Annotated in this window: 49 protein-coding genes and 1 pseudogene (1 of these 50 running past the window's edge); 18 read left to right on the top strand and 32 right to left on the bottom strand. The window is 66.1% G+C overall.

Translation table 11 applies throughout. The features are described from left to right. Positions 1–622: 622 nt before the first annotated feature. Positions 623–1,051 carry a CBS domain-containing protein gene (locus ACE3TH_RS04985; protein WP_374597931.1) on the bottom strand — a complete coding sequence of 143 codons (429 nt, stop codon included), beginning with the start codon at positions 1,049–1,051 and terminating at the stop codon, positions 623–625. Between the two features lie 46 nt (positions 1,052–1,097). After that, on the bottom strand, positions 1,098–1,730 hold the full coding sequence (locus ACE3TH_RS04980) for a rhomboid family intramembrane serine protease (RefSeq protein ID WP_374597929.1): 633 nt from the start codon (positions 1,728–1,730) through the stop codon (positions 1,098–1,100). A 175-nt stretch (positions 1,731–1,905) separates the two neighbouring features. Here ACE3TH_RS04980 and hfaA point away from each other — a divergent pair, with 175 nt between their 5' ends. The 4 genes from hfaA to ACE3TH_RS04960 all read left to right on the top strand — a co-directional run bounded on the left by hfaA (position 1,906) and on the right by ACE3TH_RS04960 (position 7,551). After that, positions 1,906–2,337, top strand: a complete 432-nt coding sequence (hfaA, locus tag ACE3TH_RS04975) for a holdfast anchoring protein HfaA (protein WP_296170312.1) — start codon at positions 1,906–1,908, stop codon at positions 2,335–2,337. Next, positions 2,334–3,347, top strand: a complete 1,014-nt coding sequence (gene hfaB / locus ACE3TH_RS04970; protein WP_374597927.1) for a holdfast anchoring protein HfaB — start codon at positions 2,334–2,336, stop codon at positions 3,345–3,347. The genes hfaA and hfaB overlap by 4 nt, the downstream gene beginning before the upstream one ends. After that, on the top strand, positions 3,274–4,545 hold the full coding sequence (hfaD, locus tag ACE3TH_RS04965; RefSeq protein ID WP_374597925.1) for a holdfast anchor protein HfaD: 1,272 nt from the start codon (positions 3,274–3,276) through the stop codon (positions 4,543–4,545). The genes hfaB and hfaD overlap by 74 nt, the downstream gene beginning before the upstream one ends. Positions 4,546–4,677: 132 nt before the next feature. After that, complete coding sequence (locus ACE3TH_RS04960) at positions 4,678–7,551, top strand: M16 family metallopeptidase (RefSeq protein ID WP_374597923.1); 2,874 nt, start codon at positions 4,678–4,680, stop codon at positions 7,549–7,551. Between the two features lie 144 nt (positions 7,552–7,695). Here ACE3TH_RS04960 and ACE3TH_RS04955 read toward each other — a convergent pair whose 3' ends face one another. Continuing rightward, the gene (locus ACE3TH_RS04955; RefSeq protein ID WP_374597921.1) at positions 7,696–8,388 is read right to left on the bottom strand and encodes a hypothetical protein; all 693 of its coding nucleotides are present in this window, start codon (positions 8,386–8,388) and stop codon (positions 7,696–7,698) included. Between the two features lie 363 nt (positions 8,389–8,751). Here ACE3TH_RS04955 and ACE3TH_RS04950 point away from each other — a divergent pair, with 363 nt between their 5' ends. Beyond that, entirely contained in the window at positions 8,752–9,291 is a 540-nt protein-coding gene (locus ACE3TH_RS04950) for a PAS domain-containing protein (RefSeq protein ID WP_374597919.1), read from the top strand. An 80-nt stretch (positions 9,292–9,371) separates the two neighbouring features. Beyond that, positions 9,372–10,571, top strand: coding sequence for a cation:proton antiporter (locus ACE3TH_RS04945; protein WP_374597917.1), 1,200 nt, complete (start codon positions 9,372–9,374; stop codon positions 10,569–10,571). A gap of 129 nt (positions 10,572–10,700) precedes the next feature. Here ACE3TH_RS04945 and ACE3TH_RS04940 read toward each other — a convergent pair. Continuing rightward, positions 10,701–10,838 (bottom strand): annotated as a pseudogene (locus tag ACE3TH_RS04940) (DapH/DapD/GlmU-related protein); the annotation flags it as partial. 584 nt (positions 10,839–11,422) lie between these two features. Between ACE3TH_RS04940 and ACE3TH_RS04935 the strand changes: the two are divergent. Then, positions 11,423–12,202, top strand: coding sequence for a PhoH family protein (locus ACE3TH_RS04935; protein ID WP_374597915.1), 780 nt, complete (start codon positions 11,423–11,425; stop codon positions 12,200–12,202). Between the two features lie 7 nt (positions 12,203–12,209). Here the strand turns inward: ACE3TH_RS04935 and ACE3TH_RS04930 are convergent, their stop codons facing one another. Continuing rightward, entirely contained in the window at positions 12,210–13,466 is a 1,257-nt protein-coding gene (locus tag ACE3TH_RS04930) for a cation:proton antiporter (RefSeq protein ID WP_374597913.1), read from the bottom strand. Between the two features lie 199 nt (positions 13,467–13,665). On the opposite strand from ACE3TH_RS04930, the gene lspA reads away from it, so the two are divergent. Both lspA and ACE3TH_RS04920 read left to right on the top strand, forming a co-directional pair. Next, positions 13,666–14,172: a signal peptidase II gene (gene lspA / locus ACE3TH_RS04925; protein ID WP_374597911.1), complete on the top strand. Its 507-nt coding sequence runs from the start codon at positions 13,666–13,668 to the stop codon at positions 14,170–14,172. A gap of 73 nt (positions 14,173–14,245) precedes the next feature. Further along, the gene (locus tag ACE3TH_RS04920; protein WP_374597909.1) at positions 14,246–14,806 is read left to right on the top strand and encodes a DUF3035 domain-containing protein; all 561 of its coding nucleotides are present in this window, start codon (positions 14,246–14,248) and stop codon (positions 14,804–14,806) included. 58 nt (positions 14,807–14,864) lie between these two features. Here the strand turns inward: ACE3TH_RS04920 and ACE3TH_RS04915 are convergent, their stop codons facing one another. The 5 genes from ACE3TH_RS04915 to ACE3TH_RS04895 all read right to left on the bottom strand — a co-directional run bounded on the left by ACE3TH_RS04915 (position 14,865) and on the right by ACE3TH_RS04895 (position 20,288). Then, positions 14,865–15,770, bottom strand: a complete 906-nt coding sequence (locus tag ACE3TH_RS04915) for a DMT family transporter (RefSeq protein ID WP_374597907.1) — start codon at positions 15,768–15,770, stop codon at positions 14,865–14,867. 72 nt (positions 15,771–15,842) lie between these two features. Beyond that, positions 15,843–16,334 carry a single-stranded DNA-binding protein gene (ssb, locus tag ACE3TH_RS04910; RefSeq protein ID WP_374597905.1) on the bottom strand — a complete coding sequence of 164 codons (492 nt, stop codon included), beginning with the start codon at positions 16,332–16,334 and terminating at the stop codon, positions 15,843–15,845. Positions 16,335–16,408: 74 nt separating this feature from the next. Next, positions 16,409–16,825, bottom strand: coding sequence for a hypothetical protein (locus ACE3TH_RS04905; protein ID WP_374597903.1), 417 nt, complete (start codon positions 16,823–16,825; stop codon positions 16,409–16,411). Continuing rightward, complete coding sequence (locus tag ACE3TH_RS04900; protein ID WP_374597901.1) at positions 16,825–17,487, bottom strand: hypothetical protein; 663 nt, start codon at positions 17,485–17,487, stop codon at positions 16,825–16,827. Before ACE3TH_RS04900 ends, ACE3TH_RS04905 begins: the two co-directional genes overlap by 1 nt. Before the next feature lie 77 nt (positions 17,488–17,564). Then, complete coding sequence (locus ACE3TH_RS04895) at positions 17,565–20,288, bottom strand: transcriptional regulator (protein ID WP_374597899.1); 2,724 nt, start codon at positions 20,286–20,288, stop codon at positions 17,565–17,567. A 161-nt stretch (positions 20,289–20,449) separates the two neighbouring features. Between ACE3TH_RS04895 and ACE3TH_RS04890 the strand changes: the two genes are divergently transcribed. Further along, positions 20,450–20,572, top strand: a complete 123-nt coding sequence (locus ACE3TH_RS04890; RefSeq protein ID WP_374597897.1) for a hypothetical protein — start codon at positions 20,450–20,452, stop codon at positions 20,570–20,572. 10 nt (positions 20,573–20,582) lie between these two features. Here the strand turns inward: ACE3TH_RS04890 and ACE3TH_RS04885 are convergent, their stop codons facing one another. The 12 genes from ACE3TH_RS04885 to ACE3TH_RS04830 form a co-directional block, all read right to left on the bottom strand. Then, positions 20,583–21,413 carry a flagellin gene (locus tag ACE3TH_RS04885; RefSeq protein WP_374597895.1) on the bottom strand — a complete coding sequence of 277 codons (831 nt, stop codon included), beginning with the start codon at positions 21,411–21,413 and terminating at the stop codon, positions 20,583–20,585. 115 nt (positions 21,414–21,528) lie between these two features. Beyond that, the gene (locus ACE3TH_RS04880; protein WP_374597893.1) at positions 21,529–21,819 is read right to left on the bottom strand and encodes a flagellar protein FlaG; all 291 of its coding nucleotides are present in this window, start codon (positions 21,817–21,819) and stop codon (positions 21,529–21,531) included. 118 nt (positions 21,820–21,937) lie between these two features. Continuing rightward, positions 21,938–22,768, bottom strand: a complete 831-nt coding sequence (locus tag ACE3TH_RS04875; RefSeq protein WP_374597891.1) for a flagellin — start codon at positions 22,766–22,768, stop codon at positions 21,938–21,940. A gap of 226 nt (positions 22,769–22,994) precedes the next feature. Continuing rightward, positions 22,995–23,192 carry a hypothetical protein gene (locus tag ACE3TH_RS04870; protein ID WP_374597889.1) on the bottom strand — a complete coding sequence of 66 codons (198 nt, stop codon included), beginning with the start codon at positions 23,190–23,192 and terminating at the stop codon, positions 22,995–22,997. Next, a complete protein-coding gene (locus ACE3TH_RS04865) occupies positions 23,164–23,535 on the bottom strand; it encodes a hypothetical protein (RefSeq protein ID WP_374597887.1) in 372 nt (123 codons plus the stop codon). Before ACE3TH_RS04865 ends, ACE3TH_RS04870 begins: the two co-directional genes overlap by 29 nt. A gap of 50 nt (positions 23,536–23,585) precedes the next feature. Continuing rightward, positions 23,586–23,969 (bottom strand): M15 family metallopeptidase, encoded by a 384-nt coding sequence (locus ACE3TH_RS04860; RefSeq protein WP_374597885.1) that lies wholly within the window; start codon positions 23,967–23,969, stop codon positions 23,586–23,588. Beyond that, on the bottom strand, positions 23,969–24,244 hold the full coding sequence (locus tag ACE3TH_RS04855; protein ID WP_374597883.1) for a hypothetical protein: 276 nt from the start codon (positions 24,242–24,244) through the stop codon (positions 23,969–23,971). Before ACE3TH_RS04855 ends, ACE3TH_RS04860 begins: the two co-directional genes overlap by 1 nt. Beyond that, on the bottom strand, positions 24,241–24,420 hold the full coding sequence (locus ACE3TH_RS04850; protein WP_374597881.1) for a hypothetical protein: 180 nt from the start codon (positions 24,418–24,420) through the stop codon (positions 24,241–24,243). The genes ACE3TH_RS04855 and ACE3TH_RS04850 overlap by 4 nt, the downstream gene beginning before the upstream one ends. Beyond that, positions 24,417–25,892, bottom strand: coding sequence for a DUF2793 domain-containing protein (locus ACE3TH_RS04845; protein WP_374597879.1), 1,476 nt, complete (start codon positions 25,890–25,892; stop codon positions 24,417–24,419). The genes ACE3TH_RS04850 and ACE3TH_RS04845 overlap by 4 nt, the downstream gene beginning before the upstream one ends. Before the next feature lie 158 nt (positions 25,893–26,050). Continuing rightward, on the bottom strand, positions 26,051–26,833 hold the full coding sequence (gene map, locus ACE3TH_RS04840) for a type I methionyl aminopeptidase (protein ID WP_374597877.1): 783 nt from the start codon (positions 26,831–26,833) through the stop codon (positions 26,051–26,053). Next, a complete protein-coding gene (locus tag ACE3TH_RS04835) occupies positions 26,830–27,054 on the bottom strand; it encodes a ParD-like family protein (RefSeq protein ID WP_374597875.1) in 225 nt (74 codons plus the stop codon). Before ACE3TH_RS04835 ends, map begins: the two co-directional genes overlap by 4 nt. A gap of 946 nt (positions 27,055–28,000) precedes the next feature. Further along, positions 28,001–28,462 (bottom strand): DUF4112 domain-containing protein, encoded by a 462-nt coding sequence (locus tag ACE3TH_RS04830; protein ID WP_374597873.1) that lies wholly within the window; start codon positions 28,460–28,462, stop codon positions 28,001–28,003. A gap of 50 nt (positions 28,463–28,512) precedes the next feature. Here ACE3TH_RS04830 and ACE3TH_RS04825 point away from each other — a divergent pair, with 50 nt between their 5' ends. Further along, on the top strand, positions 28,513–29,508 hold the full coding sequence (locus tag ACE3TH_RS04825; protein ID WP_374597871.1) for an endonuclease/exonuclease/phosphatase family protein: 996 nt from the start codon (positions 28,513–28,515) through the stop codon (positions 29,506–29,508). On the opposite strand, the gene ACE3TH_RS04820 is transcribed toward ACE3TH_RS04825, so the two are convergent. The 6 genes from ACE3TH_RS04820 to ACE3TH_RS04795 form a co-directional block, all read right to left on the bottom strand. Next, the gene (locus tag ACE3TH_RS04820) at positions 29,492–30,712 is read right to left on the bottom strand and encodes a CCA tRNA nucleotidyltransferase (RefSeq protein WP_374597869.1); all 1,221 of its coding nucleotides are present in this window, start codon (positions 30,710–30,712) and stop codon (positions 29,492–29,494) included. The genes ACE3TH_RS04825 and ACE3TH_RS04820 overlap by 17 nt on opposite strands. Beyond that, complete coding sequence (locus ACE3TH_RS04815; protein ID WP_374597867.1) at positions 30,709–31,341, bottom strand: CoA pyrophosphatase; 633 nt, start codon at positions 31,339–31,341, stop codon at positions 30,709–30,711. Before ACE3TH_RS04815 ends, ACE3TH_RS04820 begins: the two co-directional genes overlap by 4 nt. Beyond that, entirely contained in the window at positions 31,338–31,898 is a 561-nt protein-coding gene (locus ACE3TH_RS04810) for a DUF1285 domain-containing protein (RefSeq protein ID WP_374597865.1), read from the bottom strand. Before ACE3TH_RS04810 ends, ACE3TH_RS04815 begins: the two co-directional genes overlap by 4 nt. 148 nt (positions 31,899–32,046) lie before the next feature. After that, positions 32,047–32,526: a GNAT family N-acetyltransferase gene (locus tag ACE3TH_RS04805; RefSeq protein WP_374597863.1), complete on the bottom strand. Its 480-nt coding sequence runs from the start codon at positions 32,524–32,526 to the stop codon at positions 32,047–32,049. Between the two features lie 44 nt (positions 32,527–32,570). Next, positions 32,571–33,344: an enoyl-CoA hydratase gene (locus tag ACE3TH_RS04800; protein ID WP_374597861.1), complete on the bottom strand. Its 774-nt coding sequence runs from the start codon at positions 33,342–33,344 to the stop codon at positions 32,571–32,573. A gap of 3 nt (positions 33,345–33,347) precedes the next feature. After that, positions 33,348–34,436, bottom strand: a complete 1,089-nt coding sequence (locus tag ACE3TH_RS04795) for an MBL fold metallo-hydrolase (RefSeq protein WP_374597859.1) — start codon at positions 34,434–34,436, stop codon at positions 33,348–33,350. 102 nt (positions 34,437–34,538) lie between these two features. On the opposite strand from ACE3TH_RS04795, the gene ACE3TH_RS04790 reads away from it, so the two are divergent. The 3 genes from ACE3TH_RS04790 (at position 34,539) to ACE3TH_RS04780 (ending at position 36,971) form a co-directional block, all read left to right on the top strand. Next, positions 34,539–35,552, top strand: a complete 1,014-nt coding sequence (locus ACE3TH_RS04790) for a hypothetical protein (RefSeq protein WP_374597857.1) — start codon at positions 34,539–34,541, stop codon at positions 35,550–35,552. A gap of 103 nt (positions 35,553–35,655) precedes the next feature. Continuing rightward, entirely contained in the window at positions 35,656–36,453 is a 798-nt protein-coding gene (xth, locus tag ACE3TH_RS04785) for an exodeoxyribonuclease III (RefSeq protein ID WP_374597855.1), read from the top strand. A gap of 2 nt (positions 36,454–36,455) precedes the next feature. Next, positions 36,456–36,971, top strand: coding sequence for a hypothetical protein (locus ACE3TH_RS04780; RefSeq protein ID WP_374597853.1), 516 nt, complete (start codon positions 36,456–36,458; stop codon positions 36,969–36,971). On the opposite strand, the gene ACE3TH_RS04775 is transcribed toward ACE3TH_RS04780, so the two are convergent. Continuing rightward, positions 36,968–37,804 carry an acyl-CoA thioesterase gene (locus ACE3TH_RS04775; RefSeq protein WP_374597851.1) on the bottom strand — a complete coding sequence of 279 codons (837 nt, stop codon included), beginning with the start codon at positions 37,802–37,804 and terminating at the stop codon, positions 36,968–36,970. The genes ACE3TH_RS04780 and ACE3TH_RS04775 overlap by 4 nt on opposite strands. Positions 37,805–37,977: 173 nt before the next feature. Between ACE3TH_RS04775 and ACE3TH_RS04770 the strand changes: the two genes are divergently transcribed. From ACE3TH_RS04770 to ACE3TH_RS04755, 4 genes are all read left to right on the top strand, one after another. Next, a complete protein-coding gene (locus ACE3TH_RS04770) occupies positions 37,978–38,481 on the top strand; it encodes a winged helix-turn-helix transcriptional regulator (RefSeq protein WP_374597849.1) in 504 nt (167 codons plus the stop codon). A gap of 81 nt (positions 38,482–38,562) precedes the next feature. After that, a complete protein-coding gene (locus ACE3TH_RS04765) occupies positions 38,563–39,744 on the top strand; it encodes an acetyl-CoA C-acyltransferase (protein WP_374597848.1) in 1,182 nt (393 codons plus the stop codon). Positions 39,745–39,900: 156 nt separating this feature from the next. Next, positions 39,901–40,248, top strand: coding sequence for a VOC family protein (locus ACE3TH_RS04760; protein WP_374597846.1), 348 nt, complete (start codon positions 39,901–39,903; stop codon positions 40,246–40,248). Further along, a complete protein-coding gene (locus tag ACE3TH_RS04755) occupies positions 40,245–40,673 on the top strand; it encodes a YkgJ family cysteine cluster protein (protein ID WP_374597844.1) in 429 nt (142 codons plus the stop codon). The genes ACE3TH_RS04760 and ACE3TH_RS04755 overlap by 4 nt, the downstream gene beginning before the upstream one ends. Here the strand turns inward: ACE3TH_RS04755 and ACE3TH_RS04750 are convergent. The 3 genes in view from ACE3TH_RS04750 to cydB are tightly spaced (at most 17 nt apart) and all read right to left on the bottom strand, a layout consistent with a single transcriptional unit that may run on beyond the window. Continuing rightward, positions 40,670–41,362 (bottom strand): hypothetical protein, encoded by a 693-nt coding sequence (locus ACE3TH_RS04750; protein ID WP_374597842.1) that lies wholly within the window; start codon positions 41,360–41,362, stop codon positions 40,670–40,672. The two genes, ACE3TH_RS04755 and ACE3TH_RS04750, sit on opposite strands and share 4 nt — an antisense overlap. A 17-nt stretch (positions 41,363–41,379) precedes the next feature. Beyond that, the gene (locus tag ACE3TH_RS04745; RefSeq protein WP_374597840.1) at positions 41,380–41,541 is read right to left on the bottom strand and encodes a hypothetical protein; all 162 of its coding nucleotides are present in this window, start codon (positions 41,539–41,541) and stop codon (positions 41,380–41,382) included. Then, positions 41,522–41,937 carry the 3' portion of a cytochrome d ubiquinol oxidase subunit II gene (gene cydB / locus ACE3TH_RS04740; protein ID WP_374597838.1) on the bottom strand. Its footprint extends 616 nt past the window's final position, so 416 of the gene's 1,032 nt are visible here — the last part of the coding sequence; its start codon lies off the right edge, out of view; the stop codon is at positions 41,522–41,524. Before cydB ends, ACE3TH_RS04745 begins: the two co-directional genes overlap by 20 nt.

Genomic DNA, 41,937 nt, shown 5'->3' with positions numbered 1-41,937 from the left:
GACCAATCCATGGTGTCTTTCAAAAAGACCGCAGATGTCAGTGTCGTTAGACAGTTCCAAAGAACCGTCGCTAGGACACCGCCGCCTGCGTTTCTCTTTCCAGATCAACGATTTCAAAGACCCGACCACAAAAACCGGCCCCACTGTTTAACGCCGGTGAGCGGCGGAGGCGGCGATGTAGTCGCCTCGGTATTCCGTGTCAAGCGGCCCCTTAGAAGAAGAGCCGATCTCCACAAGCTCACCCCGAAGGATGACGGAGGCGGCCATATAAAGGCTTTATCCTCCGAAACAACCGGGCTTTTCAGCCATTCTGCAGATCGGAAATCCAGAACTTCCGGGCCGCACAAAACCGTCAGGAGAAGCCCGAGAGGCTCGCCTCTTTTCGTTTCCGACGATTCGATCGAAGGCGCGGAACCTAACCGAAGACCCTTCAGGAAGCAAGAACGATTGGTTCTTTTTTCCCGGTGGAGCGGAAGGACTGTCGTCCCCGCCGCCCCGGCGTCCGGCCCGTTTCCGAGCGAGGCGGCGATATACGCAGCGCCCGTTTTGTCCGCAACCGGAATCCGCACCTTTTATGAAGTTTCTCGCAGAGTCCCGGTCGGTCAGAAACGCGGCATCGCCTTCAGCCAGCGCCTATATAGGTTCGCAGGGATTCCGCCTCATGCGTGGCCTCCGCGATCTGGCACTTCACCACATCGCCGATGGAGATCACGCCGGCCAGCCGCCCCTCCCTCAGCACGGGCAGATGCCGGATTCGCCGGTCGGTCATCCGCTCCATCAGAATCGCCACCGTCTCAGCCGGGGCCGCAAACACGACATCCGGACTCATATAGGTAGAGACCGGGCGCCCCAGGGCCGCGACGCCATCCCCAGCGACCGCGCGAACCACGTCGCGTTCGGACAGCACACCGACCACCTTGTCCTCATCGCAGATGATCAGAGCACCTACGCGCCGCCGGTCCAGCTCGGCACAGGCATCGGACAGGCGCAGATCCGGACGGATGACAAAGACAGCCTCGCCCTTGTCCTTGAGAATCTCGGCGACCAGCATCGGCTTTCCCTCCCCGGGTCTAGCGCACGGTCGCGGACGGACCGCATCAGCCGTGAGGTTCGCTCACATTGCCCCAAGAATCAAACCGGTCCGATTTCGGCGCAAACCAGGCGAACCACGGTCCGACGAGCAACGCCCCCACCACATACCCTATGGCATGAGCCTCCCAGGCGATCTGCACGCCCTCCATCCCCGGCGCAAAACCGATCAGGCCCGTGGCCGCATTCACCGCCATCAGAATCGCCGAAGTCTTGAGAAATCGCCTGTTGGTCAGCGCGACGGGACCCCTGCCCCGGCGACCCAGCAACCGCAGCGCCGCCCCCATCAGACCGAACACCGCCCCGGAGGCTCCCAGCACCGGAACAGAACTGTCCAGATACAGCAGGCCATAGCCCACCGTCGCGGCGATCCCACACATTATATAGAGCAGCAGAAAAACCATCGCTCCGCGCAGGCCGGGAAACAGCCGCGCGACAGCCGGCGCAAAGGCCAGGGCCGCCAGCGCATTCATGATGACATGGCCCCAGCCGGTGTGGACGAACATCGAGGTCAGGACCCCGGGCCACCAGTCGCCCCCCACCAGTGACGAAGATCGAAAAGCTAGCGACAGCCCGCCATCCGGCAACATTGTCTGCAGCGCGTACAGCGCCGGCATCGACGCGACCAGCAGCACCGCCACCAGCGGTGCATTGAAGATCGGCGGTTCGGAGCGATCGGTCAGGACATGTCTCCACTGGGCTCAGGCCGCTGAATCACAACGATGTTCACCATGGCAAGCGGTTCTTAATAACCATGCTCCAGAGTGGCACACAGGGTCTTGTGCGACCCGCGTCGTTTTGGCCCGAGGATCGCCCATGTCCGTCCGTTTCGTCCTGCCCCTCGCGGCGATCGCCTTGCTGGCGGTACCGGCTGTGGCCGCCGCCCAGTCCGCCGGGTCAACCGGCATGGCCAACTATCAATCCGGCTACGGCGGCTCGCGCTACACCACCAGCCAGGCTCAAACCGGCTCGACGCGGGATGCCAACGGCAACCGCCTGATCGTCGACGGCCTGATCCAGTCCGGGGCCAGCGCCTATTCCAGCCAGTCCGGCGGCGTCGCCTCGGCCTATGCCGGTGCGGGCCAGGGTGCCGGCGGCACGGCCATCGGCGGCTCCACCGCCATCGGCAACAATCTGAATGTCGTGGTTCAGGGCAACAATAACGTCGTCATCGTCAACTCGCGTCAGGTCAACAACGGCAACGTCAATGCCGGGACCAGCCTGAACGGCACACTGAGGCTTCCATGAGCGTAGGCTCCATCTCGCGCCGCGTGCGCATCGCCGGCGTCGCCTGCGCGACCGCGGCCCTGCTCGGTGGCTGTATCTCGGCCACGGCCGATTCCAGCGGGCGCTATGCGACGCCGATCGGCAATGCGCCGGTGACAGCCAACCCGACCCCCTATTCGGCGGCGCTCTACTGCATGGCCGACTATGCCCGCCGCTATAACCTGCCCTCGCCACGCATGGCCGTGGGCCGGATCAGCGACTACACCGGCACGGTCTCGGCCGACGGCGGACGCCAGATCACTGGCGGGGCCTCCCTGATGGCGATGAGCGCCCTGGCCAAGTCCGGTGCACACATCGTCGAACGCTACGACACCTCCGTCTCCGAGATGGAGCTGCGCTATGCCAATAACCGCCTGATCGGCGACCAGGCCGCGGACACGGGCGACACTGAATATCGCCGCATCATTGCGGGTCAGGTCCCCGGCTCCGACTTCTTCGTTGTCGGCGGCATCACCGAGGTCAACTACAACATCCGCTCTGGCGGCTTCGACATGGGGGCCGGTCAGGTCGAGACCTCGACGCCCCTGTCCACCGCCTTCAGCGGCAAGTCCTATGTCATGAACGTCGCCATCGACCTCCGTCTGGTTCAGACCCAGACGATGGAGGTCGTCGATGTCGTCTCCTATCAGAAGCAGATCATCGGCCGCGAAATCTCGGCCGGCGTCTTCGACTTCCTGAACGGCAACGTCTTCGACATCTCGGCGGGCGAAGGCGGGCTGGAGCCTGTTCAGCTGGCGGTGCGGGCCCTGATCGAGCGCGCCACCGTCGAATTCATGGCCAATCTGTACGGCGCTCCGGGACCGGAGGTCTGCCTGTCGGCGGGCCCTGACCCCCTGGGCGGCACGGTCGGCCCGACCGGCGGCTATTATCCCGCCTACCCCAACACGGACACGAACAATGGCGCAACACGAGCGGATCCGTCTCGCTGGCACGATGCTCGCGACGGCGATGTTCGCCGCAGTCGCTACTGACGCCTGCGCGCAAACGCCACCGCCGCCCACCGGCGAGGATGACAGCGTCGTCCTGAACAATCAGCTGCAACTGGGCGATGTCATCGCGGGCCAGACGCTGAACGTGGTCAATGCCCAGGAGCAGGTCACGGTCACCACCGTGACCCAGGGCAATACGATCAGCGGCGCGGTTTATAACGGCACCGTCACGGTCAGCTCGACCCAGGACATGCGCGGCGACTCGGTCGCCCGCACCGATATCAATGCTTCGGGCGACACCTATGGCGTAATCAATGCCACGACCCAGGCCGCCGGAAACTATCTGGCTGCCAGCGGCTATGGTGCCGACGTGACGCTGGACGCGACCCAGTCGAACACCGGCGGTCTGGTCAGCGCGACCACCGAAGTCGGGCCCGCAGGCTCGGCTCGCCTGCTCGGCGGGGCCAACATCAATGCCACCGCCATCTCCAACACCGTGGCCGCCTATGGCGAAGGGGCTTTCATCGACGGCTCCGTCGATCAGTCGTCCTCGGCCACCGTCCGCTCGTTCGGCCGAATCCAGACCCAATACATCCCCGCCACCGCAGGCGTGACCAGCCAGGCCATCGCCAATGCGGTCGAGGTGAACTCCGGCCAGACGTCGGGCCAGAACCTGACCATCGGCCAGCGCTCGACCGGCGACTTCATCGAGGCCGAGGCCAGCTCCAACGCCGGCAACGCCTGGGACCTGGCCGCACGCGCCCGCGCCAGCGCCAACCAGGCCAATCTGTACAATCAGGGCGGCAGCGTCGTCGTCGCCTCGGATCAGCAGAATGGCAGTTTCGTCCGCTCGTCGGCTTTGACCACCGCCTTCGACTATGGCGCGGCCACCGCTTCGTCGCGGGCGGCCGGCAACGATCTGTCGGTCGGCAACAACGACATCTATCTGGAACTCGATAACACCCAGCTGAACACCGGCGGCGTCGATTCCACCGCCACCTTCAGCGGCACCAATGGCTATGACGTCTATGTCGGGGCCGACGCCGTCGGGAACAATGTCACCGGCTACGGCTGCTCGACCTGCAATGGCTATATGGAAGTCCGCAACAGCCAGACGAACGAAGGCAATGTGTCCGCCGCGGCCAATACGACCGTCGCCGGCTCGGGCCGCGCCGTCATCACCGGAGCCAACGCCACCGGCAACTCGGCGACCTTCTACGTCTCGCGTCCCGGAAATTAACATTCGGTAACTTGCGTCAAGTCTCCTTGTCACCGAAAGGTGTCTAGGGACTTTGACACCTTCTCGCCATAGTCCCTGACCCTTGACCGGCGCGGCCCGCGGGCCCCTTGCGCCAATGGAAAGAGACTGTTGATGCGTTCCCCTCGCCGCCTGCTTCTGCTGGTCGCCGCCTCGGCCAGCGTCCTGATCACCGCCGCACCGGCCCTGGCTCAGGCCCAGGCCCCGACCGATCCCTTCGCCCAGGCCACCAGCGATATCCCCGCCGACAGCAACGTCCGCTTCGGCACCCTGCCCAACGGCATGCAATATGCCCTTCTGCGCAACGCCACGCCGCCCGGTCAGGCCAGCTTCCGCCTGCGCATCGATGCAGGCTCTTTGATGGAGAATGAGAACCAGCTGGGTCTGGCTCACTTCATGGAGCACATGGCCTTCAACGGCACGACCAACATCCCCGAGAATGACCTGCTGCGCATCCTCGAGCGTCTGGGCCTGGCCTTCGGGGCCGACACCAATGCCTACACCGGCTTCGACGAGACGGTGTATCTGCTAGAGCTGCCCCGCACGAATGACGAGACCGTAGACACATCGCTGCGCATCATGCGCGAGCAGGTCTCCGAGGCCCTCATGGCCGCCGAGGCCGTCGACGCCGAGCGAGGCGTGATCGAAGGCGAAGAGCGCCTGCGTAACACACCCGCTTTGCGCTCCATCAAGGCCCAGATCGCCCTGCTGGCCCCGGGTCAGCGTCTGGCCAACCGCCTGCCCATCGGCGACCTGAACATCATCCGCACGGCACCACGCGAACGCTTCGTCGAATTCTACAACGGCTACTATCGCCCGGAGCGCGCCACGTTCGTGGCGGTCGGCGACTTCGACGTCGATGTGATGGAAGCCAAGGTCCGCGCCGAATTCAGCGAATGGCAGGGCAAGGGCCCGGCCGCCCCAGAGCCCGATCTGGGCACTGTCGCGCCACGCGAGCCAGAAACCAAGATTCTGTTGGAACCGGGCGTCCAGTCCTCTATCCAGATTAACTGGACCCGCGCGCCCGATCGCAACCCCGACACCGTCGCAGAGCGCCGTCAGGACCTGCTGCGCGGCCTGGGCCTTGCCGTCTTGAACCGTCGTCTGGGCGAACTGGCCCGTGCCGACAATCCGCCCTTCATCGGCGCCAGCGCCAGCGAAGGCGACTTCGCCGACAGCGTCGGCATTGCCTCTGTGTCTGCACAGTTCAATCCGGGCGAGTGGAAACGCGCACTGGATACCATCGAGCAGGAGCAGCGTCGTCTGGTCCAGTACGGCATCTCCGAGGCAGAGCTTCAGCGCGAGATCACGGCCAATCGCACGGCGCTGGAAAACGCCGTGGCCGGTGCAGCGACCCGTCGCACGCCTGCGCTCGCCGGAGCTCTGGCTGGCTCCGTCAACGCCCGTAGCGTCTTCTCGTCGCCGCAGACCAATCTTGATCTGTTCAACGCCGCGACCCAAGGTCTGACGGCAGCCCAGGTCAGCGAAGCCGTCAAACCCGTTTTCGAAGGTGGCGGCCCTCTGGCCCTTGTCGTCACGCCCGTAGAGATCGAAGGCGGTGAAGCCGCTGTTACTGCGGCGCTGGAGGCCTCGCGTCTGGTGCCGGTCACCGCTCCAGCGGTCCAGGCCGAGCTGGAATGGCCCTACGCCGAGTTCGGCACCCCAGGCACGGTCGCAAACCGCACCGAGATCGCCTCGGTCGGGGCCACGGTGGTCACCTTCGCCAATGGCGTGCGCCTGACGGTCAAGCCAACCGAATTCCGCGACGAGCAGATTCTGGTCAGCGTCCGCACCGGCATCGGCGAGTTGGGCCTGCCTGTCGATCGGATCGAACCCCAAGCGCTTTCGCCGCTGGTCTTCCCTGCGGGAGGCGTCGGCAAACTGACGGCAGACGAAATGAGCCGCGTCCTCAACGGCCGCATCTACTCCGCTGGCTATGCACTGGATGGCGATGCCTATGTCCTGACGGGTGCCACCCGCCCGCAGGACCTTCAGCTTCAGACCCAGGTGCTGGCGGCCTATCTGACCGATCCGGGCCTGCGTCCGGCCCCGTTCCAGCAGATCAAGGCCTTCTTCCCCCAGATCATCGCTCAGCAGATGGCGACCCCGGGTGGTGCCTTCGGCCTGCAATCGGGCGTCCTTCTGGCCAGTGGCGACAAGCGCGAAGCCGTGCCTACCGCTGAAGACATCGCAGGCTGGACCAACGATCAGATGGCCGCCGAGGTTCGCGAGGGACTGTCAACCGGCCCGATCGATGTCGTCATGGTCGGTGACGTCACGGTCGAAGATGCCATTGCCAGTGTCGCCTCGACCTTTGGCGCCCTGCCCGCCCGCGGTCCGGATCTCGCCCCGGCACCTGGTGCAGACCAGCGTCGCTTCCCCGCCGGCACACCCGAGCCGGTCCGCCTGACCCACAACGGGCCGGCTGAACAGGCGCTGGCCTATATCGCTTGGCCGACCGTCGATGCCGTCGACGATCGCACTGATGCCCGCCAGGCCAGCATCCTGGCCGAGGTGCTGAAGCTGCGTGTGCTGGACGAAATCCGCGAGCGCCAGGCCCTGGCCTATTCGCCAGGCGTGGGCGCGAGTTCGTCTGACGTCTTTGCGGGCTATGGCTCGATCTCGATCCGCGCGGAAATCGGCGCAGACAAGGCCGACGCCTATTGGACCGCCATCAACGACATCGTCGCCAAGCTCCGCGACGAACCTGTCACCGAGGACGAGCTGAATCGCGCCCGCCTTCCCGTGATCGAGTCCCTGCGTCGTAGCCAGGCCAGTAACGAATACTGGCTGGGTCAGCTGGCCAAGGTAGGCGAGAAGCCCGCATCGGTCGAACAGACGCTGAGCCACATCTCGGATCTGGAGGCCATCACCCCGGCCGATATCCAGCGCCTGGCCCAACAGTATCTGAAGTCCGATACGGCTTGGCGCGCCCTCGTGGTGTCCGCCAATCCGGCGACAGCAGCGGCGGCACCCGCCGCTCAGTAAGGCCCGGCCCATCTCAGATGGAAAAAAGGCCCCGGTGGATCGCTCCGCCGGGGCCAGTTCGTTTCTCAGGATCGTCGACGAAGCCGACGCTGTATCTCTAGGCCGGTACGGCTGACCCGCACCTGAACGGGGCATTCACGCCCGTCAGAAGACCCGACCGCCGACGCCGCCATCCAGGGTCATGGTCGCGCCGGACACCATGGCGGCGGCCTCTTCGACCCATTCCTCACGATAGTCGGTATAGGTTTCCTCGCGGAACATGGTGAGGATCTTCACCCCGGCCCCGTAGCGACGCAGCAGCGAACGCTCGTTGCAGTCCCGCTCCTGCTTCTGGGTCCGGCACTCGACGGTGCCGCCGTTGCCGAACCACAGAGCTTGTCCGCGCTCGCAGCGCATCGTCTCGCCGTGGTTGAAGTCGATCTCGCCGGTGTAGTCCGCGATCGTCGCCTGCAAATAGGTGCCGGCCAGGCAGCGATACAGCTCGCCCTCATAGTCCAGACCCACGTCGCGGCCCGGACGGACCTGCGAGGCGGGATGCGGCACATTGCGGGCGTCGATGCAGAAGGCCTGGATGACGACGCGCTTTTCGACGCGGCGACGCGCCTCAAAAGCCACGCGCTCCATGCGGCGGGCCATGCCGCCCTCGACGTTCAAGCCGTTGATCGTGGTCGGATAGGGCTGGTCGACCGTGACATAGGCCGAACCACCGCCGCCCCCGCCGTAGAAGCCGCCACCGGAGCGCGCCCCGATGAAGCCCCGCCCGGCGTTCGAATTGGCATTGGAGTTGGCGTTGGCATTGCCGTTCGCATTGCCGTTGACGTTCACATTGACATTCACGCCAAAGTTCCCGCCGCCAAAGGGCGGCGAAGGCGGCTGGCCACAGCACGATGGCGGCGGCGGCGGAGGGGGCGGCGGGGGCGGCGGCTCGCAGCACGGGGGCGGCGGAGGCTCGCAGCCCGAACCGCATTGGGCCGCAGCCTTGTCGGCAAAGGCCGTCAGAGCGACGAAGCCCACCAGGGCCGGCAGCCATGTCTTGATCCGCACCCGCATGGGCCGACCCTCCAGAAATTTCGCACGCGCGTCGCAAGGGGTGCGGCGCTCCAGCCGACATCAAGACAGCAAAAGCCTTTCATTTCCGTTGCCTTCGCCCGGCCCGGACCCGGCGCGGGTTTTGCGACGCGGCAGCCGGAGGCCGTTTCGATGTTTCATGCCGACACACATCTGCTGATCGATCACTGGACCCGCCTGTCGCGCCGCCCCGGCGTCGTGGCCGACGTCCCGGATCGCAACAGCTTTCACCCGGACGCCTTCGGCCTTCGCCTGCCCCGCCTCTTCATGGCCGAGATCGCCGCCGATGGCTGCACACTGCGGACGACCGGCAGCTGGATCGAGTCCTTCCACGGCGCGACCTTGACCCGACAACCCCTGACGACCCTCTGGCGCGACAGTTCGCATGCGATGGTCACCGCCGCCGTGGCCCAGTGTGTTCGCGAGGCACGCCTGGTCGTCATCAAGGCCGCCATCGGTCTGTCCGGCGACCTGATCGAGGTGACTCTAGCCCCCCTGCGTAGCGCATCGGGCCAGATCGACCGCGTGGTCGGCCTCTATACGCCGCTATCGACCCTGGCGTTCGGCGAAGGAGACAGCCGCCTGCTGACGGGTCGCGTCTGCATCGGCGTGGGCCATTCAGGGCGCGCACCGCTCAGCCTGGCCGCCGTCGACGGGCGCCGCATCGCCTGATTGTCGGCTCTTGCCGGGTCTGACCGCCTGACGCATGACTGAGCCGGGGGCCCTATGGCCGCGCTTGTCGAGACCTTGGCGTGACGACCACCGAAATCTTCCTGATCGCCCTGCTGATCATCTTCACGGTTCCCTGGCTGATCTGGCGGCTGTTCCGGACCGACCACTATGCGCCGCTGGTCGTGGTGCAGATCATCACAGGGATCCTGCTCGGCCCCGGCGTGCTCGGGGCAGTCTTCCCCGACTACTACGCCTTCGTCTTTTCCGGTCCGGTCGTCAGCGCGCTGAACGGCATCGCATGGTGGGCGGTCATGATCTTCGTCTGGATCGCCGGGATCGAACTGGACCTGAAACAGGCCTGGGCCAAACGGGCCGAGACAGGCACCACCGCCGCTCTGGCTCTGATCGTGCCCCTGGCCTTCGGCAGCCTAGCCGCCATGCTTCTGCTCACCACGTCGGGCTGGGCGGGGCCGCAGGGTCAGCCGTGGCAGGTGATTCTCGGCATCGGCATGGCCTGTGCCGTGACCGCCCTGCCCATCCTGGTCCTGCTGATGGAAAAGCTGGACATCCTGCGCCGACCGCTGGGCCAGCGGGTCCTGCGCTATGCCAGTCTGGACGATATCGCCATTTGGGGCGTGCTGGCGCTGATCCTGCTGGACTGGGAACGACTGGGTCGCCAAGGCGTCTTCCTGATCGCCTTCACCGCTGCGATCTGGTCGGTCCGCAAGCTGATGCGACGCGTTCCAGAGACAGACCGCTGGTACATCGGCCTGATCTGGCTGGCGGCCTGCGGTCTGGCAGCCGACTGGGCCGGCCTGCACTTCATGGTCGGGGCCTTCCTGTCCGGGGCGGTTCTTGACAGCGACTGGTTCGACCGCAAGCGGATGGATCAGTTCCGGGATCACATCCTGCTGGCTGTCATGCCGGTCTTCTTCCTGTCCACGGGTCTGAAGACGGAATGGGGTGTCGGCGGCCTGATGGTCTTCGGCGCAGCCGCCCTGCTGCTGGTCGCATCTGTCGCGGGCAAGCTGCTGGGCGTTCACATCGCCGGGCGAGTGCTGAAATGGGAGAAGGGCGAGGCCTCGATCATCGGCTGGCTGCTCCAGACCAAGGCCCTGATCATGATCATCTTCGCCAACATCCTGCTGGACAAGCAGATCATCACCAACACGACCTTCACCGCTTTGCTGCTGATGGCGGTCGCCTCGACCATGCTGACGACGCCCTTCGTCAAACCGGCCCTCGCCAAGCTGAAAGGACTGGCGAGCAAGTCAGTCTGACACCTCCGTCAGGTCGGTCTGATAGCGTTTCCAGTTCTGGACATAGTGTTGGGCTGACGCCTTCAGCGCCTCGATCTGGCCCGGCTCCAGTTCGCGCACCACCTTGGCCGGCTGGCCCATGACCAGGCTGTTGTCCGGTATGACCTTGCCCTCTGTGATCAAGGCATTGGCTCCGATCAGGCAGTTCTTCCCGATCTTTGCCCGCCCCAGCACTACGGCCCCGATGCCGATCAGGGTGTTGTCGCCGATCTCGCAGCTGTGCAGCATCACCATATGCCCGACCGTCACGCCGTCGCCGATGGTCAGGGGCTCACCGGGGTCGGAATGCAGCACGCTGCCGTCCTGAATGTTTGTGTCGCGCCCGATCGTGATCGGATCATTGTCCCCGCGCACCACCGCCCCGAACCAGATACTGGCGCCCGGCTCAAGAATCACGTCTCCTGCTACAGTCGCATTCGGCGCTATCCAGTATTCGCCCTTGGGCGGAAGCTGCGGTTTCTTGTCCGCCAACGCATAAACCGTCATGAAATCATCACCTTATTCTTTGCCGATTGGGCGCTTTAACAGGTCGTAAACCACGCTAGCATCATAGTGTTGCTGCGATTCGAGGTCTCCATTTCGGCCCCGGATCCGAAGCCGGATCAAGCCCGGTCCGGTCAGAGCCCAAGGAGGACGCGCGTGACGCGTTCCGGTCGGCGGTTCTCTCCGCTGTCAGTCCCACCCTCTCGCAGAGGGCGTGTCTGTGACCCCGGCGGCGCATGCGTTTCCGTCTTCGACTTCCTCCCCACTGTCACCCCGGGCGATGCTTTTGCGGCATCGCCTTTTTTCATGCCTGAAGGAATGAGGCGTCCATGACCAAGCGTGCAGCCATCAAGCGCCAGACCCGCGACACCGGCCGTGAACACGGTGTCCTGGATACTCGCCAGTTCATGGACGATGCCAAGGTGCGGCGTCTGCCCACACACGCCGGCTGGTCGCCCCTGCCCTCCAACGACGACCGCGACCAAGCCTACCTGAAGACGCTCAAGCCAAAGTCGGATGGCCAGGCCGAACTGATGACGGCCATCGACCGCCACAATCTGGTCCTGGCGCTGGGTCCGGCAGGCACGGGCAAGACCTATCTGGCCGTGGCCAAAGCCGTCGAGGCGCTGGAGGCCGGCAAGATCGGCCGCATCGTCCTCAGCCGACCAGCCGTCGAGGCCGGGGAATCCATCGGCTTTCTGCCTGGAGACATGGAGGACAAGCTGGCCCCCTATCTGCGCCCGCTCTACGACGCCCTGTCCGATCGCCTGTCGATGAAGCGGGTCAAGGCCCTGATGGGCGAGGGCCTGATCGAGATCGCCCCCATCGGCTACATGCGCGGCCGCACGCTGAACAACGCCTTCATCGTCGTCGACGAGGCCCAGAACTGCACCTACGTCCAGCTCAAGATGCTGCTGACCCGCCTGGGCTGGCATTCGACCATGGTGGTCACCGGCGATCCGCAGCAGTCGGACCTCCTGCCCGGCATCTCCGGCCTGGCCGATGTGGCCGAGCGTCTGACAGCCGTGCCGGACATCGCCGTGGTCAAGCTGGCCGAGCGCGACATCGTCCGGCACCCGCTGGTCGCCTCGATGATCGGGGTGTTGTAACCCACGACTAGACCAGATCGGTCACCTTCGGCCCGCTCGCGACCGAGGCTTCCGCGGCCTCGGCGCGGGCGATCCGTTTGGGGTCGGGCGCGGCCCCCATCCGATCGATCAGCTTGAACACGAACGGATGCAGCGAAATCGACAGCAGGGCCGCGGCCAGGATCAGGTCATGCGTGCCTTGCTGCATCGCGCCCAGGCTGACGCCCAGCGCCGCCAGGATGAAGCTGAACTCCCCGATCTGGGCCAACGATGCGCCCACGGTCAGGCTGGTCTTGCGATCCAGCTTGAACGCCGTGGTGATGGCCAGGGCCGCCAGCGTCTTGCCGACGATGACGATGCCCAGCACACCCAGCACCGCCCATGGCCGCTCGATCAGGATCATCGGGTCAAACAACATCCCCACCGAGACGAAGAACAGCACCGCAAAGGCATCGCGCAGCGGCAGCGACCGCTCCGCCGCATTGTGGCCCAGCGGCGTCCCGTTCAGCACCAGCCCGGCCAGGAAGGCCCCCAGCGCGAACGAGTGGAACAGCTGATAGGCGATCCAGGCGATCCCAAGCGCGATAGCCAGTACACCCAGGGTGAACAACTCGCGCGATTTGGTATGGGCGATCCGAACCAGCAGCCACGGCAGGGCCCGCCCGCCGACGATCAGCATGAAGGCCACGAAGGCGGCGACCTTCAGCAGGGTCCAGCCGACGTTCAGCGCCAGGGCTCCAGCGGCGACCTCCTGTCCGGGCGGCAGGATGATCATGGGCAGCATGACCAGGGCCAGCACGATCACCAGGTCCTCGACGATCAGCCAGCCAACGGCGATCCGTCCGATCTCGCCCTTGTTCTGCCGCCGCTCTTCCAGCGCCCGCATCAGCACGACCGTGGAAGCGACGGACAGGGCAAAGCCCATCAACAGTGCCTCGACATCCGTCATGCCCAGCACGAACCGGCCCAGCAGCCAGCCCAGGCCAATCGCCGAGCCGATCTGCACCAGCGCACCAGGCACCGCCACCTTGCGCACCTGCATCAGGTCCTTGGGCGAGAAATGCAGGCCGACGCCGAACATCAGCAGGATCACACCGATCTCGGCCAATTGGGGGGCCAGTTCGGGATCGGCCACGAAGCCGACGGTGTGCGGCCCGACCGCTATCCCCGCGACCAGATAGCCCACCAGCGGAGACAGCTTGAGCCGGTTCGCCAACATGCCGAACACGAATGCCAGCACAAAGCCGCCGACCAGGGTGAGAATCAGGCTGTCGGCATGCGGCATCGGCGCTCCTTCGGTGCGGGCGTGAATTTTTCTCGTTAAGTTTAAGCGTCACATTTGGGGCCGCGTTCCGTGATCGGCAACCCTTGCGCGCTCCGAAACGGCGTCGAGAGGCCATATTCCAGCGACTGCGACCGCATTTGCCTCTTCGCGGGCCGCGACCGGGCTGCTAACCGATGCGCTTCACAATTCAGCGGCCCGAATGAAAATCCCACGTATCGCCTATGCCGCCTTCGGCCTGGCCCTCTTCATCGTCATCGTCGACCAGCTGACCAAGGCCTGGGTCATTTCCGGTATCGATCTGCGCGAGGTGGGACAGGTGCTCGTGCTCCCGCCCATCTTCAATCTGACCTGGGTGGAGAACCGCGGTGTCAGCTTCGGCCTGTTCGGCGACGGCTCGGCGCGCTGGTATCTCAGCGCTTTTGCCATCGTGATCTCGATTGCATTGGCCTGGTGGGCGTTGAGGGCGGACCGACGCCTGCTGATCACCGCTATCGGCCTCATCATGGGCGGAGCGATTGGCAATGTGATCGATCGCATTCGCTTCGGCTTCGTGGTCGATTTCCTCGACTTTTCGGGCACCGGCTTTTTCCCCTGGGTCTTCAACATCGCTGACAGCGCCATTTCCATCGGCATCGTCCTGCTGATCTGGGACAGTCTGCGGGCGGAGAAGGCGGCCAAGGTTGGCGGCGCCGCCGAAAAGTCGTAATCAACCGCTTCATCAAGGTCCGATACGCGCGCTCGTTTTGCTGCGCTGTGCCCGACCGACATCGAGAGTGACCATGCGCCTTCGTACCCTGAGCATCCTGACCGTGGCCGCGTCCACCCTCGCCCTTGGCGCTTGCGGGACGATTTCGCGCAGCGTCGGCCTGGCCAAGGTCACGCCGGACGAGTTCCTGACGGTATCGACAGCCCCGCTGACCGTTCCGCCTGAATACGGTCTGACGCCGCCCGCTCCCGGTCAACCGCGCCCGCAAGAACTGGCTCCCGAATCCGCAGCCCGTCAAATCCTGCTGGGTCAGCGGCAGGCCGTGACCCGCTCACCCGGCGAACAAATCCTGGTGGCTCAGGCCGGTGGCGACCGCGCCGATCCCCTCGCCCGTTACGTCGTCGACGACGAGTTCGGCGACTTGGCGCACAAGGAGGAAGGCTGGGCCGACCGCATCATGTTCTGGCGCCGCGAAGACCCGGCCAGCCAGGCCGCGACGACCACGCAGACCGCAGATGGCGCTGTCGTGATCGATCCGCAGACTGAATACGCCCGTTATCAGGCCCTGGTCGGCAACTCCGGCATCAGCATCGCGCCGCGTCGCGACGGCGGTTTCAAACTGCCGGGCCTGTAAACACGCTTCGAGCGGCAAAGGATTTAGGCCCGGACGTCGCCGTCCGGGCCTTTTTCATTCAGCCTTTGGTCGCTCCGGCTCTAAGGCCCCGCTCGGCCAGGGCGACGATCGCCACACCACCCATGGTCAGGGCGGCACCGGTCAGGATCTGCGCCGTCAGCACATCGCCCATGAAGCCCCAGCCGATAAGAATTGAGACGACCGGCGTGGCCAGCAGATAGGGCGTCACTCGCCCCGCCTCGCGCTTCTGCACCAGCCAGAACACCAGCGTCGTCGCCAGTACCGATGACACCAGCCCGGCCCAGATCACGCTAGCCCAAACCATCGCATCGGCTTGCTGCACAGCCTGCCAGTGCCCCGTCTCGAAGACGGCTGACGCAAAGGCCAGCGACGGCAGGGCGACCAGTGCCAGCAGTCCCTGCATCTTCAGCGGCGGAATGGAGGTCGTGCGGCGCGCGATCACCGTTGTCAGGGCCCAGGCGCAGCTGGCGGCCATCGCGACCAGGATCGCCTTCCAGTCCTCGATTGCGTGGGGATCCAGCGTCATCCAGGCCACGCCAGCGAACGCCACCCCCATGCCGATCAGTGCGAATTTCGACAGCCGCTCGCCCAGCAGCAGGAATGCGAACAGGGCCGTAAACGGCACCCACAGCTGCGCTGCGACCGATACCGGGCTGACGTCCTGGGCCAGCCAGAAGGCCAGATAGATCAGGCCATAATGGATCGGACCACCCACACCCACGATGATCAGCAGGCTCTTCCAGTTCGGAAACGGCGGTCGCACGAAGGGGATCAGACAGGCCGCCGCCAACCCGAACCGCATCGCCCCCATCAGCAGCGGCGGCAAGGTTTCTGTCCCCAGCTTGGCCGCCGCATTGTTCACCCCCCAGATCACGACCACCGCAACGATGGCGGCGACCTCGATCAAGGTCAGCGGACTTTTGGACTTGTCGGGCGTGGTCATGATCATGCCATAGCGCGGTCAGTCCCGCGCCAGACATCACATCGGGTTAGATCATGTGACGCCTGCGGACCCTCAGAACGGAATGTCGTCGTTCAGGTCGTAGCTTTCGCGCGGACCGCTGGGCTTGTTGGCCCCACCGGTCGAGAAGCCGGAAGAGTAGTCGTCGTCGCCACGCGAACCGCCGCCGCCGTAACCCCCGCCCGAGCCGCCACCGTCACGGCCGCCCAGCATGGTCAGCTCACCGCGGAACTTCTGCAGCACGATCTCGGTCGTGTATTTCTCCACGCCCGCCTGCTCGTATTTGCGGGTCTGCAACGAGCCCTCGATGTAAACGGTCGAGCCCTTCTTCAGATAGTTCTCGGCCACCTTGACGATGTTCTCGTTGAAGATGACCACGCGGTGCCACTCGGTCTTCTCCTTGCGCTCGCCGGTCGACTTGTCGCGCCAGGTTTCGGACGTGGCCAGCGACAGATTGGCGACGCGCTCGCCGGAGTTGAGGGTGCGGATCTCCGGGTCCTTGCCCAGATTGCCGACCAGAATGACCTTGTTGACGCTGCCCGCCATGACCGTAGTTCCTTGTTGTTCTGCTAAACCGCAATCAGCGACTGCGCCTGTATGTTCTTTTTTTGTTCACGCCGTCAAGGCGCGGGTGCCGGCGCTGCCGGGCGCTGCTCGATCGTGCCGGGCACGGCCAGTCGACCATCCCCCGTCCGCGCCATCATGAAGTAGCGCGATCCGTTCAAAGACTGCGCCCGACGCACCCCGGTCTGATCCAGGAACAGGAAACTGCCCTGATAGGCCCCGACCAGCTCGGTCCGGTTGCCCCCCAGGTTCAGGAACCGCGTCCGGACCTCTTCCAGACGCGCGGCGCAGAATTCGATCTGCGGCTGGTTGTCCGCCACCCTGTTGAAGACCGGCTCGGCCCCCTCCTCGTCGCCCAGATCGACGACATAGCAGACGCCGCGGTCGAACGGGGCCTTGATGTCCTTTTCACAGGCGGCCAGTCCGAAGGCCCCCATGCCCAGGACGACGGCGGTCATGAATGCGGGCTTCATCAGCGCAACTCCGGAAACTGGCAACTACGGTCCTGCTCGACCAGGGTGCTGAAACGGCTGTTGTCGGCGGACTGTTCGACACGACCTGCCACCAGCCGCACGGTCGTGTCGCCCCAGCGTCCATACTGGGCGTCGCCAGGGCGTACGCAGGTTCCCGAATACAGCGCCTGCACACAGGCCTCCAGGCTCATATTGTTGGACAGTGAGCGCCAGTCCGAGCCGGTGTGGCGCAGGCAGGCGCTGCCGACACGCGTCGGTGGCCCGGCCGGCCGGGTCGATTCCGGCATGTCCTCGGGATAGGGCGCGATCTCGACGACCGGAATATCCTCGACCGGCGGCGGCCCTGCGGGTGGCACGAAGGCGGCGGCCTGTCCGCTCTGATCGATGCCTACGTCCATAGCCTCGGTCGCCAGGCCATTCTGACGGGCGCAATCGGCGAGGGTCGCCATGCCGACGAACTGTCCGTTCACGAAACACCGGAGTTCCCGCTCGGTATCCAGACCCGGCGCATCGGCGATGTCGATGGTCAGACCGCCCTGGGCCGCCGGGGGCGGCGTTGCGGGCTCGTCGCGCCCGCCGTTCAACAACAGGGCGGCAACGACCGCCGCTATGATGGCTATGCCGGCACCGATCGCGATCAGTATGCGGTTGTCCTTGGGCATTCGGCACTCGCGTGAGACAGGCCCCCAATAACCCTGCCCGACCCCGATGCGTCAACGCCGTTCGCAGACTATCCCGGTTATCCGGTCAATCGGGCCAGCGCCGCCTGGTAGTTGGCCAGTTGCGCCGTCAGATAGGCCGGGGCCTGTCCCGCCGGCTTGTTCGCCGTCGCCGTAGCCGGGTCCAGCGCGCGATAGGCGTCCCGCACAGCCTTCATCGCGGCCTGAAGTTTTTCGCCCGATGCCTTGATCGCCTCGGCACTGCCCAGGTTCATGCCGCCGGTCAGGTTCAGCCCGAAGGTGCGAATGACGTCCTCGCCCGTCGTCGCACCGATATAGCCCTGCGACAGGCCCAGACCCGCCAGGGCATCGCGCCCGGTCTCGCCCGCGGTCAGCATCGCACCCGTGGCCCCATCGCGTGCCGTGATCGTCAGCCGCTGCAAGCCTGCGAACAGAGCCGTCGGCGTGTCGCCTGCCTGCGCCTTTGCAGTTTCGGCCGTGACCGTCACCTTCAGCTTGCGATTGGACGCCTGCTCGATCTTCCGGGCCAACGACTGCAGGGTGTCACGCGCCTCGATGGTCACCGCCACCTGCCGCCCGCCGTCCGCACCGGACACATAGAAGCGGTCTCCTACCCTCAGCGAGGTCGCATCGATCAGGGTCTTCGATGTGCCCTGATCGATCTCGCCCTGCGGCAGGCCCAGCCGATCCAGAATGCTGGCACCGTCCCTGGCCACCGCCAGGGTCAGGGGGGCAGCCTGTCCACCACTGCCCTCCCAATCCCGCCGCCACTCCTCGGCACCGGTCTGTGCATCGAGCCGGACCAGATAGGCCTTGGTCGGATCGGTCGCCTTGGCCCCCTCGGGTCTGTCGGCCACGCCGGTGACCCAGACCTTGCCGTCGACGACCTTCACATCCGCCGCCGTGTCGTTCGCCGCTGTGCCCAAATAGGTCAGCCGGTCCTGCCCCGACGCGGCCAGATCGCCTTGCAGCACGGCGACAAAGGCATCCGTGCCCCCGTGATGGGCCTGATTGACGGTTTCGATATCCAGCGCCGCATTGCGCGTCGTGCCCGTCAGGATCACCTGGCCGTTGGAGACCGAAATGCCCGCGATCTCCCCACTGGCGGCGCCCAGATCACGCGACGACACCAGCGTCGGCCTGCCCGCCGCATCCAGGCTGAAGTGGCGCACGACTATCTTGCCGTTCTCGACACCTGCCGAATACAGGTTCGACCCGTCCACCGCGATGGCGTCCACGCCGTCTGTCCCGCTGGTCCCGAACTGCTGCACGCCCGCGGCATTGGCCACGACCGGTGCATAGATGTGGGCCTGGCTTTCGCTGAAAGCCTGGACATAGCCGTCCCAGCCGCCCTGGGCGACGCCGCCGGTCATGGCGCTCTGGGCGCGCCCGGCCACATAGACCATGCCGTCGGCCCCGAAACTAACGGCCGTCGCCTCATCGGCGGCCCGCGCCCCGCGTCGCTGGGTCCAGACCTCGCTGCCCTCGGCGTTGAAGACCGTGACGAAACTGTCGGCCACACCGGCCACATCGCCGCTCTTGCCCGGCTCCAGCGTGCCCGTCACCGAACCCGCCACGGCCACGCGCCCGTCGGCATCGACCGCGATGGCATAGCCGCTGGCCGTCGAGGCCGCGCCCAGGGTCTGTGTCAGAACCACACGCCCGGCCGAATCGAGCTTCATCAGGGCCACATCCTTCTGACCCTTGATCGGCTGATTGCCGGGCCCGGCCTCCAGATCGGCCACAAGCCACAGCGACCCGTCCGGTCCCGTGGCACTGGCCCGCACCGTCTCGACACCCGCCGGCAAGGCCGTCTGACCCGCTCGTCCGGGTACCCAGTGAGTTTCACCCGGACGCGCCACAGCATCCGGTGCCGTGCCACCTGTGTCGGTCTGGAACTTCAGCACCTGCTGCCCGCCCGTCGTCCCGCTGGCCTGCACGACATAGACCGCATCGGCCCGCTCGCCGGCGGAGAAGCTGATGGTTTCGCCCGCACTTCCGCGAACGACCAGCGCGAACTGGTCGGGGCCTGGCGGCAGAGTCACAGGCTTGCCACCTACCGTCACCGTCTTGGGAGCCACGGGAACCAGCTCCCGCCCAATTCGGGTCTCGACGCCCGCCGCCTGCAGCTTGCCGTTGATGTGGTTCAGCACCGCCGTCAGGGTCCGAGGGGTTGATCCCATCTCGGCCAGATCGATCGACACGGTTTGATCGTTGTTGGCGCGCTTGACGCCGATGCTGAACGTTACATCGCCGGCAAAGGCCGGGCTGAGAGAGTCGGGTGAGCCTTCGTGGATTGGCCCCGTCACAGAGATGGCGCTGTCGCGGGGCACCGCCGCCGTCGTCTTGCTGGTCGCGCCCGCCGTGCCTTGGGCCAGACGGATCGCCTCGAAATCAGCGGATGTCAGCCAGGAACTGATCTCGCCCAGTCCGGACTGAAACCGTTTGTCCAGCTGGCTCATCTCCAGCGTGCTCACACCCTTGGTGCTGGCGCGATTGGTCAGGGCGGTCAGCGTCTCCAGCCCCTGATATAGGGCGAACAGCTTGCGGTAATCGGCGGATGCGGACTTCACATCCAGCCCGGCCGCGCCCTCGTTGATCAACTTGCGCCCGCCCAGCGCCGAGCGGACCAGATCGCTGGCCTTGGGCGGTTCGATCGAGGATGACCAGGGCGGGGTCGGTTGCTTCTTCGTCGCCGCAGTCAGCGCAGCCGTGGTCGCGGAAGTATACGTCGTCTCCGACGTGCCCCCGAACAGGCCCAGAAGATAGCTGTTGTTGATCACAGACCGGCTCTCCGACCGTCAGTGTGAGGCTTCGCCGGTAATGCCGGCTTAACAACCCACAGGAATCGCGTGCGCGCCACTGGCGACCGGGAACCCGACTCGGCTAACAGGGGTTTTCGATCTCGCGCCGTCCTGCGCCTCTCGCGAAGGAGTCCTGCGTTTTGAGTAAGCTCTTCGAACCCCTGCTGTCGCTTCTGTCTCTGTACGGTTTGTATGTGCAGCCCGCTCGCGCGCGTCGCGCTGCAGTTCACATCAGCCATGCGGCTCCGCGTCGCCTGAACTAGGCGACAGACGTTACTGGAACAGCGACAGGATGATCTGCGGGGCCTGGTTGGCGATCGACAGGGACTGCGCGCCAAGCTGCTGCTGGACCTGCAAGGCCTGAAGCCGGGCGCTTTCCTTGGCCAGATCGGCGTCAACCAGATTGCCGATACCGGCCTCCAGCGTATCCGTCAGCTTGCCGACGAAGGTCCTGTGCGCCTCAATCTGCTTGGCCTGCGCCCCCATCGAGCCCAGGGCCGAGTTCAACTGCGCGATCGAATCGTCCAGCTTGGTCAGGGCATTGGTCGCGCCGGTCAGCGTCGTCAGGCTGTCCGACAGCGAAAGCTCGATGATCGCGCCGCCCAGCGTCAGATTGGCACCGGATAGGGTGATGAAGGAGGTCGCCTCGGCATTGGCCAGGAACTTCACGCCGTTGGTCAGCGAGCCGTTGAGCAGATTGCCGCCGTCGAAGGTCGCATTCTCCACTGCGGATGAAATGGCCCGCAGCAGCGCCTTGAAGTCGTCGTCCAGCAGTTTGCGCGACTGGGTCTTCAGCGAATCGTCCTTGGCCAGAACGATCTTTTCCTTGAGCTGATTCAGCAGGTCGGAGATCGATTCACCGGCCGCCAGACCCACATCGGCCAGTGACATTGCGCGGTCCAGGCTGGATTTTACGGCGCTCAGCGCCCCGACGTCGGCCCGCTGCTGCTGGGCGATGGCCCAGATGGCGGCATTGTCCTTGGCTCCCTCGACCTTCAGGCCGGTCGAGATCCGGCTTTGCACCTGACCCAATCGCTCGTTCGTGCGCGACAGGTTCTGCAGCGCTATGGCGGCGGAAGCATTGGTGTGGACGCTATTCGTCATCCGACTCGACCCTTCGAAGTTTGGATCAAGCTAGGGCGCAACCGTGCACACATGGTTAACGCACTTTAGCCCCGCAGAGAGCTGCGTGGCGCAAGGCTATTCGGAAGGTTGTGGCTCAGGCGGTCGTGTCGATAACCGAACCGGCTCCGTAACTCTCAGACTGCATCATCTTGACGACCTGTTCCCGGGGAAACTGGCGGATGACTTCGCCGGTTTCGCGGTCCATGGTCTTGTAGATGAACGATCCGTTCTGGGGGCCTTCCTCAATCACCAGGCGATAGCGTGCGGCCTTGGCGACATCCTGAGCGGACTTGGAGCCGTTGAAATCACCGCTGGCGCTCGATCCTCCCGCGACGGGCAGGACGGCGGAGGCGGTAACGGCGGCTATGGCGGCATTGTTGCTCATGTCTCCTTCCGTCGACGGTCGGTCGGCGGCTTCCTGCAAGGGAACTGGTTATCGGGAGTACTGGAAAAAAGGGTGGTCGGGCGGGACCGGCGGCCCCGCCCTTCCGGTCGTTCTGGTCTTAGCGGAACAGGCCCAGCAGGATCGAGCTGGACGAGTTGGCGATCGACAGAGCCTGCACACCCAGCTGTTGCTTGGTTTGCAGCGACTGCAGGCGGGCGCTTTCCTTGGCCAGGTCGGCATCCACCAGGTTGCCCACACCGGCATCCAGCGAGTCCTGGAGCTTGCCGACGAAGGTCAGGTGGTTTTCGAACGCCTTCGAACCCGTGCCCAGCTTGGACAGGGCGGTCGAGACGTTGCGGATCGACGTGTCGACCGTCGTGATCATGGCGGCGGCAGCCGTCGCCGAAGACACGACACCGGCAGCAGCGACCGTCACGATGGTGCCGCCCAGCGACAGGTTCTGTTGGGCGACGTTGATGGTCGACGTGCCCTTGGCGTTGGCCAGAGCCTTGAAGCCGGCCGTACCCGCGTTGATCAGGTTCGTGCCGTCGAAGCTGGCATTAGCCACAACAGTGGTGATCCGGTCACGCAAGCTGATGAAGTCTTCGTTCAGCGAAGCGCGGGCCGAAGTGCCCAGGCTCGTATCCGAAGCAGACAGAGCCAAAGACTTCATCTGCGTCAGCAGGTCGGAGATGCTTTCGCCAGCCGACAGTGCGACATCGACGGTCGATTGACCGCGTTGCAGAGAAGACTTCACCGCATTCAGCGACGACGATTCGGCGCGCTGGCTTTGGGCGATCGCCCAGATGGCACCGTTGTCCTTGGCCGAATTGATGGCCTTGCCGGTGTTGATGCGGTTTTGGGTGGTTGCCAACTCGGCGTTGGTCTTTTGCAGGTTCTGCAGAGCGATCTGAGCACCGACGTTCGTGTTGACGCTGTTCAGCGACATGACGATATTCCTTGTTTCAAGGTGTCCGACGCCATTTTGGCAGCCGGGAACATTTTGTTCGAAACCCTCTCAGCAAGGACGGGACCACCGGATTATCGATCGTGCCAGATCGACCGGCGTTGATTTCATTGCGGTACTTCTTGTTTACCACGTCCCGAACCCGGCAGAATGTGCCGGGCGTCGGCAGGTTTTGCCGGGTCACCCTGCACATTATGCCGTTTGACCTCTACCGCCAGCCATCCTGCAGCGCCCTTTCGGCCAGCAAGGTCTCCACCGCCAGACGGCGCGCCGCCTCGCATGCCACCAGTTGGCCCCCACGCGTCACATAGGCCGCATCCAGATCCGCGCGGGTCGGTCGATCAGGCAGCACCGCCAGCTGACACGGACGGACCGCCTCATCCGGCAAGGTCAGGCGTGGCGGCATCACAGACGGCGGACGCGAGGCGGCACAGTTCGCGGTCATGATCGCGCAGCCGATCGGCACGATCAGCCTCCAGCGGGATTTCAGCGTCATCGGCCTGTTCCGTCCTTTCCAGCGTGCGGGCCGTCGTCGTGGCGACCGCGGTCAATGTTTGATGATGGCGCGCGACCCGCCGCGCCTGCGTCTGGCCGCCCTCGACCTCCAGCCGCCGCGCCGCCAGATCGCGGTCCAGCGTCTCCACCCGATGTTTGGCCGCCTCCAGCCGTCGTCCCGCCAGATCGAACGGGTCCCAGCGCAGGCCAAGGCCACGCGCCAGCACCACGGTCAGAACCAGAAGGACGGTCAACGACAGCCCCCATCCCCAGGGCGTCAGCCTGCGCAGAAGGCTCGGCACCCTCACGGGAACACCTTGCGGTCCAGCTCGAAATGCGGGCCGTCGCGCAGGCTGGGCCAATCGCCGCCCCAGACGATGGGCGTACGCTGCCGGACAGCCGCCGCCTTGAAAGCCGCCGCGATGCGCGGATACAGCGGCCAGTCCCAGCGCACCTGACCGTCCACCAGCGCCGCCACATCGACCGCATGACCGGTCAGGTGCCGCGACCGCTTCGTCCGGCTGGCCCCCGCCCGGATCAGTGCCGCCTGACGTTCCGGCGTGCGCAGACCCTCCGTCACCATAAAGTCCACCGGCGACAGGGTGATCGCCTCGCGCACCAGGGCCACCAGCCGCGGATGCACCCCCTCCAGCCGCGTCAGGGACCGCTTGGACAGACCGAACCCCATCACCGCCCCCCGTCGTTCACACGCGGCGGCAGCGATCGCAGCGCCACGATCAGCTGCTGGGCCGTCGGTGCCACCAGATACAGCACCAGCGTCAACGCCAGCAGCGCCATAAGGCCTTCCGCCAATCTGGGCGCGGCCTCTGGCGGCACCACCGCGATCACCCGGTCCAGAATCATCCATGACGCGACTGTCCCTGCATAGACATACAGCCTGCGCCACAGCCACTGGCCCTCGGCCAGGGGTCGGGCGGCATCGTCAGGCCCGGGCACGCTCATCGCGCGTCCTCCGGGTCGAACAGGCCCAGCGCGCTGCGCCAGCCGGGTTCATCCCCGGCGTTCAGGTCCAGGTCGTGCAGGTCTTCATCGCTCAGCCGACGCGGCATGTCCCAGGCCTCGGCATCGAGCAGGCGTGTGTCCTCGTGTGTATTGTTGTGGATCATGGTGCGGCTCATCCGTTGGCGATCAGCCAGACCAGGCCGGAACCGCCGGCCCCGCCCTGACCGCCCGCCGTCACACCCGCGCCGCCGCCTCCGCCACCGCCGCCCGGGCCGCCAGCGCCTCCGGCCCAGCCTGCACCGCTGGTCGCCGCACCACCGCCGCCGCCGCCGCCGCCGGCCCATTGCAGAAGGACGTCGACCGGACTGCCGCCTGCGGCCCCGGCTGCGCCCGAGCCGCCCGCCCCGCCCGCACAGGTCGCGGTACACAGGCCGCCATCGCCGCCCGGCCCGCCCGCGCGCGCGACAGTGCTGGCATTCAGCCCGCCCCCGCCGCCGCCACCGCCCGGCGCATCGGTGCGGCCCAGACTGCCGCCCGCCTCGGCGGTGACCGTGATGCTGGAGGATCCGCCCGGATTGGTGCTGGTCGCGCCGAGACCTGCGGCACCGGCGGGCCCGCTGGCGGCCGTGCCGACGCCGCCGCCCGCGCCGCCGATGGCTTTCACCAGCGCCTGCGATCCGCGATAGATGATGCTGCCACTGCCGCCTGCGCCATTGCCGGTCGTGCCACCCGCCCCGCCGCCACCGACCACGACGTCCAGACCCGCCGCGACCCGCGCCGCCGACCAGGTGGCGAAGCTGACGCCGCCTCCACCGCCGCCGCCGCCGCCGAAGCGCGCGCCCGAGGCCCCGAATGCCCCCGCTCCGCCCCCGCCGCCCCCGGCCACCACGATGGCCTCGATGCTGCGGGCCCAGCTCGGCACCACATAGGCGCCGCTGGCATTGAAGACGGTGATCACCCGCCGGCCCACGCCCTTGGGCAGGCTGACCTGACCCGTCGCCCGGTCCACGCTCAGCGCCTCGTGCCAGGTCGTCCCGTCCGCGCTGACCTTCAGCGTCAGGTCGTCGCCGCCGATCAGTCCCAGTTCGGCCCGTCCGGAAAACCCGCTCTGGAACAGCAGCGACAGCACATCGCCCGCTGTATGTTTGTTGAACGTCAGCCTCAGGTCCCCATCGCCCCCCGCCCCGCTCTCCAGCGCCGTCCACAGCGCCTTGTTGACCCGCGCCGCAAACGGATTGGTCGCATCCGCCGTCGTGTTCAGCCCCAGTCGGCTCAGCCCCTGCAAGGCTCCCAGCCGCGCGCCCAGCGCGACCCAGTCGCCACCCGACCGCACGATCAGCTCGCCCGCATCCTGGACCAGGGCGATCAGACCGTCCTGCACTGGCACCTCGACCCAGCCGCCCATGTCGGCCCGGACCAGCGTGCCTACGGGCCGCGCCGCCCAGTCCGCCCCCGTTCGTCCGGTCGGCAACACATACAGCGCGCCTTCTTCCGGCGTGCCCGGCTGTGCCACGGTCGTCCGGCTGACGATCAGGGTCTGGACCAGGGCATCCAGCCGCGTCAGCGCCTCGTTCAGGGTGACATGCTTCTGCATCTGCCCGGCCGCCAGATACGGCAGCTCCAGTCGGGCGGTTCGGTCGGCGCTCATGCGAAAATCTCCGGGGAAATGTCGGAGATCAGTCTGCGTCCATATCGTCCTATGGCGGGCTCAGGACGCTGGTCGCGCCCGATAGGGCTTCCAGATCAGTAAGTTGGCGAATCTGTTCGTGCGGACAATCGCCGAACTCTCAGCAGATGGACGCTGCGTCAGGCCGCCCGCCGCATCCCGGCCCGCACCTCGTCGGGCCGCAGGGTCAGCACCCGCACGCCGTCCCTGGTCACCGCCACCGTATGCTCGAACTGGGCTGACAGCTTCCCGTCGGCGGTGACCACGGTCCAGCCGTCGTCCAGCGTGTCGACCATCCGCCTGCCCTGGTTCAGCATCGGCTCGATGGTGAAGGTCATGCCTTCCTTCAGCACCAGCCCCGTTCCCGGCTTGCCGAAATGCAGCACCTGCGGGGCCTCGTGCATCTCGCGCCCGATGCCGTGGCCACAGTATTCGCGCACGATGGAATAGCCCGCCCGCCGCGCATGCCGCTCGATCGCATGGCCGATGTCGCCCAGACGCGCACCGGGCTTCACCGCCAGTATGCCCCGCCACATCGCCTCATAGGTCGTCTGGACCAGCCGCCTGGCCGCAGGCGACACCGCCCCGATCAGATAGGTCTTGCTGGAATCGGCGATGAAGCCGTCCTTCTCCAGCGTGATGTCCAGGTTGACGATGTCCCCGTCCCTCAGCACCTCGTCCGCCGATGGCACGCCATGACAGACCACGGCATTGATCGAGCTGTTCAGCACGAAGCCATAGTCATACTGGCCCTTGCTGGCCGGCCGCGCCTTCAGCTCATCAACGATGAAGGCCTCGACCCGGTCGTTGATCTCCAGCGTGCTCATTCCCACAAGCGGAAGGCTGTCCAGATGGGTGAAGACCCGCGCCAGCAACCGCCCGGCCTCGGCCATCAGCTCCACTTCCGCCGGCGTCTTGGTCACGCCGCGACCGGCTCCGAGGCCAGAGACTGGGCAGGTGCATCCACCCCCGCCGCCTTCAGCTCACGCGCCACCAGATCCTGATAGCTGACGCCGGGATTCATCTCGCAGAGCATGCCGATCCGGATCCAGAACGCCGCCTGCCCATTGATCGACCGGTACGACACCCGACTGGCCCGCCGCAACTGTTCGTGCAGTTCATCCTCAATGTTGACGATGCCCATGGGTTGATCCTGATATATATACGTTTCGCGTGCGATATGTATCATTCTCTCGCAGCGGCGCAATCTCGCGTTCAGATCGGCACGAACCGCACGCCTAATCCAATCGGCAGCCGTCCCCGATCAAAGATGCGTTCGCACAGGGGATCACCTCCAGCAGGGTGCCAGCATCATCGAACCTCGCCACTATTCCTTCCGATGGGCGGCATCTTACTTCAAAGAACAGCCCCCTCTCTCCTCTCCCCATAGCGCGGACATCGGAAACGTCGCAGGTTGCAAGCTCCGTTCGCTGTAGACGCGATGCAAATGCGGTTTGGTCGTCGCCACGCGACGTCAGGCTGCACTCTCCCCCCGAAGCCCTGACGGTAAGGCAATCAGTCACCAGCCATTCGGTTGCCAAGGGCTCGATCCAGTAGCCCTCGGGACCTGTGCAGTTGATCTCATAAATAAAAGCGCCGCTTGTACCCTGCCCGACCAGTCGTCCCTCCTGAACCTCGCAGGCGATGCCTGCAGAGGACGCCATCCGGACATAGTGACGGCGCGTGTTCCTGTTGGCCGGAAGCTGGCAAGTCGTGGATCCCCTTGTCCGGGCGTTCGCTTCAAGGGCTAGGCAGCTGATAGAGCGATACGGCGGTCCGATAACGATAAGGCCCGGGTCGTCCGAGGCGCAGGCCACCTCGTAATGCGTAGCACCGTTTGAATCCCGGCCAAGGACGACGCCATTCGTGACTCGGCAGTCCAAACCTGCGCGATCGACGGCTGCCTGTGCGGAGGCGACGGCGCTGGCATCGCGGGTTATGCGACCGCGCGTCGTGGTGCCAAGTTCACGTGGACTTTGCGCGATGGCTGGCACGGTACCAACCATCAGACAAACACATAGCAGAAGTGTTATACGCATGCCGCATACCCATCATGGTCTTCTCGAACGACAGATCATCTACTGCAATCCTTAGTCGTGCAAATACACCACCCGCTTCAACTGCGGATCGCGGGCCACGACCTCCATATGCCGCTCATGCTCGCCTGAGGCCTTGGCATCCGCCTCGCGCGCCTCGACCCAGTGGGTCTGTTCCATCTCGGCCTGCAGGGCCTTGGCGGCCAGCAGGTGGCCCTGGAAGAAGAAGTCGACCGCATCGCCCAGGATCGGCACCTCGCCCGTCGCCGTGTCGACACCCAGATAGCCGGCCATCTTCAGCAGGGTCATCGGCGACGCCTTGGCCCGGATGGCCTGGGTCAGCAGCCATCCCCCCGCCCCCACCGTATAGACGGTGCCGACGATCGGGATCCAGGTCAGCAGGCCGTCCAGCCCGATGCCGAAAGGCCCGAGGCCCACCGCCCGGTCCGACAGCTTCTTGATACCCTCGACATTGGCCCAGATCTTCTCGATATCGCCGATGGTCCGCCTGGCCATTCATTCGTCTCCTGCCGCCCCATCTCCTGCCGCAAAGCTTCCAACGCCCGATGACGTCACCCGTTCAACCGGACCGGCCCGCTCGCCCGCCCTTCGCACGGGGCGGCCTGGCCTGGCGCATCGCCGAAGTCCTGATCGGCCTCGGCCTGTTCGCCCCGCTGACCCTGGCCGTGGCGGCCCTGTCCGGCTCGGGCCACCGCTGGATCGACATCCTGGCCCAATTCACCGCCCCGGCCCTGACGGCCACGGTCCTGCTGACCACCCTCGTCGCCGTCGCCCGCCTGTGGCGCGTCACCGCCTTTGGCCTGATCGTCGCCATCACCCTTCTGGTCGCCGTCTGGCCCCAGTGGTTTCCGGCCCAGCCCCCGGTTCGACCCGGCGCACCCGAACTGACCCTCTATTCCGCCAACGTCCACTATCTGAACACCGACATCGACCGGATGCGTCGCTCTATCGATCAGGCCGATCCCGACATCATCATTTTGGTCGAACTCAGCCTCCAGACCGCCGACGGCATCGAGGCCCTGCTGGGCGACTATCCGCATCGCGTCGACGCCACCCTTCCGGCCCAAGTGCGCGGGCCGTCGCGCTCCATCATCGCCTCGCGCTATCCCCTGACGCAGGTGCCGACCTTCCCCGACCTGCTGCACGATGTCGCCGCGGTGGCCGACACCCCGCTGGGGCGCATCAACATTGTCGGCGTCCACCTGACCCGCCCCTGGCCCTATGAGTTCCAGCATGGCCAGGTCATCCAGACCGAGAACCTGGCTGCGCTCCGCCGCACCACCACCGGCCCCATAATCGTCGCCGGCGATTTCAACAGCGTCTCGTCCGCCCGCATCGGCCGTCAGGTCCGCGACGAGGTCGGCCTTCATCCCGCCCCCGGCATACTCGGCACCTGGCCCACGGCCCTGCCCCCGGTCTTCGGCATGACCATCGACCAGGTCTACCGCTCGCCCGACCTGACCTTCACCAGCCGCCGCCTGGGCCTGCCCAACGGCTCGGATCACGCCCCGGTCGTGACAACCTTCACCCTGGCGGAGTGATCAGCGCCCTCAGCCGCGCCTCATGCCCTTCGGTCGGAAAATCATCCGCGACCCAGCCGTCCTCGAACGCCTTGAGGACCCGCCCCGTCTCCGGCCCCGGCTCCAGACCCAGTTGCGCCAGCTCCCGTCCTCCGACCGGTAGACGCGGCACGGTCCAGCCGTCCGCCAGCGCCAGCAGCCGCTGGGCGCTGGCTTCAGAGCCATCCGCCGCTTCGGCCCAGCGCCGCACCACCGCATCCTTGAACCCCGGCCGCCCCTGGCGGTACAGCGCCGCCCGCGCCGCCTGATCCGTCATCTCCAGATCGACCACCGCCCACGCCCGCGCCGCCGCCGTCAGCCGGTCGCGAACCGCATTGGACAGCCGCAGCCGCACCGCCACCGCCTTCACCACGTCCTGATCGGGCGGCAGCAGGGCCATCAGCCGCATCTCAGCCTCCGGCGACCGCTCCACCATCGCCTCGAACGTCGCCAGATCGCTGGCCTCGGGCAGCACCTGCGCCAGCACACCGGCCTCGCGCATCGCCGCCACCGCCCGGCGCGGGTCCGGCGCGGCCAGCAGCTTCAGCATCTCCTTGGACACCCGCTCGGCCGACAGCCGCGTCATCCCTTCGGCCAGGGCCGCGCACGCCGCCATCGCCTCTGCGTCCGGCTCGCCTCGCCCATACCAGGCGTAGAAACGGAAGAATCTCAGGATCCGCAGGTAATCCTCGGCGATGCGCGTCCGGGCCTCGCCGACAAAGACGATCCGCCCCTCCGCCGCGTCCGACACCCCATGACCCGTCGGGTCGAACACCTCTCCGGACGCATCGGCATACAGCGCATTAAGCCGGAAATCGCGCCGCGCGGCGTCCTCGGCCCAGTCGTCGGTGAAGGCCACGGTGGCATTGCGCCCGTCGGTGGAGACATCCTGCCTCAGGGTGGTGATCTCATAGGGTTTGCGCCCCGACACCGCCGTCACCGTCCCGTGCGCCATGCCGGTCGGCACGGCCTTCAGACCCGCTGCCTCGATCGCCGCCTTGGTTTCCTCGGGTTTCAGCGTCGTGGCGATATCCACATCGTCGATGGCCTGCCCCATCAGGGCATTGCGCACGCAGCCGCCCACGAACCGCGCACAGCCCGGTCCGCCCGCCGCCTCCAGCGCCGCGATCACCGCCCGCGTCGCCGGATCGCTCAGCCAGTCCTGTCCGGTCAGCCGCACGCTCACGCCGCCTCCTCGCCATACAGCCGCATCCTCAGCGCCCGCACGATCCCCGCCGTCACGCCCCAGATGTAGCGTTCCCCGAACGGCACGGCCCAGTACCACCGCCTCGGCCCCGTTTCCGGATCATAATAGTCGCGCCGGTGATTGGCCCCGTCGATCAGGAAATCCCACGGCACCTCGAACACCTCGGCCACCTCATCCGGCGACGGCGTGGTCTCGGGCGCATGGCTCAGCCAGCCGATCACCGGGGTGACCAGAAACCCCGTCCCCGTCTCATAGGCATCGCCCAGCCCCAGTATCTCGACCGCATCGGGGTCCAGCGCCACCTCTTCCCACGCCTCGCGCAGTGCCGCCTGAACCGCCGTCTCGCCGGGGTCCAGCCGCCCGCCCGGAAAGGCGATCTGCCCGGTATGGCTGGCCAGGGTATCGGCCCGCCGCGTCATCAGCACCGTCGCCCCACCTTCATGTGCGATGATGGGGATCAAGATGGCCGCTGCCCGCAAGGTGCGCTCTTCGCGCTCTGCATCCGGGTTCAGGTCGAAGTCGGACCGCGCGGGCCCATTCTCGATCGACCAGCTTTCGACCGACAGCAACCGAGCCCTCAGCTGCGCCTTTAGCGCCACCAGACTCATTCGGGGCTCACTGGGCCAAGAGCAAAGGCCTGCCCCTGCGCCCGCACGACCCACTGCCCGTCCTCGACCTCGGCCGCCTCGACCAGTTCGTAGAAGACCGACCGCGCGATCCGCGCCCACAGATCGGCCCGCACATGTACGCGCGGCGCGGGTTCGCCCGTCTCCGGATCGGTCTCGACGACGATTGCGTGCTCCGGGCCCGCCTCGACCTCATCGCCGACATCGGTGGTGAAGGTCAGATGGTCGTCCCCGATCTCCACCGACACGGCCCGGAACGGCAGATCCTCGACCGTGATCGACAGCTTCTCGCCCGGCGTGACCAGCACATAGCCATCCGCATCCTTGCGCAGGATGGTCGAGAACAGCCGCACCAGCTCGGGCCGCCCAATGGGCGATCCCTCGTGCATCCAGATGCCGTCGCGCTGGATGACGATGTCGATGTCGCCACAATGATCGGGATGCCACAGATGCACCGGCGGAATGCCCCGCCCCGGTGCCTGCTTCGCCGCCGCCGCCACAGCGGCCAGTCCGGTCGAATTGTCGGATGAGGTCGGCATGCAACCGATCTAGGCCCGATCCCCCTGCGCCGAAAGCCCTGCGACCGTATCTGACGCATCCGCATGCCAGTCTCGCGACGATGCGCCCGCCATTATCGAAGTCAGAAACGTCGCCAGGTGGACTGAGTGGACTCAGTGGACTCTGTTTTCAGGCGGCCCGCACGATCCCGGAAACGTCCGCCGGTCCCCACCACAGCAAGCGTCGCCCATCGACCGGCCCGGGCATGACGACGTCCTCGACCTTCCGGAACCCGAACCTTTCAAAGTACGGTACGTCTCCAACCAGCAATATGCCCGCCGCATCCCCGGCCTCGGCAAAGGCCAGGCACGCCTGCACCAGTTCGGCCCCCAGCCCCCCGCCCCGGTTGCCCGCCTCCACCGCGATCGGCCCCAGGAACAGCGCCCTAGCGTCTCCTATGGTGATGGCCCACAGCCTGACCGAGCCTATGACAGCGCCGTTCTCGCGCGCCACAAAACCCGCCGCCACTGACGCTCGCTCCCGCAGCCGTTCCGCCGTCTTGGCGAACCGGCCCGGCCCGAAGGCGGCCAGCACCAAGGCCTCGACCGCTGCGGCGTCCGCAGGGGCTTCGGTCTCGATACGAACAGGGGCTGACGGCGTGTCGAACATGGGCGTGGTGCCTAAAGCCCCGCAGCCCCCCGCGCAATGGCCAATCAGCCGGCCTTGCTGAAATCCGGAGCCCGCTTCTGGCTGAAGGCCATGAAGGCCTCCATCGCCTCGGGGCTCTTCATCTGGCTGCCGAAGGCCTCGCCCTCGCGCTGCATCAGGGCCCACAGGTGTTCGGCGTCCCGCATCAGCCGCTTGGTCTTGCGCAGCGAGTTGGGGGCGCGCGCCGCCAGCTTCCCGGCCAGCTCCAAGGCCGTCGCCTCGACCTGCTCGCTCGCCACCGCCCGGTTGGCCAGACCCCAGGCCACCGCCGTGCGCCCGTCGACCGGCTCGCCCAGGGCAAAGATCTCAAACGCCCTCTGGTGCCCCAGCACCTGCGGCAGCAGCAGCGACGACGCCGCCTCCGGAGCCAGCGCCAGATTGATGAACGGTGCCGACAGCAGCGCATCCTCCGCCACCACCACCATGTCGCAATGCAGCAGAAGGGTCAGCCCGATCCCCACGGCCCGCCCCCGCACCGCCGCCACCGCCGGCTTGTCCAGATCAGCCAGCGCCTTCAGGAACTGGAACACCGGCATGTCCAGCGGCTCGCCGCTCTGCGAGCCTATGGCGATGAAGTCGGCGATATCGTTGCCTGCCGAAAAGCTGTCGCCCTCGGCCCGGAACAGCAGAACCCGCACCGCATCATCGCTCTGCGCCCGCTGCGTCGCCTCGGCCAGGGACCCATACATCGCCTGGGTGATGGCGTTCTTCTTCTCGGGCCGCGCGAAGGTAACGCTCAGGATGCCGTCGCTCAGGTCGGTGCGTATATGGTCGGTCATGGCTCAGGCCTCCTCAAGGTGGGTAGCGGTCCACCAGTCCACGCCATCGGCGTCCCGGGTCCGCTCAGCACGACCCTGACGGGCCAGATAGTTCAGATGCGCGATCGCCTCACCCGTGGCCATGCCGCGCACGCCGTCGCCGACGGGACGTGCAAACAGGCTGCCAAAAACATCGACGGCCCGCTTGGGCTCCTTCAGCGACCGTTCCAGCCGCCTCAGCGACGTCTCATGGCCCCGGATGAGGGCGTCCAGCCGCGTATGAACCCCATAAAAGGGCTCCCCATGCGACGGCAGGATCAGCGCGCCCTCCGGCAGCACCGTCTTCATCCGCTTCAGAGACGCCAGCCAGTCACCCAGCGGATCGGCCTCGGGCTCCGTCGGCCAGACGGATACATTGGACGATATGCGCGGCAGTATCTGATCCCCGCCCAGCACCACGTCATCGCTCTCGCGCCACAGACAGGCATGCTCCGGGCTGTGCCCCTCGCCCACCACCACGCGCCAGTCGTGACCGCCTATGTTGATCCGGTCGCCTTCGCTGATCCGCACATAGCCAGCAGGCATCGGCGATACCGCCATGCCGAACCGCCCAAATTCGCGCCGATAGGTCTCGATCTGGGCCTCACCCCAACCGGCCGCCCTGTAGAAGGTCTCGCCCGCTTTCGGTGCCGCCTTGCCCGTGTCCGACACCAGCATGCGTGCCGTCACATACTCCAGCCGCGTCATCAGCAGCGGCGCATCGAAACGCTCGCACAGCCATCCCGCCAGGCCGATATGGTCCGGATGCATATGCGTGCAGATCACCCGCGTAACCGGACGTCCGCCCAGCGGCCTAGTGAGGATCTGGTCCCACAGCCCGCGCGTCTCCTCGATCGCCAGCCCGGTATCGACGATCGCCCAGCCTTCGCCGTCGTCGATCGCAAACACATTGATGTGGTTCAGCGCGATCGGCATCGGCAGCCGCATCCATAGCACGCCGGGTGCCACGGCCATGGCATCACCAGGTAGCGGCAAATCGGCGAACGAATAGGTCAGGCCGCGCTCGTCACGCCTCTCGGCTTTTGATACCGCTGCGAGTGCACCGTCCTCCAAGTCCGTCTCCTTTGAAGACCCATCTCTAGACCCAAACCAGGGCGGAAAGCCAGACTCAGTCGACTTGACCCCAGCGTCATTCCGACTGACTTTGGAGGAAGCGTGTTTTTCACCCCCCGGAGCCTGACTGTGTCTTTTTCTCGATTGTTCACAACGATCCTTTGTGGCCTGACACTGGGCTTCAGCACTGTGCAAGTCGCCAGCGCCCAATCACCGGGCGGCAGTTCGCTACCTGAAGCCGGCGGGCGTGCAGCACCAGGCAATCCATCTGATCCCATCAATGCGCGCGGGACACGCGATACCTCGGCAACTCGTCTTCGCGGTGCTCGACGCGAGCGTGCCGCGCCTGCTGCGCCTACCGCCGAGCAAGTAGTGGCTGGCGCTCAAGCCCTCGCCACGGCATCGGGTCTGGCTTGCCAGGTCACCCAAGCGACCCTGCTTGGGCAGGATCAGCAACGCCAGCAGATTTACGAAGCTGCCTGTGCGACTGGCCCCGGCTACATCATAGTTGGCTCAACGCCGCCTTTGGCTGTCGATTGCCTTGAGCTTGCCGGCACCGCCGCAACAGCGCGCGCTCGCAATCCGGAGGCCAACGTTGGCCAGCAATGTGCGCTGCCAGCCAACAACAACGGCCTCGAGGTCATCGGCGGCTGGGCCCGCGAAGCGGGAGTGACCTGCAATGTCGATCAGGCGCTAGCAATCGGCAAAAGCGCGGGCGGTTCCATGATCTATGAGATCGGTTGCGCTGACGCGGACGGCTACTGGCTGGAAAAGACATCCGCGGGGTGGGACTTGCAGGAATGCATCCAGGTCCAATCCTCACAGGGCGTCTGCAACTTCACCACCGCCGCAGAACAGGCCGCCGGCTTCCGTACCAAACTGGCCGGAACCGACGCTGCTGCATGCGATGTTCAGACGGTTCGTCTCATGGGACACAACGCCAACGGTCGCTTCTATGAAGCCAAATGCGGTGCAGGCGACGGCTACATCGCCCGTGTCAATGCCGAGGGCGTCACCCAGCAGGTCTACCCCTGCGCCACAGCCCAGAACATCGGCGGTGGCTGCCGCCTCACGACGGCCTCGCCTGCGGCCGCAGCGCCTGCGACGACCCAGTAAGACAACAAGCCTGTTGGTTACAAATGCCCCTCGGAGACCACTCCGGGGGGGTGTTTTCTTATGCGGCTTCACAGAACGCCCCGATGCGACGTAATCAGGGCGGATGCGCATCGCCACCTGGAACGTCAACTCCGTCAACGCCCGGCTGCCGACCGTGCTTGCCTGGCTAGAGGCCGCATCGCCAGACGTGGTCTGCATGCAGGAGATCAAATGCCTGGACGAGAAGTTCCCGCGCGAGGCCTTTGAGTCGCTCGGCTACAATGTCGAGGTCCACGGCCAGAAGAGCTACAACGGCGTGGCCCTGCTCTCCAAATACCCGGTGTCCGATGTGCGGCGCGGCCTTCCCGGCAGCGACACCTCGGGCGTCGAGGCGGAGTTCGAGCAGGCCCGCTATATCGAGGCCGTGATCGAGGCCCCGCGTCCCGTTCGCGTCGGAGGACTCTACCTACCCAACGGCAATCCCATCGGCACCGAGAAGTTCGCCTACAAGCTCTCCTGGATGGACCGCCTCCATGCCCACGCTGGTGCCCTGCTGGCCCAGGAAGAGGCCTTCGTCCTGTGCGGGGACTACAACGTCATCCCGACGCCGGACGATGCCAAGACGCCGTCGGCCTGGGTCAACGACGCCCTTTACCAGCCCCAGAGCCGCGCCGCCTTCCGCGCCTTGAAACATCTCGGCCTGTCCGAGGCCGGCGAACTGGGCAAACAGCCGCCCGGCACCTTTACCTTCTGGGACTATCAGGCCGGGGCATGGCAGCGGGACAACGGCATCCGCATCGACTTCCACCTGCTGTCGCCCCAGGCCGCCGATCGCTTCAGGGGCGTCGAAACCCACCGTGACGCCCGCGACATGGACAAGCCCAGCGACCACGTCCCCGTCGTCGTCGAACTGGAGGACTGAGGATGGCCGAGGCGCTGCGTCTGGTGCTTCTGGTGGCGCTGGCGGCGGCGGCCCTTACGACCGGTGCGCTCGTCCTCGCCTGGTGGATGGAGCCGATGCGCCGGATGAAGCGGGCACTGCTCAAGTCTCTGGCGGCAGCGCCCGAGGCCGAGGCCTATTCTCCGGCCGAGGGCCGCGCCGCGGGTCTGGATTTCGACGGAGCCCAGGTCAGCGTCCTGTGGAATCGCGGCGGCTCGGGCCTCGTCTATGACTTCCACGAAATCGAGGGCGGCGAGATCATCGTCGACGGGCACGTTGTGGCGCGCGTACGGCGTGGCGAGGCCCGCAAATCGCTCGACATCCTGGCCCCTGATGCCGAACAGGTCACCCTGCGCCTGCTGTTCGCCGACGCCCGCCACCCTGAGTTCGAGCTGGCCTTATGGGACGCGACCCTGCCGGTCCAGACCAGCTCTCCGGGCGAGGCTCTGCGCCTGGGCCGTCGCTGGCTGTCGCATCTGGAAGCCTTGCTGAAAGGCTAGGCTGCCCGCGATGCCATCACCTTGCGCAGCTGTCGCCCGACGGCCAGCGGACGCCCGTCCTGGGCCCAGGCTGTGGCATCCTCCACCGTCCAGCCGGCATGGCTGTCGCGCGACACGAATTCGAAATAGGTCCAGCCGTCCGGGGCGGCATCCTCCGGCACCGGGCCGAAGAAATCGTAACGCAGGTCTGCCGTGGCCGAGACGGCCGGCGGCGGCGGCAACATGGTCCAGTAGACCGGGAAGGTCGCATCCAGCAGAAAGGCCAGCCGCGCCTCGTCCAGCGGTCGGCCGTCCACGGTCCGCATCCAGACGCGCATCCGGTCGGTGCTGTTCTTGCCAAACAGCTGGATGCCGCCGACGAACCGATGCTCCACATGACGCAGGAAATGCGGTGCGAACCCGTCGCCCATCGGCGTCAGCTGTTGATCCTCCAGCGGTGGCGGCACGATGGCGGCGGCACGCACCTCCGGCCCGTCGCCTGCACTGCCAAAGGTCACCTGGGCGCTCATCGCCAGCCGATCCCCCTGCCCGGCCCGCACAGAGGTGTAGACCGCCGACCGACCGCCCCTCAGCTTCTCGCTGTTCAGGGTCAAGGGCTCGAACCGCGCGCCGATCAGGAACTGTATCGACACGGTCCGCAATGGCTGAGCGATCTCCAGCGCCTGTCGCGGAGCCCTCACCGCCAGGGCGCTCATCAAGCCGCCGAACGGCGCGCCCTTCTCACCTGGCCAACTCCGCGGTGCGTTGGAGAAACCGGTGGTCAGATCGGCCACCAGACCGCCTTCGCCGTCGTTCGTCAGGGTCAGGGCCTGATCCAGGGTCTGTTCGGTCATGGGCGTTTCAAAAAGACGGGCGGACGACACAAGGTCTTCCGCCCGAAGGTCGAGGGGATCAGGACGCCTCGCGCAGGTGATGCGACTCGTCCATAGCCAAAAGAAACTTACCTCGTCCGTTCCGAATGACAACCCTCTTGCAAATCCCCTGACGCAGGGTCACTTTCGTCCGTATGGGACGCACCGCCGATTATTCACGCCAGAGCTGTTCGATCGCCGCGACACTGGAGGTCATCGGCGACCCCTGGACCCTGCTGGTCATCCGCGACGCCTTCAACGGCATCAGCCGCTTTGAACAATGGCAGGACCGCTTGGGCGTCGCGCGCAACGTATTGGCCGCTCGGCTGAAATCGCTGGTACAGCACGGCGTGCTGGAGCCGCGTCTCTATTCCGAACGTCCGCCCCGCAACGAATATGTCCTGACCGCCAAGGGCAAGGATCTGTACGGGGTCCTGGTCACCCTGCATGGTTGGGGAAACAAGCACGTGTACGGCAGCACCGACGCCGGCTTTGCCATGATCCACAAGACCTGCGGCCACGACCTGACCCCGCGCATCGCCTGTGGCCACTGCAACGAAATCGTCAAGCCACGCGATCTCCTTCTGACTCGTACCGCGGACTGTCCGACCGTCGGCGACCTGCTGCCGCGTCAGAACGCGAGTGAGGACGCAGGCTAGACCGTCTTGCCTGCCCGGGCCCGATGGCCCATGTCGCTCCATCATCGCCCCTGCGGCGCACCAGCCATGGATAGTGTCCTGATGTCCGATCCCGTCGTCATCGTCTCCTTCGCCCGCACGCCCATGGGCGGTTTCCAGGGGGCCTTTGCCAATACCAAGGCCACGGACCTGGGGGCCGCAGCGGTCAAGGCCGCCGTCGAACGCGCTGGTGTCTCGCTTGAAAAGATCGAGCAGATCTACATGGGCTGCGTCCTGCCCGCCGGTCTTGGTCAGGCCCCGGCACGCCAGGCCGCCCTCGGTGCCGGTCTGGGCCAGCATGTAGAGGCGACCACGGTCAACAAGATGTGCGGCTCGGGCCTGCAGGCCGTCATGATGGCTTCGGACAGCCTGACCGCAGGCAGCGCCGACATCATCGTGGCCGGCGGCATGGAATCGATGACCGGCGCGCCGTATCTGATGAACAAGCACCGCGGTGGTGCCCGCATCGGCCACGACGTCATCGTGGACAGCATGATGATGGACGGGCTGGAGGACGCCTATTCTCCCGGCAAGCCGATGGGCTCCTTCGCCGAGGACACCGCCAGAAGCTATCAGTTCACGCGCGAGGCCCAGGACGCCTACGCGGTTGAAAGTCTGACCCGCGCCCGCGCCGCCATCGCGTCCGGTGCCTTCAAGGCCGAGATCACGCCCGTAGACGTGGCCACCCGCAAGGGCACCGAGACGATCAGCGAGGACGAACAGCCCGGCAAGGCCATGCCGGAGAAGATCCCTGGCCTGAAACCCGCCTTTGCCAAGGACGGCACCATCACCGCCGCCTCCTCCGCCTCCATCTCTGACGGCGCTGCAGCGCTGGTCATGACGCGCGAGAGCGTAGCCAAGGCTTTGGACCTGCCTATCGTCGCCCGGATCGTCAGCCATTCGGCCCACGCCCATGAGCCCGGTCTGTTCACCACCGCCCCCGTTCCGGCCATCCAGAAGGCACTGAAGAAGGCGGGCTGGTCGGTCGAGGACGTGGATCTTTGGGAGGTCAACGAGGCCTTCGCCGTCGTGCCCATGATCGCCATGCAGGAACTGGGCATCGACCACGCCCGGCTCAACGTTAACGGCGGCGCGACCGCCCTCGGGCACCCCATCGGCGCGTCGGGCGCGCGCGTGCTGGCGACCCTGCTAGGCGCGCTTCAGGCGCGCGACGGCAAGCGCGGCGTGGCGTCGCTGTGCATCGGTGGCGGCGAAGCCGTGGCCCTGGCCGTCGAGCTGGTCTGACTGCGGCGGGGCATGTCGCTCGCCATCAGCCGCGCCAGCGCGGGGCCTCCGGTGGTCAGGACGATCATCTGCGACTCCCGCAATTGCGAACCATTAGCAAGTTCGCGCAGAAGGCTGGGTCGTGGCAAGCCCTCATTGGGAAGCGGGAGATCACGCATGCGTGTCGATGGAAAACTGGACTACCTCGAACTCCCCGCCGACAGCACCGGCACGATCAAGGCCTTCTACGGTGCGGCCTTCGGCTGGACGTTCCAGGATTATGGCCCGACCTATGCGGCTTTTAGCGAAGGTCTGGACGGCGGCTTCGATGCTGACGAAGCCACGTTGAAAGCGCCCCTGCCCGTCCTTTACGCCGCCGATCTGGAGGCGGCCTTGGCTCGCGTGACGGCGGCGGGCGGGACCATCGTCAAGCCGATCTTCGACTTCCCCGGCGGACAGCGCTTTCACTTCCGCGATCCGGCCGGCAACGAACTGGCCATCTGGTCCGAGCCGAAGGCGACGTGACCACGGCGACCATCACCAAATCCTGTGGCGACTGCGGCCTGTGCTGCAAGCTGATGGGGGTGACAGCCCTGGCCAAGCCCGCGGGCAGATGGTGCCGTCATTTCAGCAAGACTAGCGGCTGCGCCATCTATGCCGACCGCCCGGATGATTGCCGCGTCTTCAACTGCCTGTGGCTGCTGACCGATGCGCTCGACGAAGCGTGGAAACCCTCCGTCGCAGGCTTCGTCCTGCACAGCGAGCAAGGCGGTGCGCGCCTGATCGTCGAGTCCGACCCCGCACGCCCGCACGACTGGCGGCGCGAGCCCTATCAGTCGGTCCTGCGTCGCTGGGCCGAGGCTCCCGGCCAAGAAGTGCTGGTGTTCGCCGGGCTGCGCGGTGTCAGGCTGGGCCCGATCGACGTCTCCGTCAGACGGGCAGCGGCCTAGCGCACGTCTACCGTTTGGGCGATCCGCTCGGCCAGGGCCTGATCGGCTCCCTCCAGCGACATGATCCACACATGGATTTCCTTAGGCGCGGTCTCGCGCTGGAACAGGTGTTCCATGGCATGGCGGGTACCACCCTGGTTGGCCACGACGGTGGCCCGCCCGCCGACCTCGGCCATTTCGCCGGAATAGATCGGGAACTGTGAAGACGGCCCGGCATAGATCATGGCGAAGGACTTATCGCCCCGCTTGACCGTGTAGATCTTGAAGTTCGGCCCGGGCCGCCCCGTCTCGATCCGGAAACCGGGCGGCAGCTCGATGGTGAACGGCAGGGCGGCGATGGCCGCCGCATCGAGCACCGTCGCGGCCGGAGCCGGAGCCGGCGCGCTCGCCTCTGCCGTTGCAGGTGCCGCTGGCGGTACGGCTGCCGATGAAGGCGTCGCGGCGGGCGGCCGGACAGCGTTCGATGCCGCAGCGGGAGCCGGCGTCACGATCGGCGGCGGAGGCGGTGCCCCCTCGGCCCTCGGCGCGGCAGTCACGGTCTGCGCTGGCGCGCCGTTCAGACTGCGCGTGATATCCGATGACGCCGCTGGACGCGCCGTGGCGGGTGCCGGTGTCTGGGTTGCCGCCTGGGCGTGGACCAAGGCCGGAGAAGCAGCGACGATGAGGGCGGCGAAAGCGATACTTTTCATCCTGCCTATGTCGCCCGTCAGCCCATGAACGGCAAGGCCCTCAGCGCATAGGCGACCACGGCCGTGACCCCTGCGGCCAAGACCGACAGGCCGACGAACCAGGCCAGCCGCTTCCACAGGGGTCCGGGCGGCTCGTTCGGTTCCGGCGGGGGGACGGGATCAATGATGATAGCCGGCATCCTCGTCGATCTTGCCGCGGAACACCCAATAGACCCAGGCGGTATACGCCAGAATGGCGGGCACGATCGTCAGCGTCCCGACCAGCATCAGACCCAGCGCATTGTCCGGACCGGCGGCCTGCCGGAAGTCCACGGCATAGGGCACGATATAGGGCATGAAGCTGGCCGCCAGCCCCATGTAGCCTGACAGAAACACCAGGATCGTCCCGACGAAGGGCCGCACATGCGACGACCGGCGCGCCGATCCCACCAGCAGGATCAGACCCGCCAGGCCCAGCAAGGGCACCGGCAACAGCGGCCCCAGAACGCTCCAGTCCACGCCGAAGCCCTGCGTCAGATCAAACCCCCAGCGCAGGGCGATACGCGGATGCACGAACAGGGTGGCCAGACTGACCG

Source organism: Brevundimonas sp. (assembly GCF_041919755.1).
In the GTDB taxonomy this organism is placed as follows: Bacteria; Pseudomonadota; Alphaproteobacteria; order Caulobacterales; family Caulobacteraceae; genus Brevundimonas.
Note: the sequence above shows the minus strand (reverse complement) of the source record. Positions and strands in the feature narration are given on the sequence as shown.

Bases quoted from the DNA above. Each gene is read 5' to 3' on its own strand.
- ACE3TH_RS04745 (WP_374597840.1), bottom strand. From the start codon at position 41,541: ATGCCGGCTATCATCATTGATCCCGTCCCCCCGCCGGAACCGAACGAG.
- hfaB (WP_374597927.1), top strand. From the start codon at position 2,334: ATGAGCGTAGGCTCCATCTCGCGCCGCGTGCGCATCGCCGGCGTCGCC.
- ACE3TH_RS04920 (WP_374597909.1), top strand. From the start codon at position 14,246: ATGCGCCTTCGTACCCTGAGCATCCTGACCGTGGCCGCGTCCACCCTC.
- ACE3TH_RS04830 (WP_374597873.1), bottom strand. From the start codon at position 28,462: ATGGCCAGGCGGACCATCGGCGATATCGAGAAGATCTGGGCCAATGTC.
- lspA (WP_374597911.1), top strand. From the start codon at position 13,666: ATGAAAATCCCACGTATCGCCTATGCCGCCTTCGGCCTGGCCCTCTTC.
- xth (WP_374597855.1), top strand. From the start codon at position 35,656: ATGCGCATCGCCACCTGGAACGTCAACTCCGTCAACGCCCGGCTGCCG.
- ACE3TH_RS04860 (WP_374597885.1), bottom strand. From the start codon at position 23,969: ATGGGGTTCGGTCTGTCCAAGCGGTCCCTGACGCGGCTGGAGGGGGTG.
- ACE3TH_RS04985 (WP_374597931.1), bottom strand. From the start codon at position 1,051: ATGCTGGTCGCCGAGATTCTCAAGGACAAGGGCGAGGCTGTCTTTGTC.
- ACE3TH_RS04800 (WP_374597861.1), bottom strand. From the start codon at position 33,344: ATGACCGACCATATACGCACCGACCTGAGCGACGGCATCCTGAGCGTT.
- ACE3TH_RS04900 (WP_374597901.1), bottom strand. From the start codon at position 17,487: ATGCCCAAGGACAACCGCATACTGATCGCGATCGGTGCCGGCATAGCC.
- ACE3TH_RS04825 (WP_374597871.1), top strand. From the start codon at position 28,513: ATGACGTCACCCGTTCAACCGGACCGGCCCGCTCGCCCGCCCTTCGCA.
- ACE3TH_RS04765 (WP_374597848.1), top strand. From the start codon at position 38,563: ATGTCCGATCCCGTCGTCATCGTCTCCTTCGCCCGCACGCCCATGGGC.
- ACE3TH_RS04935 (WP_374597915.1), top strand. From the start codon at position 11,423: ATGACCAAGCGTGCAGCCATCAAGCGCCAGACCCGCGACACCGGCCGT.
- ACE3TH_RS04880 (WP_374597893.1), bottom strand. From the start codon at position 21,819: ATGAGCAACAATGCCGCCATAGCCGCCGTTACCGCCTCCGCCGTCCTG.
- hfaA (WP_296170312.1), top strand. From the start codon at position 1,906: ATGTCCGTCCGTTTCGTCCTGCCCCTCGCGGCGATCGCCTTGCTGGCG.
- ACE3TH_RS04780 (WP_374597853.1), top strand. From the start codon at position 36,456: ATGGCCGAGGCGCTGCGTCTGGTGCTTCTGGTGGCGCTGGCGGCGGCG.
- ACE3TH_RS04835 (WP_374597875.1), bottom strand. From the start codon at position 27,054: ATGGGCATCGTCAACATTGAGGATGAACTGCACGAACAGTTGCGGCGG.
- ACE3TH_RS04885 (WP_374597895.1), bottom strand. From the start codon at position 21,413: ATGACGAATAGCGTCCACACCAATGCTTCCGCCGCCATAGCGCTGCAG.
- ssb (WP_374597905.1), bottom strand. From the start codon at position 16,334: ATGGCGGGCAGCGTCAACAAGGTCATTCTGGTCGGCAATCTGGGCAAG.
- ACE3TH_RS04870 (WP_374597889.1), bottom strand. From the start codon at position 23,192: ATGCCGCCACGCCTGACCTTGCCGGATGAGGCGGTCCGTCCGTGTCAG.
- ACE3TH_RS04845 (WP_374597879.1), bottom strand. From the start codon at position 25,892: ATGAGCGCCGACCGAACCGCCCGACTGGAGCTGCCGTATCTGGCGGCC.
- hfaD (WP_374597925.1), top strand. From the start codon at position 3,274: ATGGCGCAACACGAGCGGATCCGTCTCGCTGGCACGATGCTCGCGACG.
- ACE3TH_RS04905 (WP_374597903.1), bottom strand. From the start codon at position 16,825: ATGAAGCCCGCATTCATGACCGCCGTCGTCCTGGGCATGGGGGCCTTC.
- ACE3TH_RS04915 (WP_374597907.1), bottom strand. From the start codon at position 15,770: ATGACCACGCCCGACAAGTCCAAAAGTCCGCTGACCTTGATCGAGGTC.
- ACE3TH_RS04750 (WP_374597842.1), bottom strand. From the start codon at position 41,362: ATGAAAAGTATCGCTTTCGCCGCCCTCATCGTCGCTGCTTCTCCGGCC.
- ACE3TH_RS04850 (WP_374597881.1), bottom strand. From the start codon at position 24,420: ATGAGCCGCACCATGATCCACAACAATACACACGAGGACACACGCCTG.
- ACE3TH_RS04760 (WP_374597846.1), top strand. From the start codon at position 39,901: ATGCGTGTCGATGGAAAACTGGACTACCTCGAACTCCCCGCCGACAGC.
- ACE3TH_RS04950 (WP_374597919.1), top strand. From the start codon at position 8,752: ATGTTTCATGCCGACACACATCTGCTGATCGATCACTGGACCCGCCTG.
- ACE3TH_RS04930 (WP_374597913.1), bottom strand. From the start codon at position 13,466: ATGCCGCATGCCGACAGCCTGATTCTCACCCTGGTCGGCGGCTTTGTG.
- ACE3TH_RS04775 (WP_374597851.1), bottom strand. From the start codon at position 37,804: ATGACCGAACAGACCCTGGATCAGGCCCTGACCCTGACGAACGACGGC.
- ACE3TH_RS04810 (WP_374597865.1), bottom strand. From the start codon at position 31,898: ATGCCGACCTCATCCGACAATTCGACCGGACTGGCCGCTGTGGCGGCG.
- ACE3TH_RS04770 (WP_374597849.1), top strand. From the start codon at position 37,978: ATGGGACGCACCGCCGATTATTCACGCCAGAGCTGTTCGATCGCCGCG.
- ACE3TH_RS04960 (WP_374597923.1), top strand. From the start codon at position 4,678: ATGCGTTCCCCTCGCCGCCTGCTTCTGCTGGTCGCCGCCTCGGCCAGC.
- ACE3TH_RS04805 (WP_374597863.1), bottom strand. From the start codon at position 32,526: ATGTTCGACACGCCGTCAGCCCCTGTTCGTATCGAGACCGAAGCCCCT.
- ACE3TH_RS04815 (WP_374597867.1), bottom strand. From the start codon at position 31,341: ATGAGTCTGGTGGCGCTAAAGGCGCAGCTGAGGGCTCGGTTGCTGTCG.
- ACE3TH_RS04855 (WP_374597883.1), bottom strand. From the start codon at position 24,244: ATGAGCGTGCCCGGGCCTGACGATGCCGCCCGACCCCTGGCCGAGGGC.
- ACE3TH_RS04875 (WP_374597891.1), bottom strand. From the start codon at position 22,768: ATGTCGCTGAACAGCGTCAACACGAACGTCGGTGCTCAGATCGCTCTG.